Genomic DNA, 53046 nt, shown 5'->3' with positions numbered 1-53046 from the left:
TTAGAAGTCTAGTGGCGATAGCGAAGAGGCCACACCCGTTCCCATGCCGAACACGGAAGTTAAGCTCTTCAGCGCCGATGGTAGTTGGGGGCTTCCCCCTGTGAGAGTAGGACGTCGCTAGGCATCACCATATGTTTAATATACTTTTTTATAATGGCGGTGTAGCTCAGCTGGCTAGAGCGTACGGTTCATACCCGTGAGGTCGTGGGTTCGACTCCCTCCGCCGCTACCATTATAATTGCCTTTAGATCGTTTGGTCAGATTTTTGCTCATACTTGATAAATCGTAGGTTCTAGAGAGTTTTATTAAAAAGGCTATGGAGGAATACCCAAGTCCGGCTGAAGGGATCGGTCTTGAAAACCGACAGGCGGGTTAAACCGCGCGGGGGTTCGAATCCCTCTTCCTCCGCCATATGTATTATAAATCTATTAAGAATATTGGCCCGTTGGTCAAGCGGTTAAGACACCGCCCTTTCACGGCGGTAACACGGGTTCGAATCCCGTACGGGTCACCATTGTTTCTAAAAATATTTAGCAGCAATCGTTTTATGGAGGATTAGCTCAGCTGGGAGAGCACCTGCCTTACAAGCAGGGGGTCGGCGGTTCGATCCCGTCATCCTCCACCATAATTATTCCGTATTATCACGGGGTGGAGCAACGATCAAAACATCATCTGTATACTTTCTTATTACCGCGGGGTGGAGCAGTCTGGTAGCTCGTCGGGCTCATAACCCGAAGGTCATAGGTTCAAATCCTATCCCCGCAACCAAAATAATTAGTACATTCAATTTGACATATTACTTAGGTGATAATATAAGAAGTTTTTTAAAATATCAATTTAAAAGTGGTCCCGTGGTGTAGCGGTTAACATGCCTGCCTGTCACGCAGGAGATCGCGGGTTCGATTCCCGTCGGGACCGCCATTATATTTTCTTATTAGAGGGTTGAGAGAAGCGAGAAGTTCGAGAAGACAACTGAACGAACGTCGGATTGTATGTTGATACATGAGGACGTGAGTGAAGGAAGAGGACGAAGAAATACGAAGCTTATCACAGACCGAATAAGGCTCGGTAGCTCAGTCGGTAGAGCAATGGACTGAAAATCCATGTGTCGGCGGTTCGATTCCGTCCCGAGCCACCATTTATGTTGGAGGGGTAGCGAAGTGGCTAAACGCGGCGGACTGTAAATCCGCTCCCTGAGGGTTCGGCGGTTCGAATCCGTCCCCCTCCACCATTCCTAGTTATAGGGGCATAGTTTAAAGGTAGAACTACGGTCTCCAAAACCGTCAGTGTGGGTTCGATTCCTACTGCCCCTGCCAGAAAAACATTTTATTATGGCGGTTGTGGCGAAGTGGTTAACGCACCGGATTGTGATTCCGGCATTCGTGGGTTCAATTCCCATCAGCCGCCCCATTTTTAAATTATAAAATTTTTATTGGGCTATAGCCAAGCGGTAAGGCAACGGACTTTGACTCCGTCATGCGTAGGTTCGAATCCTGCTAGCCCAGCCATTTTGCGGAAGTAGTTCAGTGGTAGAACATCACCTTGCCAAGGTGAGGGTCGCGGGTTCGAGTCCCGTCTTCCGCTCCAATAAATCGTCTGCTTTGCCGGGGTGGTGGAATTGGCAGACACACAGGACTTAAAATCCTGCGGTAGGTGACTACCGTGCCGGTTCAAGTCCGGCCCTCGGCACCATAATGCGCCCTTAGCTCAGCTGGATAGAGTGTTTGACTACGAATCAAAAGGTCGGGAGTTCGAATCTCTCAGGGCGCGCCATTTTAATACGGGAAGTGGCTCAGCTTGGTAGAGCACCTGGTTTGGGACCAGGGGGTCGCAGGTTCAAATCCTGTCTTCCCGACCATGAAGTTTAAACTTCATTAGGGCCTATAGCTCAGCTGGTTAGAGCGCACGCCTGATAAGCGTGAGGTCGGTGGTTCGAGTCCACTTAGGCCCACCAGATATTATTCCACAGTAGCTCAGTTGGTAGAGCAATCGGCTGTTAACCGATCGGTCGCAGGTTCGAGTCCTGCCTGTGGAGCCAAGTATTGGCCCGTTGGTCAAGCGGTTAAGACACCGCCCTTTCACGGCGGTAACACGGGTTCGAATCCCGTACGGGTCACCAATTTCTAAGAGATTTTTAGAAGCAAGAAGTTCGAGGAAGTGAAGTCCTGAGGAACAGATCGTATCTAAATACGTGAGTACCGGAAGGGCAAAACTGACGAAGAAATTCGTAGCTTATCAAAATCTTAATGGAGGATTAGCTCAGCTGGGAGAGCACCTGCCTTACAAGCAGGGGGTCGGCGGTTCGAGCCCGTCATCCTCCACCATTATGCCGGTGTAGCTCAATTGGTAGAGCAACTGACTTGTAATCAGTAGGTTGGGGGTTCAAGTCCTCTTGCCGGCACCACTTTAAACTTCAAGAAAAGCTACGCAGTCTATTGCATAGCCAGTTTAAATGGGTAATAAATAAGAGTACCCATTTTTTATTTTGGGAGCCATTAGCTCAGTTGGTAGAGCATCTGACTTTTAATCAGAGGGTCGAAGGTTCGAGTCCTTCATGGCTCACCATTTTTTAGTTTTTGCGGGTGTGGCGGAATTGGCAGACGCGCTAGACTTAGGATCTAGTGTCTTTGACGTGGGGGTTCGAGTCCCTTCACCCGCACCATTTAAAATATAAAGTATTTCAATACATATAAAAAAGGAATTATCTCCATGGAGGTAGTTCCTTTTTTGTCTTAGTGCTTTAGTCTATTAAAGGTGCCTGGTACCATAAAAGGAGTGGCATTATAAGTGGTGATATATTGTTTAATCTAGTTGTTTGGCCGGGGGGCCATTTGGATGTTTGCGTAGTTTAGATTCAGTAAATAGGTTAGGATAACTATTACCTTGAGTAATATTTGGTGGGGGTTGGCCTACCGGGTGCATGGCATGAATATAATCTAGTACTGCTTGAATATCCTTTTTAGTAGCCAATTGACTTTGTTCGTCCAAGATGAGGCCGAGCTGCCCGCTGACTTCAACGGTTGCCCATTTGACTTGGCTAATGTGTTGAACATTGGATTGACGTAAGCGCATTTCTAATTGATCGATAGTTAATCGCAATTTCTTTAAATTTTTAGTATTGATTACACCATCTTCGATAACAACCATTGATTTACCGGTAAAAAAGCTTTCTACTTTATTCGACTTCACTTGAAGAAATTCAATAAAGATTAACGTAAGAACGAGTAAAAGTGCAATTAAAAAGGTGATCCAAATGTTTCGTTCGCTAACAGGCTGAATCATTAAGTTTCCAATAGAAATCATTATAACTGTCTGGGAGACCGTAAGCTGAGAGATTGATTTTCTGCCCCCAAGGCGTAAGATCATAATACCAACAAAAACAATGATTATCGCTTTCCATACCCAATGGAAATCCAAAACAATCCCTCCTAACTTTTTCTAAGGGTACTGTGGATAGCTTATGCAAAAATAGCAAAATATACACTAGTAGAGGTGAGAACAAGATGTCATTAAAATTAAGAAGAGGCTTATGTTATTTGGTGGGGTTGTTTATTTTAGCCGTTGGAATTACGTTTACGATTATTTCAAATCTTGGCGCTGGAGCTTGGGATGCGTTAAGTGTCGGCTTATCGGTTCGTTTTGGCTTGACCGTTGGTACTTGGGTCATATTAATTGGGGTCATCCTCATTATAGTGAATGCCCTTATATCTTGGTCACGTCCTGAAATTCATTCATTGCTAACCGTTGTTATATTAGGCTATTTTATTGATTTTTGGCTATTGATCGTTTTTCAAGACATTCGCTTAAATGAGTTGCCCATACAATCCGCGGTATTATTATTGGGGGTTACGTTAATGGGCCTTGGCATATCCACCTATCTGCAAGCTGATTTTGCTATCATTCCGATTGATCGATTAATGTTAAATCTAAAACAATTGTTGCGATTGCCCTTAATGGGAGCGAAGACGAGTGCAGAAATTATTGCATTAGTTGCTGCACTAGTTGTAGGAGGACCTATAGGAGTGGGAACGATCATCGTTACATTAAGCATCGGTCCACTGATTCAATTGTTTTATAAAAGAGTAAAGAGAATAGTTAGCGTTTAAAAGAAGAGGCTTCGAAATGAAGTCTCTTTTAGATGGATAAATTTTTATAGATTGAAAAAACTAAGATCAAATCGCACAGCTATAGAAAGAAGGAGGAAAAGTCGATGCGAAAGGTATCGCTATGTGTTTTAGTTTTATTCTTATTGATGTTGTTCCCGTTAAATGGTTTAGCAGAAGAAAATAAAGGGGAAGAAACTAAAGCTCAAATCCCTGATTACGTATTAGATATTTCCAAAGATAATACGTATCCAAACCCTACACAAGACCTTCCTTATTTACAACCGAGTGAATTAACTCAGGAGCTTTTGGATTCTTCAGAGGTTGAAATAACAAATCCTGAACTCATTCGATTATTAAACGAATCATCGATTAGTAATTCAAAGACAGCCTTGTTATTTAAAGCTTCCATTTATTTAGGGCAGTGGCCCCTAAATTACGAATCCGGTGAGACAAATGTGAATTGGGAATATAATAAAGTGAATACCAATTATGTGGATAACCGGGGCGGTCGCTCACCTCAAAAATTAACTTATACACAAGAACAACAAAAGAAAATTTCAGGTGGATTAACAGCTGAAGTTCCAAACAGTGAAGAAGTGAAAAAAATGATGATGATTAAAGCTGCTGAAAAAACAGGCTTACCATTGGCTTTTGACACGATCATAGGTTACGGAACAAAAAAAGGACAAGTTTATAAAATTGCCCCTAAAAATGTTGGCTATTTATATGCGTATGTACCAGCAGCCAATGAAAAAGGAAAGGTTACCTATGGGGAAGTGTATTTAACAATTAAGAACGGGAAAAGAAAGGTTGAAGTTAAAAATGTGACTCAACAAGGAATTGGGGCGTGGATACCAGTTCAAGATCATTTAGGCTTTAAATTTTACACTTCAAACCAACCACGTTAAAACAATTTATAAGCATAGACAAAAGGAGTGCTACTAAGCACTCCTTTCTTCAGAGATTGGATGTCTTATTTCTAAAAGAAACATTTTGATAGTAAGTATCCTTAACCAAAATGTTAGGTCCTAAGCATTTAACAGCTGGACAATGGCAATTTAATTCATCAGCTATGGCAGATGAGTTCCACGTTTTGTATGCTTGTTCTAATGAAGTCGTTTGAATGTTTCCTAGTGGTGGAGCATCACCGAAATCGGTCACAATGATGCTACCATCAAAGATATTCACATTTAACCGAGAACGTCCATCAGGATCATTCCGAACCGTTACATTTTTAGCGGCATATAAACGTTTTAAGAGCTCGAGATCCTCTTCATTAGTACTGCATGCATAAAAAGGAAGGGTCCCAAATAACATCCATATATCGTCGTCTTTACGGTAATCGAGCAAGCGATGGACAGCAGACCGAATATCTTCTAGTGTGGCTACCTGTAGACTGCTTGCAAAATCGCTTGGGTACATCGGATGAACTTCATGGCGCTGACAGCCCATATCAACAATTTGTTGATGAATTGCTTCTAGGTGCGGCAATGTTCGTTTATTGATCATGGTTTCAGCTGAAACCATGACTCCAGCTTTCGTTAATGCCTTTGCATTTTCAATCATCCGTTCAAAATAGTTGGCACGCTGTTGATAACTAGGTTTTTTCTCCATGACAGCAAAGCCGATATCCACAAAATCATCCACACTTCCATAGTTATGAGAGATATGAAGAACATCTAAGTATGGAACAATCTTCTCGTACCTTGCTAAATCAAGGGTAAGGTTGGAGTTTATTTGCGTCCGTACACCGCGCTCATGTGCATATTTTAATAGTGGAACCACGTAGTCATTAACTGATTTTAAAGACAGCATCGGTTCGCCACCAGTAATACTTAATGCTCGAAGGTGAGGAACTTCCTCTAACCGCCGAATGAAAACGTCTAAAGGTAATGGATTAGGATCTTTGGACGTTAAGGTGTAACCGACTGCACAGTGTTCACAACGCATGTTACAAAGCGTTGTTGTCGTAAACTCTACGTTCGTTAAAAGCGGCTTACCAAATTCCTCTATATCTAAATAAGCTTCCCAAGGATCATAAGATGGTTTAATTTGTAACTTTTTTTGCTCAATCAAGTTAAGTAACTCCTTTAATTGATGATTCATATCCTTTAATGATAACTGAATTAGAGAAATAGCAAAAGAACTATATTGAAAATAGATTGAATTGCCAATACTACTACTGTATGAACAAGTCTTAAGAGTATCACAAACGTAACTGATTTTCTTGAGTGTCTTTCATATTTTTGTTAAAGTTACGATGACATGAACTAAAGGAGAGAGTAGACATGGGTGGAGCAGTAAACGATAAAAATGAACAGTTAAATTTTTTAAATCAAAAAATACAAATGATTGGTGATCTTTTAGATAATATCGATCCTGAAGATACAACTGTAGAAGACATTGATCGTATTCTAGACATGCTCGATCAATTAGAGGGTAAATGTAAAGTATTCCGCCATTCTTGGGAATCAAAAGGAGCGGAGTAAGTTGTTTTTATATTTTATTCGCCATGGTGAATCAGAAGGAAATAAATTGGGAATTATCCAAGGAACAAAAGACTTTTCTTTATCGGAATTAGGTCAGGAACAAGCAAATTTAGTAGCTCGTTATTTCGAGAAACAACATCTCGATTATATTTACAGCAGCGATCTTACACGAGCTTATGAAACAGCAACTGCTATTGCCAACCGAAAAGAACTAACCGCGCATAAATGGGAAAAGTTAAGAGAAATTAATTTAGGCCCTTTAGAAGGGAAAACACGTCAAGAAATCTATACTCATTATCCAGAAGTAAAAGAGCATTCCATCCTTACTTCTGGAGTTGAGGGGACTGAAAGTATTGAGGAAATTACGGCTAGATGTCAGTATCTGCTCGAACAAATGAAATGCGCTCATGAAGGAAAACACGTAGCTTTAGTCGCTCACGGCGGATTAATTAGTATAGCCCTAATGTACATACTTTTAGGAGAACAATGGCATATGCATCACAGGCCATTTCAAATTGAAAATACGAGCATTACATTAGTAGAGTTTAAGAGGAATAGAAAGCCACTTATTCATTATATTAATAGGACGGCGCATTTAGAGGTTGATCCTCTTCAACAAAATCATTCATTACTGGATAAAGAGGCATAACCTCTAGGAAGGGGAATGATTTGAAAGCTTATCTATTAATCATCATTGCCATCCTATTTTTTTCGGGTAACTTTATTGTTGGTAAGCTAATGGTTGGCAACATTCCTTCGTTTACATTATCGTTTTTGCGTTGCAGTCTAGCATTCTTAATTATGGTTTTATTTGCTCAAACAGATTGGAAGAATCATAGAGAAGTATTAGTACGTAATTGGAAACCGATTTATGCGTTGTCACTGACGGGAATCGTTATTTTTATAGGCTTAGTGTATTATTCATTAAATTTTACAACGACAATCAATGCTTCGATTGTAGAAGCGTCCACACCGATATTTGCATCAATACTTGGTTTACTTTTATTAAAAGAACGCCTTTTAGCAGGGCAATATGTTGGAATTATGGTTTCTTTTATCGGAGTTCTATGGATCGTTACAAATGGGTCAATCCAACAATTACTAGCGTTACAAGTAAATGTTGGTGACTTACTAATGGTAATTGCTGTTTTAGCTTGGTGTATATACTCTATTCTAGTCAAAAAACATATGGGAGGTTTGCCGACGAAAGGAACGCTCATGGTTATGCTTGGGATGGCATGTATCACACTACTTCCTTTTGTTATTGTGGAGTTGATCTTATTAGATATTTCCATTGTTTGGAATGCTCCAACGATTTTATCTATTTTATACCTCGGAATTTTTCCTTCAATTATTGCAATAATTTGTTGGAATAAAGGGGTTGAACAGATCGGTGCTTCTAAGGCAGCAGTGTTTTTAAACTTAATTCCAGTTTTCACAACCGTACAAGCAGTTTTGATTTTAAATGAGAGAATTTACATGGAGCAATTATTTGGTGGACTATTAGTTATTGCCGGTGTTCTTTTAACTACCAAACAAAGATCTGTAGTAAAAGTAAATGAGCCGTTAAAATTAGGAAATTGAATAATGCGCTTTCATAACCCTTTCGAAATTTTTTGACAAGGCGTATAATAGGAGATGTGTAAAAATTCGTATCTGTAATTCCGAGGGGAGAGAACAGGATGGAGAAATTTAAAGATAGTATGTATCAGTTAATTGTAGAGACGTCTACGAATCTACCATATGATGTACGCCATGCAGTTAAGGCGGCAAAAGCAAAAGAAAATGCAGGAACACGTGCTGCATTATCACTATCAACAATTACTGAAAACATTCAAATGGCAGACGATAAGATTTCACCAATTTGCCAAGATACAGGTATGCCAACTTTTGAAATTAAAGTTCCTGTTGGTGTAAACCAAATTAAAATGAAAAAAGCGATAAAAGAAGCGATTGAGCAAGCAACGAAAGATGGGAAGTTACGCCCGAACTCGGTTGATTCACTAACGGGTGCCAACAGTGGTAACAACATAGGTGAAGGAACACCTGTCTTCCACTTTGAGCAGTGGGAAGAAGATTACATTGATGTTCGCTTAATTTTAAAAGGCGGCGGCTGTGAGAATAAAAACATTCAATACAGCTTACCATGTGAACTTGAAGGGCTTGGCCGTGCAGGTCGTGACCTTGATGGGATTCGTAAGTGTATCATGCACTCGGTATACCAAGCACAAGGACAAGGCTGTAGTGCTGGATTTATAGGTGTAGGGATCGGTGGAGACCGCTCGGCTAGTTATTTATTAGCAAAAGAGCAACTTTTCCGTACGGTTGATGATGTTAACCCGAATGAAGATCTTCGTAAACTAGAAGACTATGTGATGGAAAATGCGAATACACTAGGTATCGGGACAATGGGCTTCGGTGGAGAAGCAACATTACTTGGCTGTAAAGTCGGTGTTATGCACCGTCTACCTGCAAGTTTCTTTGTTTCTGTTGCTTATAACTGCTGGGCTTTCCGTCGCTTAGGTGTGAAAGTTGATGCCGAAACAGGAGAAATTAACGAATGGTTATATAAAGACGGTGAAAAAGTGGACTTTGGTGCACTTGCTGAAGAAGAAGCGGCAGCAACGGGTGAAGTGACTTCTGACGTTCGTGAAGTGGTACTTCAAGCTCCAATTACTGAAGAGCAAATTCGTGAGTTAAAAGTCGGTGACGTTGTTATCATTAACGGAATGATGCACACAGGCCGTGACGCGATCCACCATCACTTAATGGACCACGATGCACCGATTGATTTAAATGGTCAGGTTATTTACCACTGTGGACCAGTTATGTTAAAAGACGATCAAGGCGAGTGGCACGTTAAAGCTGCTGGACCAACGACAAGTATTCGTGAGGAGCCTTACCAAGGGGACATCATGAAAAAATTTGGTATTCGTGCAGTAATCGGTAAAGGCGGAATGGGACCGAAAACGTTAAAAGCGTTACAAGAGCATGGCGGAGTATACCTAAATGCGATCGGCGGAGCAGCTCAATACTACGCGGACTGTATTAAGAAAGTTAAAGGTGTCGACTTAATGGAATTCGGTATTCCAGAAGCGATGTGGCACCTTGAAGTAGAAGGATTTGCAGCAATCGTAACGATGGACTCACACGGAAACAGCTTACATGCAGATGTCGATAAATCTTCTTTAGAAAAGTTATCTCAATTTGCTGAGCGTGTATTTTAATAAAGAATGGAAGAAAGATGGGTAAACACTTGTTTACCTGTCTTTTTTTCGTGAGACGGTTCGGACCTAAGCAGAGTATGAAGTAGTTAAACTAGAAGCCGGTCGAAATTCGTCTGATGCTGTCGAGAAATCGATAAATCATGAGAAGTTGAAAATAAAAGCAGCTAAGTTAAAAACAAATCGGCTGGAGTTGAAAATAAAGGCAACCATTCAAGAAGAAATTACATCAGCCCAGCAAGTCTTACGTCTTATAACACGTTTGATAATACCTTTTAATTTGTTTCCACTTGTGTTGCATTTAAAGACAGCAAAGCAAACACTTACAATCGAAAAGCAGGGAGGCTTCTTTCGTCCGTATAAAGTGTATGATGAAAACCAACAGCTTCTCTCTCAAATTGAATTAGGCAAAAAATTAATCGAACGCTACACATTAAATATATCTGATGCAGCTGGTGAGTACATTGGGAACGTTACTAGTGTTAGCTCGCAGTCTGCATACACTGTAAAGACGAAGGATGGAAAAGAAGTAATGTTCATTCGAATTGGTGAGATTCCTACACTACAGAAGCAATGAAGTTGTTCGGAACTGTAGAAGGAGATATTGTCGACATTAAGCGTGAACATGTATCACACGATGAGTTTTTACAACTTATTGCTATCCCTCTGCTGATCAAATATACAACAGCACGTTAACGCTCTGTATAGTTTTTTATTTGTGTGAAAAGCTAATAAAAAACTTAGGGGAGTTAGGTGTTGAAAATGAAAAAACTACTTACGATTATTGCAATCATTGCGTTCATTTTTACTGGTCTAGGATCAACAGCCGAGGCCTACGACACTAAAGTATACCACTGGAGCTACAAGCCGGAAAAAGACAATAAGCCAGTAACGACAGAACCCCATTACATAGAACTGCTCGAAAAGTATGGTGGTTATTTTATCGGTAATACAGATAAAAAAGAGTTGTATCTGACATTTGATAACGGGTATGAAAATGGCTACACGGAAAAAGTTCTTGATGTATTGAAAGAAAAGAAAGTACCTGCGACCTTCTTTGTAACAGGACATTATTTAAAAACGGAACAAGATCTCATTAAGCGGATGGTAAACGAAGGGCATATCGTAGGTAATCATTCGTACCATCATCCAAGCTTACCAGAAGTAAGTGAATCAAGATTGAAGAAGGAACTAGAAAAAGTAAAAGAGGAATATACAAATATTACGGGTCAGAATGATATGAACTATTTAAGACCGCCAAGAGGTACGTTCAGCGAAAAATCGTTAGCATTATCCAATGATTTGGGCTATACGAACGTATTTTGGTCGATGGCTTATAAAGATTGGGAAGTTGATAAGCAGAAAGGAGCAGACTACGCCTATAATCAGATTATGAAAAGAATTCATCCGGGGGCGATTATGCTTCTTCATTCTGTTTCAAAAGACAATGCTGAGGCATTGGGACGTGTCATAGAAGATTGTCGTAAACAAGGATATACTTTTAAAAGTTTAGACGAGCTTCTCTTAGATCGAATGATGTTAGAGGAGACAAGAAATCAATAATCGGATAAAACCATGAGGCAAAGATTAGGCTCTAAGCGGGTGAAAAGAAAGCGAGCGTTCGTCCATTAAAAAATGATAACAAAGAGGCTGACAAACATGTCAGCCTCTTATCTGTACAATCTCTAGTTGGCAAAGCTTTCTTGACCAATCGCTTCTGCAATCGTTTCTAATGTACTTACATCGGTAACGTCAAAGGCAATCGCCTGCATGCTACGAACAATCATAACTCCAATTTTTTGACCCATAGAATTGGTAATTGGAAACTTTAACTCAGCATTACTTTCCCACTGGAGATCATCTTCGTCTGATGCAGCAACCAAATTGCTTGAACCCTCTTCAAAAATGAGGATACCCACCCAATCTATGTATGGGACTTCACTCACTAAACTCTCACAAGTTTTTTCAAAAACGGATTGAAGACTCCTCTTCTTATAGACATGAGCCATAATTTGTAGGGAAGCTACATCTGTTGCAATAGACATGTAATATCTCTCCTTCGCGAAACATTTTACTTCTCCTATTGTAGCAAATTCTATTCAATTACGAACTAGTAAGTTTAGGTAGTGGGGGGAGTGGTTGGTATAGGACTCAATAACTGTTCTTACCACTCTTTTATGGCAATATTCACTTAAATTTAATACTAAGCAAAAATGACAAAGGACGACGTCAAAATTATGACGTCGTCCTGGCAATTATTAAGTTCGAACTCGTAAACGTGATTTGATTTGTGTTGCAAGAACTTCTAGAAGGATAGCGACCGTTAATATGAAGTAAGTGATCGTTCCCATTTCACGAATATCATAATAGAATGCACTTGCCATAAACATTTCAAAGCCGATCCCACCTGCACCTGCAGCCGCACCCATTGCGACAGCCACTCCAAAGTTGATTTCAAATCGTAAGAAGGTCCATGAAATTAAATAAGTCATCGACGCAGGAATGACGGCTTGGAAAACGATCTGCCACCAATTAGAGCCGCTTGCTTTCAGCGCTTCAATTACCCCTTGGTCAAGTTCCTCAAACGCTTCAGAATAAGCTTTGACAAGGTAACTAACCGAGTGAAATGTCATTCCAATGACAGCTGCGACACTACCGAGCCCTGCAGCGATGGCAAAAATAAGTACCCATAGAACGGTTGGTACCGCTCGAACCAGGGCAACAAAGCCTTTGATAGCATTAGATACTTTAGGGTTGGAAAGGTTCTGAGCGGCCAGTAAACCTAGAAAAAGAGCAATAATGGCACCAAAAATCGTTGTTAATACGGCAAGTCCAAGGGTAACAAGAACAGCATACAAAGCTTCACTAAAAGTAAAATGGTTAAAATGAGGTTCCGTAAACATTGTCTTAAAGTTAATAAGGGTATTCACGATGGCCTCAAACACATTAAGATTTTTATAGTCGAAGGTAAAAAAACCGTATATTGTTAAGAATAGTAGTGTATAAAGTGTTGCTTGGACAACAATAGAAGTTTTAGTGATAGGCTTTACTTTAATAGGTTTCTCTAGATACTGTTGAATGATATCATTATTTTTTTTTGGATCTGGATTAGTGAATTTCTCTAGTCCCATTACAAAATCACCCTTCTAATGTAGTTTGAGATGTATTCAATGGAAAGGATCGTAATAGCAATGACGAGGACCACTAAGCTTGCTGCATTATAGTTACTACTCTTGTAATAGAGATCAAAAGCAAATCCAATTCCAGTACCTGTTAAAATTCCAATTAAAGTAGCACTTCTTATATTTGTCTCAATCACAAATAACAACCAACTAATCATTTGTGCAATAGTCGAAGGGATGACCGATTGAAAAATGATCGTAAAGTAAGTTGCTCCTGTTGCTTGTAAAGCTTCAACAGAGCTATTACTTGTTTCATCAATTACTTCAATAAATGCCCGTGTTAAAAATCCAAAGGATACAAAAAATAGTGCGAAAAATCCTGTTAATGAACTTTGACCGAATGAAAATAATAAGATCATCGACCAAGCGGCAATATCAATATTACGAAATAAGGTAGCAAAACCTCTAGCAATCGTACTAAAAAAACTATTAATCTTAGTTGTATTAGAGCCAGCAATCGCGAACATTAACGCAAACATCGCAGCAATTGTCGTAGCGGCTATTGAAACGAGCAAGGTCTCCAATAACTTATCGAGTATATTGGGTAATCGATCAAGAGAACTCGCATTAGGAAAGAAATTAGTAAATCCCCACTGAATGGCTTTAGGTATGGAAGCTAGTCCTTGTATCATGCTAAATTGCGTTAAAACCATTGAACCGTAGGTGACTGCTATAATGATGAGAAGAATGATGGAAGATCTAATGCGTTTTTTGGCAAAGTATTTATCCTGCATTTCTTCCACCCAAATCCATAATAAGGTCACCAGCTTCTGAACCATAGATGGCATGAATTTCTTCCGTCGTTATATCGGTAGGGGAACCATTATAAACAATACTTCCTTTACTTACTCCGATAATGCGGTCAGAATAATTAAGGGCAACGTCTACTTGGTGTAAATTGACAACAACCGTAATTCCCATTGTTTCAGAAACCTTTCTTAAATAATCCATAATTACTTTTGAAGCATTTGGATCAAGTGAAGCAATCGGCTCATCACATAACAACATTTTCGGATTTTGAACAAGTGCTCTTGCGATACCAACCCGTTGCTTTTGACCGCCGCTTAACTGGTCACAACGTTTATAGACTTGTTCCTCTAATCCTAATAATCCAAGCATTTCGATCGCTTGACGCTTTTCTTCTGAATTATATAATCCTAAAACGCCAGCCAAAGTAGATTTATAACCAAGACGTCCATGAAGTACATTCTCAATAACACTTAATCTGTTAACTAAATTATAGTGTTGGAAAATCATCCCGATTTGAGTTCGTAATGTTCGAAGCTCTCTTTTTTTGAAGTTCATAATATCTTCGTTGTCAAAGATGATTTCTCCGCTACTAGCATCGATCATACGATTAATGCAACGAAGGAGAGTTGATTTCCCAGCCCCCGATGGTCCGATGACGGAAACAAACTCTCCTTCTTGAACAGCGAAGTTAACATCTGATAACGCTAGAGTATCGTTTCCATATTTCTTAGATACGTTTTTTAATTCTAGTAACGTTGTCATATCGTTAACTCCTTTTATAAAATTAATTATTTGCTAGATAATTCACGGATAGGATCAAACCAGCTGTCCTCAACTTTAACAAATTGTTCATCAGCAGACTTACTGAATAGGCCTTTGATTTCAGAGTCTCTAGGAACAAATACTTTTTCATTGTTTGCCATGTCCTCAGAAGTTAAAGCAGTAAGGATTTGTTCGATTAATTCAGCACTTACATTATCTTGGTTAACTACGATAGGTGCATTTAATACAGGCGTTACAGAAATTAACGCAAATTCTCTACCAGGGAACGTATTGAATGGTTCTGATGCATCATCTAGGATACGGTAAACTGAACCTGCACGGTTTTCTTCACCAGAAATTAACTCAATATAGTTGTTTACGCATGCGTCGCAAATAGAGACCACATCAGCACGATCAGTAAGAAGATTTACGAGCGTTCCTTGATGAGATCCACCGTAGAGAACTTCACTAAAAAAGTTATTAGATCCACCCTCTAATAGATCTTCTGCATCTAAATCCTTGTATTCATCCATTTCATTAAAGTGAGAAACAATAGCAGCAGATGGTACTTTAAATCCAGAAGTAGAACTGTTTGATACGAAAGAAAATCTTTGCCCGGCAATATTATCAATTGAATAATCAGAACCGTTGATATATTGATCTTCATTTCCTTTATTAACAGCTAGCCAACTATAGTAAACTGCGTCTTCTAATGTCCCTGAAGCACCGCTTGGAACAACTAAAGGCTGTACGCTGTTGTTTCTATTATTTGCTTCAATATAACCTTGAGCTCCAAAAAAACCTAGGTCAGCATTACCGTTCGCAATAGTTTCAATAGCAATTAAATAATCAGTTGTAGTTTGGTGATTGACTTTCTTTCCAGTTACTTTTTCAATTTCTGCTCCAATTTCATCACGAGCATCTCTTAAATCAGCACCTGATTCATTCGGAAGCCAGACAATGGTAAGGGTGTCTTTATCCTCAACGGCTGCTTTCGTTTCCGTTTTTGGCGTTTCAGTAGATGATGAACTAGAATTACTGGAAGAGTTACAAGCTGCCAAAATCCCTATCAGAGTAATAGTAAAAAGTAATACAAATGCTTTTTTCATATTAATACTCCTCTCATTAATAAAACAATTTTGTTTTGGATTTGAATAGAGAAATCTTAAATCTTGACCACAGTACTAAGAACTATCGATCGTCAAAAAAAAGCAGAAGTTAATCCTTCGTATGTAAAAACCCTCCTATGAATTTAAAATGACCAACGAGTATTATGTTAAACAATATTTTTTAATAAAGTTTTAAAGAATTTTGATGATTTTGTAAAAAATAGTAAAGCAAGCTTAATATAATTCGCAGTTTTAGCTCCTATACAATGTACAACTTTTCCGAATTGAACCAGTCAAGGAAATAGACGGAAAGGCGGTAGAAGGCTAAAGTACAGTCGAACGACAGCTATTTGATGAAAGAATATTTGCTTAGGACATACTTTTTCTAGTAATAAATTTTGTAAATTTCAGGTAGAAGTATTAAAAATAATAGTTCGAAAATTTACATTTTTTACATTTCTTTTAAATAGATTAACATTCTCTTAACCACGAAAACTTGTTGATAAGTTAGATTTTTAGTATCGCGGTTATTAAGGGGTTGGATATGAAACGGACACGTGAAGAAACTCTACGTCATTTACAAATAGCCGAATACTTAATTCGTAATATTTGTGAAGGTCATTATGCTGTTAATCAAAAAATACCTTCTGAAAATGAACTTTGCAGCAAGTTCAGTGTCAATCGTAATACGGTAAGGCAAGCCATTGCGAGGTTGACAAATTTAGGGTGGGTTACTCCGGTTCATGGGAAAGGTTGTTTTGTCAATCAAATGCCGGATCCAATTGTTTATGTTCTTTCATCTAAAACGAGATTTTCTGAAAATATGAAGAAACAAGGATTGGAGCATAGCAGCCAATTAATTCACTGGGAAAAAGCAGCGCCGGATAAAGAGGAACAGAGAAATTTAGGACTAAGTGAAACAGATCTTGTGTATCGACTTGAAATTTTAAGAAGTATTGATCAAAAGCCAGTCTCCATTACAACAACGGTTATGCCAGAACAAGATGTACAGTTATTTGAGAGCCATTTAAATCAGTTTCAAAGTTTATATCATATTTTAATAGAACACTACCAATTGCAACCGATTCGATCAAAATCAATCTTTCAAGCTAGTCTACCATCATTAAATGATGCAGAAATATTAGAACTCCCAGAAAATGTTCCTATCCTTACGATAGAAAGTGTAATGAACCACCCGTCAGGTCTTCCATTGGAATATAGTATTGCTCGGGTGAGAGGGGACATGCATAAGTGTTTAGTAGAATTCTAGTTCATCTAATAAATTCTCTATAAAAGTAAAGGAGGTCAATTATTTTTATGAAAAAATCAAGATTAACAAAAATTCTTGTTGAAGGGGATGAGCAGTTTTTACAAGAACTTGTCTCCCAAGTAGAAGAGGTTGAATCTATTCAAATGGAACGAAAGCCGAGTACCGGTTTGGTAATGGTAAAAACGCGTGACTCTGTTTCTATGCAGCCGTTTTATATGGGCGAAATCCTTGTTACGGAATGCACAGTATCCATTAATGGAAAGTTTGGAATGGGAGTCATTCAAGGAGAACAGCCCATTCGCTCCTATCAAATCGCTGTGATCGACGCCGCCTTTAATGCTAAACTTCCAATTGTTTTGAAGTTACTACCTAAAATCGAGAACGAAGAACAAAAAATCCGAAACAAACATTTAAAGGAAGCGGCAATAAACGCTCAGTCTCGTGTACATTTCGATACGATGGAGGATTACAATGACAAAAGCTAACTTAAATACATTTGATATGGTCTTTGAGACACAAGCAGTTTATAGAATTTTGCTTGATTGTATGGCGCGTCCAGGTAAAATCCTAAACATTTGTTCATCAACTCAGTTGCTTAGTAACCAACATGACTTTCCAAAAGTTTTAGAAGGAATCGCACTTACCTTAGTGGACCAAGAAGTTACATTTAATATACTTTCGCATTCATCAAGAGAGATTGTTCAGTATTTAAAGTGGAAAACATTTGGAAATGAGGCGTCGATAGAAAAAGCAGATTTCATTTTTATTCAAGAGAAGCTGGAGGAAACTGAAATTATTGAATTGATGAGTCAAGTGAAACGAGGAACTTTAGAAGATCCGCATTTAAGTGCAACAATCATTTTACTCGTTCAAAGCATCTCATCTGATCCAGCGGCGCCAGGAATTAAAATGACATTACAAGGACCAGGAATTGCTGAAAAAAAAGTGGCATGTGTAGAGGGTTTATCCCATTCATGGCTTAATGAACGAAGCAATGTTAATAAGGAATTTCCGCTCGGTATCGATATCATTCTAGCAACAGAGACTGGTGATATCATGGCGATCCCGAGAACAACTTCAATAGAAAGTGAGGAAGATGCATGGGGTATGTAGCGGTTACTGGCGGACAACAAGCAATAGAAAAGGCGGATCAACTTATTCAGTGGTATAGGTTGAAAGGGTGTTCTGAAGTACTAGCTGTTGAACAAATCGAGAGTCAAATGAGGCTGTTAATTGATCGAGTCATGGGAGAAGGCGGTCTTTATTCTTCGGAATATGCAGCCTTAGCTTTAAAACAGTCAGAAGGAGATCCGGCAGAAGCTGCATTTTTACTTCGCGCCTATCGATCAACCTTACCAAGAAATCATTACTCTGTAACGGTTGAACCTAGCCAAATGCGAGTAACTAGAAGAATATCATCTTCCTTTAAAGATATTCCAGATGGACAGATATTAGGAGCGACCTATGATTACACGCATCGTTTATTAAATTTCAATTTACGTGAGGAAGACAATGAAACCATAGAAGATTTTATAAAAGAATATGAGATTGAATTAGATTTGACGGATCACAAGTTAACTTTACCAAAGGTGGCAGAACTTCTTAGAGAACAAGGACTCTTAGCCAATCCATCACCTAATAAATCTGAATTAGTTGATATTACAAGAGACAAACTGTTATTCCCTGCCCCTCGTTCTGCCAGACTTCAAGTCCTTACAAGAGGAGAAACCGGTGCGATGACGTCGCTTGCTTATAGTAGTATGCGAGGGTACGGAGCAGTCCATCCAACGGTTGGAGAATTAAGGGTTGGGTACGCAGATGTTCATATTCCGTACCCATTTGCTTCAGATGAAGAAGATTCGATTTATATCGGAGAAATCAAGTTAACTGAGGTCGAAACGATTAATTCATTTACCCAAAATGACGAGGGGGATGTGAAGTTCATGCTTGGCTATGGATTAACGTTTGGCCAAAACGAGGTCAAAGCGATATCGATGGCTATTTTAGAAAGAAGCTTAGAAACCGAAGGAAATGCCCCTACTCAAGATGAAGAATTCGTCTTATTACATATCGACAGTGTAGAGGCTCATGGCTTTGTCTCACATCTAAAATTACCACATTACATTACTTTCCAATCGATGTTAGACCGAATTCGTAAAACACAAGACGAAGGTAAGAATGAAAAGCAAACTGGACCGAGAACGGCTAGTACTTTTTCTTACCTCTAATAAATTTCACAGAAAGGGTTGGTGTGTGTGCAACAGCTCGAACAAACATACAATTATGCCTTCTTAGATGAAGGATCAAAACGAGAAATTAGGCGGGCAACATTAAAAGCTGTTGCAATCCCTGGATATCAAGTTCCTTTTGCATCGAGAGAAATGCCGATTGGAAGAGGGTGGGGGACAGGTGGATTGCAACTAACGTTATCACTCATAGGTGAGACTGACTGCTTAAAGGTAATTGACCAAGGCTACGATGATAGTGTAAACGCGGTTAGTATTAAAAAATTAGTTCGAAATTGTTCAGGAATTGAAACGACGGATGATTCAGAAAAAGCGACTGTGATTCAAACTCGACATCGAATTCCAGAAATCCCCTTAAGGGACGACCAAATTTTAGTCCTTCAAGTCCCGTTACCGGAGCCGCTAAGAAGAGTTGAAGCAAAAGAAAAGAATACGAAACGTCTTCACGCCGAGATGGATTATAGCAGTATGTGGTTAAGGCTTTACGAAGATATCGTTCATTGGGGAAAGATTACAATTGGTGCTGATTATCCGAGTATGGTGAATGGAAGATACATTTTTAATCCGAGTCCTATTCCACGTTACGATTTGTTGAAACTCAACCAAGCCGACGGTCTGTATCTCTTTGGTGCGGGCAGGGAGAAGAAAATTTATGCAATTCCTCCACATACAGATGTCGTACCATTGCAATTTGAAGATTACCCATTTGAAGTGGAAAGCTTTGAAGGACTGTCTTGTCGCCTGTGTGGAAGCGATGATACCTTCCTTGATGAAATCTACGAGGATGAGACAGCATCGAAATTTTATCAATGCTCGGATACTGGTTGTTGTCAAAAAAGACAGCTAGAAAGGAGAAATGGAGCATGAACGATACACTGCTAGATCAAGAACAAGCTCAACCTATTTTAAATGTAAAAGGACTAAGTAAACGATACGGAAAAGGCTGCTCTCATTGTGAAACACCTGAAATGCTAATGATCGATAATAACCGTTGTCCTCATTGCGGCAGTGTTTGGGCATGCATTGATGTAGATCTTGAATTATATAAAGGAGAAATTATAGGCATCGTTGGCGAAAGCGGATCAGGTAAAAGTTCATTTGTAAAAAGCTTGTATTTTGATGATGAAATTACGTCGGGCTCAGCAACAATGTCAGAATATAGAAATGGAGAAACAAACATTTTTAATGAGTCTGCTCAACAAAAACGATACATTCGTAACTACTTACTCGGGATGGTTTATCAAAATCCACTTTTAGGATTAAAAATGTCGTTCTCAAGCGGTGGAAACATTGCGGAAAAGTTAATTGCTTCAGGATCTTTACACGTAGGAAATATTCGAAGCAGGGCGGGGGAACTTCTTCAACATGTTGAAATTCCTTTATCAAGGATGGATGAATTACCAAAGAATTTTAGTGGAGGGATGCAGCAACGAGTTCAGATTTCTAAAGCGTTAGCTAATAACCCGCCGCTATTGCTCCTTGATGAAGTCACAACAGGGTTAGATTTATCTGTACAAGTGAGAGTACTAGATTTAATCCGAAAAATTCAGCGCGAACTTAATGTGGCGATGATTGTAGTCTCTCATGACCTAGGGGTAATTCGGATGTTAGCTGATCGAACGGTCGTCATGAGATACGGGAGAGTTGTTGAACGCGGGTTAACTGACCAAATCTTAGAGGACCCACAACACCCTTATACCCAGCAACTCGTTCACTCTTTACTGTAAGAAATTGAAAAGAAGAGGTGGGAAAAGGACAATGCAAATAACAAGGATACATGGAAATATTGTAATGCCGGATCGAGTTATTATGAATGGAACCGTTTTAATTGAGGGGGAAACGATTGTTGGGATTGAGGAATTTTCACCTAGCAGTGCTGGTTCAGAAGATATTGATGCCACTGGAAAATGGATCATTCCAGGGTTTGTCGACTCGCATAGTGATGCGATTGAAATTGAGTTAGAACCGAGGCCGAGCAGTACATTCCCAATTGAAGTTTCCTTTTATGAGTTAGAAAAAAAGCTGGTTGGGGAAGGTATAACGACGATTTACCACTCGCTTTCCTTAATGGAGGAAAACGCTAAAAAATGGACGAGAAGAAATGATAATGTCTTATCGGTAATAAAGGATATTAAACGATTGGCGAGGGGGCAACATCTGATTCGTCACAAAACTCACCTCCGCTATGAAATTACGAATTTAACAGCAATGCCAGAAGTAAAAACATTAATCAAATTAAAAGATATTGATCAGCTTTCGTTTATGGACCATACCCCAGGTCAAGGACAGTTCCGTGATATCGAAGTGCATAAAAAGCTACTAATGGAACACCGTCACTATTCAGAAGACCAGGCAGATTCCTTTATTGAAGAAAGTAAATCTTTAAAGAAACTAGCAGATGATGATATTCATCAATTAGCTGAGCTCGCGCATGAATACGGTGTTCCAATTGCATCACACGATGATGATTCCGTAGAAAAATTAGAGGTCGTAAAAGACTGGAATGCAACGATTAGTGAATTTCCAATCGAACTTGAGGTAGCCCAAAAAGCCAAAGAAATGGATCTGTTTGTTGTAATGGGAGCACCAAATGCATTGCTTGGTAAGTCTCACAGCAACAATCTATCAGCTATGGAAGCTGTTCAGCACGGCCTTGTCGATATTTTTTGTTCAGATTACTATCCATCTTCGTTATTGTATACGGTATTTAAGTTATACCATAGTGGAATGCCAATCTATGAAGCTGTGAACATGGTTACTTACAATCCAGCTAAAGCGCTAAAGATCAATCAAGATGTAGGCTCTATTGAAGTTGGTAAGAAAGCTGATTTATTAATTATTAATGAACTTAACAAACGACCGATCCTTGAAGCGGTACTAGTGAACGGAAGAAAGGTTTGTGAAATGAATTATCAAACCAATGCACAAGTTAGTGAAGTCTATTAATGCTTAAGAGAGGTGAAAAATAGATGAATGAACTTCTTGTTGTTAACAACCTGGAAAAGATTTTTATGATGCACCACTTTAACGAAAAAAAAATCGTTGGATGTAAAGGCATCAGCTTTTCTCTAGATAAAGGTGAATTTATCGGAATTACAGGCAAAAGTGGAGCTGGAAAATCAACTGTATTAAAAAGTATTTACCGTACGTATATCCCGACTGGAGGAGAAATGATCTATCACTCAGACCTCTTTGGTCCGATTGATTTAGTTCAAGCAACCGAAAGAGAAATGCTGACAATTCGTAAAGCAGAAATCGGTTATGTTTCCCAATTTCTCAATGTCATGCCTCGAGTCACTGCGATTGAGGTTGTAGCCGAAGCCTTAGTTGAAATGGGGGAGGAGACGAAGAAAGCCACAGAGAAAACAAAGGAAATTTTGCAACACTTTAAGCTTCCAGAAACACTTTGGTCATCGTTTCCTAGAACGTTTAGTGGTGGAGAAAAACTTCGTTTAAACTTGGCGCAAGCGATGATTAAAAAACCGAAGCTATTACTTCTAGATGAACCTACTGCCTCATTAGATAATGCATCGAAACAAGCGGTGAAAGAAATGATCATTGAATTAAAAGAGAATGGTACGAGTATGATAGGGATCTTTCATGATATTGACTTTATGGAGACCGTCGTGGATCGCCAATACCACTTACAAGACGGGATTTTGCATGAAAAAGTAAATCTTTCTTCCTAAGGAGATAATAATGAAAATTCGTGAGTTAAAAGAAGAAGAAATTGATGTTTATTTAGAGCTTCTAAAAGAACTAGATCAGGATGCAATTCTTTCATTAAGGGAAGCTAAGCAATTACTTGCCAATATAAACTCTTATCCCTTCTATAAAATTCTCGTCGTAGATTATAACGATCAAATGGCTGGAACCTTCACTTTAATAGTTTGTGATAATTTCGGTCACGGTGGAAGAAAATTTGCTATTGTTGAAAATGTCGTCGTTCATCCTGACTTTATGAGGAGGGGGATCGGTAAATATATGATGGAGAAAGCAGTTGAAATAGCAACGGAAAACAACTGCTACAAACTGATGCTGTCGAGTAATGAAAAAAGAACCGATGCCCATGCTTTTTACGACTCGTTAGTTTTTAAGCGGCATGGAATTAGTTTTATGATGGAGCTGATAACCAATGATTGATTTACATTGTCATACGAAGGTTTCCGATAATTCTTTAACGATAGAAGAAGTTATTTTACTAGCTAAAGAGAAAGGCGTGACTCATTTAGCCATTACTGACCATGATACAACTGCAGGGCTTCAAGAAGCGATAGAACTCGGTGAACGGTACGGTATAGAGATTATTCCTGGAATTGAAATATCAGCTTACGACCTTAAAAGACAGACACGAGCTCATATATTAGGTTTCTACGTGACACCTGGCCATCAAGCTATTTATGATCTATGTCAGCCGATGATCAACAGGCGACATCAAGCTTCAATAAACATGGTTGCGAAGATTATTGAAGCAGGCTACGAGATTACATGGGAAGAAGTCGAACAATTTACCGCGGGAGGAACAGGCGTTTATAAGCAGCATATTATGCATGTACTTCTTGAGAAAGGTTACACCGATCATATCTATGGAGAGTTGTATAAGAAGCTGTTTTCAAGAGGTGGAGCTGCGCAAACTCAGGGTATTGCATTTGAGTCGATTGAGTACATTGACGTCTTCGATGCGATCAAGGCAATCCGTGAAGCTGGAGGAGTCCCAGTGTTAGCCCACCCTGGACAATTTAATAATTTTGAAGCTGTTCCAGAATGGGTCAAAATTGGCTTAGAAGGAATTGAAGTCAAGCATCCATTGCACGCGGAAGAGGAGGAACGAAAGGCAAGTGAATTAGCAGACCAGTTTAATCTAGTTCAAACCGGCGGCACTGACTTTCATGGCTTTTATGGAGAGAAGGAAACAGACCTTGGTTCTAAATGTATGGGATTAAACACCATAGAAAGACTAAAGCAAAGACAACAGAGTATATTTGAAACAAGTGTCTAGTTAAATACCAATGCGAAGTTCTCAAATCCTTTTGAGAGCTTTTTTCTTTTGAATAAACTGAAAGGACAATAAGAGGTTTATTAGAGTTTTTAGAGTTTAGGAAGTTTGCATCGTCCATGCTATAATAAGTACACGATTTTAATGAATGACGGAGTGAACCAAATGACAGATAAAAAAACGGAAGCTGTAACAATTGAAAAAGGCCAACAATTTCCACTGACGATTAAAAGACTTGGTATTAACGGTGAAGGAGTAGGTTTTTACAAAAGAAAGATCGTCTTTGTCCCAGGAGCGTTGCCAGGTGAAGTTGTCGTAGCTGAAGTAACAAAAGTAAATCCAAAGTTTGCAGAAGCAAAAATTAAAAAAATGAGAAAACCATCAGCGGATCGAGTCAATGCGCCATGTCCTTTATACGATAAGTGTGGAGGCTGTCAGCTCCAGCATTTAAGCTATGAGGGGCAGTTGCGGGAAAAGAAAGATATCGTTAGACAAGCTTTCGAGCGGCATACGAAGATCCATCCAGATAAATTACCATTACAAGATACGATCGGAATGGAAGATCCGTGGAATTACCGTAATAAAAGTCAATTGCAAGTTGGAAAGCATAAAGAAAAAGTTTTAGCTGGGCTTTACGGTATGAATTCGCATCAATTGATTGATATATCCGACTGTATGATCCAGCATCCGATGACGAATACAGTCACACAACAAGTAAAGAAGATATTAGAGGATTTAAACATCTCAATCTATAACGAGAAAAAGCATAAAGGGATCATTCGTACAATTGTAACGCGTGTCGCATTTGCCACAGGTCAAATTCAACTCGTATTAATTACAACCCAGCAAGAGATTCCGAAAAAAGATTTACTTATTGAGGAGATCAAGAGGAGATTACCAGAAGTCACATCCATCCTTCAAAATGTAAACGGGAAGAGAACATCCCTTATTTTTGGTGAAGAAACGATTCATCTCGCTGGAGAAGAAGTCATTCAAGAAACATTAGGTGACGTATCTTTCGAGTTATCGGCTCGTGCTTTCTTCCAACTCAATCCTATTCAAACCGTAAAGCTTTATGACGAAGTAAAAAAAGCAGCACAGCTTACGGGTAACGAAAAAGTAGTCGATGCCTACTGCGGGGTAGGTACGATCGGAATGTGGGTTGCAAAAGAAGCAGGCGAAGTCAGAGGAATGGACGTCATTGCTGAAGCCATTGATGATGCGAATGCTAACGCTGAAAAACATGGAATCAGTAACGCTCATTACGTCGTTGGACCCGCTGAAAAGCTCCTTCCAAAATGGGTCAAACAAGGATGGAAACCAGACGTTGTCATCGTCGACCCACCAAGAACAGGATGTGACGATGCGTTGTTACGAACGATTATCGAGGTAAAACCAAAGAAAATGGTGTACGTCTCCTGTAATCCGTCCACACTGGCGAAAGATGTTAATCAGCTTATGAAAGCTGGGTTTAAGTTGAAGTATTTGCAACCAGTGGATATGTTCCCTCATACATCACACGTGGAGACCGTCGCGTTGATAGAGTTGAAATAGCCAATAAGTTGTAATAATAAGCGGTTTTAATTGTTTCTTACTAATAATTCTTGTTTCAAGGGCAGGAAAATGATACGGAAGAAGTTGAGAGAGGACAGGCAGCATTCATGTCCTCTCTCTTGTTAATAATACATAGAAAACGAAATCTTCAAATTATACGGTTATCAATCTTCAATACATCGAGCTACTGGTTCTTTACACTTTTTACAGACTCCTTTAAGGAGAATGCCGTCTGAGTCATCATGTATACTATAGTTGATAATGGTTGTGACTCCACAGTTAATGCAAAATACATTACTTAGAATTTTCTGTTTGAAATCATCAGGGATACCTTTCCATTTGCGTATAGCGTTAATATCTATCGTCGACATTATATGGCTCCTTCCTTTTTAGTATCAATAAAATCGACCATCTTGATAAAGAAATAAGTAGGGGGAATTTTAAATGCAACATTATAAACATGGTTTAAGTATAACCGATTATCAGAGTACACAACACAATACAACCTTTGTAATCTTCTCAGTCTACGATAATGTTTTGGGCAAATCTTTTGAAGGTGAAGTTAAGTTTTTAGGTGGCAGGCCATTTGGGGATATCATTCATGAAGACAGATCTCCTCTATCATCTGAGTGCAGACAGTTCGTTGAAGAGGCGTTGTTGGAAAAATATAATAACATGGAGTTTAATAATATATAAAGTGGAATTAATAGAATAGTTATCTCTACTAAAATAAAATCAAGTTTCAGTTTTCCGTTTTTAGGGTATAAACGAGGTAATATTACCTCGTTTATACCCTTTTTTAATAGTTATATTTTTTATTTAATAATTATTATAAATAAGTATTGATTTTTAAGTGAAATCTGTTATCATTTAGTTATAGCAAATGAGCTATAGCTTTTTACAAGGTGATAAGCCTTTAGCTGAGGATATGTTAATGATCTATTAACTCTATCCAAAAGAAAAAGAAATATGAAACTCGGGAAAGTTCTGCTGAATTTTATCAGGTCTAACCTGCCAGTTATGAGAATACACATAGTTAAGTGAAAGACCAAGCTATTCAAGGTCGGGTATCTATGGAAAGTAGACTTCCATCAACTGTGTCATTATTTCTATATGTTTGAATAACTTTATAATAATAATTCTTTAAAAATTATTATTATATTTTAATTTTATTAGTTGCTTTCGACTAGAGGCTTAATGCTTTACTACTTTTTTCAGGGAAAGGGGAAAAATTATATGGATACTAAAAACAATGCTAACACTGGCGGATGCCCATTTCACGGAGGTGCTACTAGCAGTAAATCTAGTGGTACATCAAATAGAGACTGGTGGCCAAATCAGTTAAACTTAAATATTTTACATCAGCATGATAGAAAAACGAATCCTATGGGAGAAGACTTTAATTATGCAGAAGAATTTCAAAAAATAGACTACGATGCTCTCAAGCAGGATCTTCACAATCTAATGACAGATAGTCAAGATTGGTGGCCCGCTGATTACGGTCATTATGGACCATTATTTATCCGTATGTCTTGGCATGCCGCGGGTACATACCGTACAGGTGACGGTCGTGGAGGTGCCAATACGGGAAATCAGCGTTTTGCTCCACTTAATAGCTGGCCTGACAACGGTAACCTTGATAAAGCTCGTAGGTTATTATGGCCAATTAAACAAAAATATGGTAACAAAATCTCATGGGCTGATTTACTTGTTCTTGCAGGAAATGTTGCGATTGAATCAATGGGTGGCAAGACCTTTGGTTTCGGAGCAGGACGTGAAGACATCTGGCATCCAGAAGAGGATATTTACTGGGGTGCTGAAACAGAATGGCTAGGAGATAAACGTTATTCAGGAGAGCGAGATCTTGAAAATCCATTAGCGGCTGTACAGATGGGTCTAATTTATGTAAATCCAGAAGGACCTAACGGAAAACCAGACCCTGTTGCAAGTGGTAAAGATATCCGCGAAACATTCGCTCGTATGGGAATGAATGATGAAGAAACGGTTGCCCTAATTGCTGGCGGTCATACTTTTGGTAAGTCGCACGGTGCGGGAGATGCTGCTCACGTTGGTCCAGAGCCAGAAGCTGCGCCTCTTGAAGCACAAGGCTTAGGTTGGTTAAGTTCACATGGCAGCGGTCAAGGCCGTGACACAATCACCAGCGGTATTGAAGGTGCTTGGACTGCTAACCCAACCCAGTGGGATAATGGTTACTTTGAACTATTATTTAAATACGACTGGTGGCTGACAAAGAGTCCTGCAGGTGCTTATCAGTGGCTTGCGGTAGACCCTGACGAGGAAGATCTTGCACCAGATGCAGAAGATCCATCCGTTCGTGTACCGACAATGATGACGACCGCGGATATGGCATTGCGTTATGATCCGGAATATGAAAAGATTTCTCGCCGTTTCTATGAGAACCCAGAAGAGTTTGCAGATGCATTTGCTCGTGCGTGGTTCAAGTTACTACACCGTGATATGGGTCCGAAAGCAAGATATTTAGGTCCAGAAGTTCCAGAAGAAGATCTTATCTGGCAAGACCCTGTACCAACAGTTGATTATAAGTTAACAGATACAGAAGTAGCGGAGCTTAAAGTAAAAATCTTAAATTCTGGACTTACAGTTGGCGAGCTAGTAACAACAGCTTGGGCTTCAGCTAGTACGTTCCGTGGATCAGATAACCGTGGTGGTGCTAACGGTGCTCGTATCCGTCTTGCTCCTCAAAAGGAGTGGGAAGTTAACCAGCCGGAACAACTTGCGAAAGTGCTTGCTGTTTTAGAAGATATTCAAAGTCAACTAGATAAAAAAGTCAGCATGGCTGATTTGATTGTACTAGCTGGTAGTGCGGCAATTGAAAAAGCGGCACAAGATACAGGCTTTGATGTAACAGTTCCTTTTGCTCCTGGACGTGGTGATGCAACACAAGAGCAAACAGATGTAGAAGGCTTTGAAGTGCTAGAGCCTATTGCTGATGGTTTCCGTAACTATCAAAAGAAACAGTATAGTGTCAGTGCAGCTGAGCTTCTAGTAGACAAGGCACAACTGTTAAACCTTACTGCACCAGAAATGACGGCACTTATTGGCGGTATGCGTGTGCTAGGTACAAACTATGGTGGGACACAACATGGTGTTTTCACTGATCGTGTAGGCATACTTTCGAATGACTTCTTTGTTAACTTGCTTGACATGGGAGTAGCGTGGAACCCTGCAGACGGTGATGTATTTGAAGGACGTGATCGCAAGACAGGTAAAGTTGTTCGTACAGCAACTACTGTTGACCTAGTATTCGGTTCAAACTCCGTTCTACGTGCGATTGCAGAGGTTTATGCTCAAGACGATAACAAAGGAAAGTTTGTCAATGACTTTATCGCTGCATGGGTTAAGGTCATGAATGCAGACCGTTTCGATCTTAAGCTTGATAAAAAAGCTCAAACAACAGGTAAATAAATTAAAGGTAACCGCCGTCAGTTTATTGACGGCGGTTTTTACTTCTGTCATATTTGCAACTTATAATCAAAATAACAACGAAATTAGAGTAGTAGAATTATTCTTAGAAGAGAAATCAGCTTAATGGATCAAAATTTCTCTTTATTTTTAAGCTGTTCTAGAAGATTACCCGAATACTCTATTTCACTTACAGTCATTTACATATTTTAGAAATAACAAAGCCTTAGCCAGTACAAGTGAGCTTCTAGTAATACATGATTTAATAATTAACAGCTCAATAGCATAACAATTGTGCTTTTATTATGTTCAAGATTTGGCCATAAAAACTAAAGTGGTTTCGAAAAAAATTTTTAAAAGTATTGCATTTAAATTTATGGGCACTTATAATTAATTTACGAAAGCGGTTTCCTGCAATGAATGACAGACATAAAGGTCACATTTCAGCGTTATCTTACAAGTTAATTGAAATTGTTAGCGTTTTCCAATTAATAATAGAATAAAAATTGCTGTGTAATGTTAGAATGAATACACTTTTACGAAAGTGCTTTCATTTGAGGTAAATCATTTTAATTATTATATTTTTTTACTAGTTTACGAAAGGGGTTTCGAGATGGCTGTTATACAATTTCCGAAAGATATGAAGTGGGGTGTCGCTACAGCATCATATCAAATTGAGGGTGCTGTAAATGAAGGAGGAAGAGGGGTGTCCATTTGGGATACGTTCTCTAAAACGCCAGGGAAAGTCGTCAATGGTGACAATGGCGATGTGGCTTGCGACAGCTACCACAGATACAATGAAGACCTTGAAATTATGGAAGATTTAGGTGTTGATTTCTACCGTTTTTCAGTGGCTTGGCCAAGGATTTTTCCGAACGGTACTGGTGAATTGAACCAAGAAGGATTAGATTATTATCATCAATTAGTAGATAGTTTGTTAGAGAAGGGTATTGAACCCATGTGTACTCTCTATCACTGGGATCTTCCTCAAGCACTTCAAGATAGGGGTGGCTGGGCCAACCGCGAGACGATTGATGCTTACATTAACTATGCTGAAGTAATGTTTAATGAATTCAAAGGGAAAATCAAGCATTGGATTACTTTTAATGAACCATGGTGTGTTTCGTTTTTATCTAACTTTGCAGGGATCCACGCTCCTGGAAATCAAGATCTTCAATTAGCAGTGGATGTGGCTCATCACTTACATGTTGCTCATGGGAAGGCCGTCATTCGCTTCCGTGAACTTGGGGTGGAAGGGCAAATTGGTTACGCACCGAATGTGGAGTGGAACGAACCATACAGTAATAAGCAAGAAGATATTGATGCTTGTAAACGTGCTAATGCTTACTTCATGGACTGGTTCTTTGATCCAGTATTTAAAGGATCATACCCACAGTTCATGGTAGATTGGTTTGAAAAGAAGGGTGTTACGTTAAACATCGAAGAAGGTGACATGGAAATCATCCACCAGCCAATTGATTTCCTTGGTATTAATTACTACTCAGGCAGTGTGGGGCGTTATAAGGAAAATGAAGGATTATTCGACCATGAGAAGGTTGACACTGGTTATCTGAAAACGGATATTGGCTGGAATGTCTACCCCGAAGGTTTCTACAAGGTATTAACGCATATCGGAGAGACTTATGGTGATGTGCCGATCTATATTACAGAAAATGGATCTTGTTACAATGACGAACCAGAGCATGGACAAGTGAAAGATAACAAGCGTGTCGACTATTTAAAACAGCACTTAGTATCTTTACACAGAAGTATGGAAACAGGTGTAAATATTAAAGGATATTTAACTTGGTCTTTACTAGATAACTTCGAGTGGGCTGAAGGATACACTATGCGTTTTGGAATAGTTCACGTCAATTATCGAACTTTGGAACGTACGAAGAAAGACAGTTTCTATTGGTACAAGCAAACGATCTCAAATAATTTCTTCGAGGTATAATAAATATTTTAACTGTCATAAAGGCAATTCAAGAGGCGCTCCCTGCTTTGATAGTATTTCGATTACTAATTGAGACGGGGTGTTGCCTCAGAATTCGCGCGACAACTAAAGCGCTTTAGTAAGTTCATGTTGGCTCTATGGTGTGAAATGGTATCTATGGTAAGCGCTTACTACGGAGAAAATAGAAGGGACCGAGATAATAATGCGAGTTACTACAAGACGGTAGCTTATGATCGAACCCTTTTATGAGAAAGCTTGCTCTATATAAAAGAGATCTTTTGAGGAGGTGATGGAACAGCGGATTACGATAGGGTTACTTGTTTCACTAGTAAAAACAAAAATTAAATTTATTCAAGGGGGAAAAGAAAAATGTCTAAATTTTTGAAACTAGCAGCATCGACAGTATTAGCTGTTTCATTCCTAGCGGCGTGTGGCGGAAACGATGATGCTCCAGAAGAGAACGTAGTTGATGACGCGGCGACAGAAACAATCGGTGATGGTGATGTGGAATTAGTATTCTGGGAGTTCGGTAACACTGGGTACGATAAATTAATTGAAGAATACGTTGCAGAGAATCCGCATGTATCTATCAACCTTCAAAACAGTGACATGAATGACTTACACGACAACTTATTTACTTCTATTTCTGCTGGATCTGGTGCGCCAGATATCACGATGATTGAGGAAGCACAAATTGAGAGATATCGTAATGCAGAGCATGCATTTACAAATCTATTTGACCATGGTGCAGAAGCTGTAAGAGATAATTATCTTGATTGGGTATTCCAAAACGGTGAAAATGCTGATGGCGACTTCCTATTTGGATTACCGACGGATATTGGTCCAACAGTAATGTTCTATCGTACAGATGTTTTTGAAGAAGCTGGTTTCGAATCTTCTCCAGAAGCTGTTTCTGAATTAGTTGCAACTTGGGATGATTTCGAGAAAGTTGCTGAGGAAATTAAAGACAAAACGGGTAAACTTATGACAGACGCTGGTGAGCTTATTTACAACGCACGTCGTGATCAAGCAACGCAGCAATATTTTAACACAGATGACGAGTTGATTATGACTGAGCACAACCAAATTAAAGATGGTTTTGAGTACGTTGCTAATTTACTTGATAAAGGTTTAGTTGGAGATATTCCTCTTTGGACTCCTGAATGGTTTTCTGGTATGGGTGAAGGAACTTACGCAACAATGTTAGCTCCAGCTTGGATGCAAGGTGTAATCAAAGACAACAGTCCAGAACCTGGAGTTTGGTCACTCACGACAATGCCTGAAGGAGCTGGAAACTGGGGTGGGTCATACCTAGCTGTACCAGCTGAAAGTGAGCAAGCGGAAGAAGCTTACAAGTTCATTGAGTGGTTAACAGCACCTGAACAACAATTAAAAGCATTTTTAGATTACGGATTATTCCCATCAGCTCCTGCTGTGTATGATATGCCAGAATTCTTGGAGTATGAAGATGCTTACTTCGGTGGAATTGCTACGGCTCAAATATTCTCAGAAGCTGCGCAACAAGTAGTACCAGTATACAAAGGACGTTTATACTATCCAGTAGATGATGAAATGAAAGAAGCACTTGATAACGTAGCTGCTGGTGCAGACGTAAGCCAAGAGTGGGACTCTGCGCTTCAAAGAATTGAAAGAATTATCGGACGCTAATAGCTTCATGAAAAAATAGTGGGTGTCCCATAAGTACTTTTTCAAACGATGGCAATGGCTTTCGTTGATCCTTTCCCACTATGAGAATACTACTCATAGTGGGGTTTTAAAAAAAGTGTCAGCTTCTCTCATTGCTTACAAGTTGTCGTAAAAGGATCTCGGGACAACCACCATATTATAAAGTTCTTCTATAAAGCTGTTCTAACTAGTAACCTTGTTGGTTTCGAGGATGGCTTTACTGTAGAGATATTCTGGAAACTGATAAGAAGCATTGTATTCCTATCCAAGGACATTCTCGAAAACCAACAAGAAAGAAAAGTGTCATTGCCAATGGTTAGCTGCCCACTGAGGCGAGTAAAGTGCCTCAACGTCTATGGGCGGTCAAGCTAGACTGTTTTAAAAGTTAAAAATTTATCTTTACATTCATAGTAAAAACATAAAAATATTTTCTGTTAGGGGGTAACAACATTGGAGACGACTAAAAAGGCCAAATGGCTAACTGAGAAACGACGAACTGGTTTATCGGCATATTTATTTATCTCTCCATTCTTTATTTTGTTTGCCATTTTTGGATTGTTCCCAATGATATTCAGCTTTTATTTATCGTTCTTTCGCTGGGATGGTTTGAACCCGATGACATTCAACGGGTTCGATAACTTCAAATTTATTCTTAATGACCCAGTATTCTATTCGGCGATAAAAAATACGTTTATTATCGGTTTGCTAGGAACATTGCCACAAATCATAGTAGCGATCATCATCGCTTTTGCTTTAAATTCAACACTTATACGTTTCCGTAATACATTTAGAACGTTCATTTTCTTACCATATATCACATCAATTGTAGCTGTGGCCATTATCTTCGGGGTTGTATTTAATAATCAGCCATTTGGATTTGCCAACTATGTTCTGAGCTTTTTTGATATGGGTCCAATCCGATGGAATGCAGAATACTGGCCGGTAAAAATAGCTATTGCCACAATGGTATTTTGGCGTTGGGTAGGATACAACACCATTATTTTCTTAGCTGGGATGCAGAGTATTCCTAGAGAACTTTACGAGGCAGCGAAGATGGATGGAGCAACTCTCTTTCAGCAGATACGTCTCATTACACTCCCGATGCTGAAGCCTATTACGATGTTTGTTGTATTCACAGCAACGATCGGAAGTTTGCAGTTATTCACAGAGCCATTAATTTTCTTAGGACGAGGTTTGCGTGAAGAAGGGATTACTATGGTAGCTTACCTATGGAGAGATGCATTTGTTTACAATTCATTTGGAACCGCATCTGCAGCAGCAATTGTCCTGTTTTTCATCATCATTACACTTACGGCAATTAACCTATTCATTACGAATCGAATTGGCCGTTCGAAAAAAGTTAGTTAGGGGGGACTATTATGGCAGTCAAAAAAGAAGTTGGAGAAGGGAAATTCTCAATTAAAAAAGCATCTATCTACTTATTTTTAACCGTTGGATCTTTAGTTTCCCTGTTTCCATTTTATTATATGTTCGTGATGGCGACTCGCTTAAATAGAGAGATTAACGCAGTTCCACCACCGTTTACACCTGGGAAACATTTGGTGGAGAACTTTCAAAAGGTAACGAACAATATCGATTTCTTCGGAGCAATGTGGAACTCCTTTTACGTTGCCACAACGATTACGATTGGAACACTATTCTTATGTTCACTCGCAGGTTATGCGTTCGCTAAGTTAGAGTTTAAAGGGAAAAATGTATTGTTCGTAATGATTTTAGTGACGATGATGGTGCCACCGCAGTTAGGATTAATTCCGCAGTACTACATCATCACGACTCTTGGATGGTTGAATGACTTTAAAGCACTTATCATTCCTGGACTTATTAATGCATTCGGTATCTTTTGGATGAGGCAGTACATTAAAGACGGTGTGCCTTATGAAATTATTGAGGCAGCGAAAATTGACGGATGCTCTAACTTCCGAATTTATTGGAATGTTGTAGTACCAATGATACTTCCTGCTTTTGCAACGCTGGGGATCATCGTGTTCATGCACGTGTGGAACGACTTCTTATGGCCACTTGTTGTGTTACGTGATCCGTCAGTGCACACGCTGCAAGTTGCATTACGTGCGTTGAATGACGCTCGTCAAATGGACTATGGTATGATTATGTCTGGAACGTTCTGGGCGACAGTACCTTTAATTATTGTATTCTTATTATTTAATCGATTATTTATTCAAAGCTTGTCAGAAGGTGCTGTGAAGAGTTAATAGGTTTATTGAGACAGTTGGGCAAGTTAGAATGCTAAAGCTATATTCAAAAGTATAAACTCTTGGTGTTTCTGTCACCTAAGGTACAGGAACACCAAATAAATTCTCTACACCATACATCGAGAAAAAACGGGGTGACGAAGTTGGGCAGAATCATTTATTTAATCGCAGATACGGTCTATCGCTTCATAGCGTTAAACATTTTATGGTTGTTGTTCTTTGTAATGGGACTAGGTGTGTTTGGATTTATGCCAGCGACGGTAGCCTTGTTTCGAGTGGTAAGAGAATGGATAAAAGGAGATCCGCATTTCCCTCTTTTCAGCAACTACTTAAAATTTTATAAAGGGGAATTTGTCAGGTCGAATCTTCTAGGTGCATTCTTTGCAATAGTGTTTTATATTATTTATGTGAACTTCTCATTTGTTACGTACTTCTACCAAGAGTCGATTCACTTCTATATCTATCTCGTTATATTCGGAATCGGAACCATCGCAGTGATGACTTTTTTAAACACTTTCTCCGTAATGGCCCATTTCCAATATAAAAAGACGAGCCAATACTTAAAAGCAGCTGCAGGACTTGTGTTTGCTCGTCCGATGACGGCATTGTTGCAGCTAGTTTGGCTGTTGGCTTACTTGTTGGTAGCTATTAATTTCCCAAAAATTTTCATTGCCATTGGTATTAGTGTCTTTGCCTATGTGCTGATGAGTATTAACTATTCGGTGTTCAAAAAATATAATGCAGTCTAAACGTAGATGTTGAGGAAGCTATGCAATAGCTAAGAGAAAGGGGGAACTAAGTATGGCCACGATTTATGATATCGCCAAAAAGACAGGCTATTCCATCAGTACTGTTTCCAAGGTTTTAAATAACTACTCCGATGTAGGAGAAAAAGCTAAGAAAATAATAAACGAAGCTGTAGAAGAATTAGGTTATTTTCCTAGCTCTAGTGCCAGGACGCTTTCGACCAAGAAATCTTGGACAATTGGGGTCGTTTTCGTAGAGGATTCAGGAATTGGAATGGAACACCCTTTCTTTAATGCTGTTATTGAGAGCTTTAAAAAATCTGCAGAGAAGGAAGGTTATGACCTTCTTTTCGCATCCAACAATATAGGAAATGAACCGAAATCCTATTTAGACCACTTCCGTTATCGAGGTGTTGATGGGGTTGTAGTCGTTTGTTCCAATATGAATTCACCAGAAGTGGAACGGTTAATGGAATCGGATATTCCATCTGTTGTGATCGACCTCGACATGAGAGGTGCTAGTGCCGTATACAGTGATAACATCCATGGCAGTGAGTTAGCGGTCGATTACTTGTATTCCTTAGGCCACCAAAAAATAGCACATATATCCGGAAGTAAGAAATTGTATGTAGGAGAACAACGGTTGAAGGGCTTTCAGAGTGCCATGAAGAAGAATGGCCTTCTTATTCCAAAGGAATACATCGTGGATGGTGGAGTTTTCACCTACGATGGAGGAAAAGAAGCGATGGAAAAGCTCTTGAAGCTAGAGGATAAACCTACAGCCGTTTATGTGGCTGGAGACTTGATGGCCATTGGTGCCATTACGGCTATCCAAGAAGCGGGGTTAAAGGTACCAGATGACATTTCCATCATCGGCTTTGACGATATTCAAATTGGAAGATACATGACCCCTGGCTTAACGACGATCAAACAGGATACAACCCTTATTGGTAAAACGGCTGCAAGCCTCCTTTTCGAACAAATTAATTTGAAGGAAAAGCAGTTTATGTCTATAAAAATACCAGTTAGATTGATTGAAAGAACATCTTGTAGACCAATAGAGTAGTTTATTGGTCTACAGATATATTTTTTTATTGATTACGAAAGCGCTTTAGTTGCTCATGATAAGTTGAGGAACACTTGGTATTTTTGTCTTCAGAAAACAAATGTGGGAAGGTGATACGATGTACAAATTAACGGAAAATCAAACGTTTGAAATTAGTAATTATCAAGAGCAAGCCCCTTTTTCTAGTTTTTTACCAGGCATTGCAGGGGTGAATGGAATCCCTATGTGGGTGTTTTATGTTAACCGTGGTCAAGGGATTGCTAGCTTTGGGATTCAAGATAAAAATCATGCCATGATGGAATTTTTGCCAGCAGATAAATCTTATCAAAATGTGCAAGTACAAGGCTTCCGGACGTTTATTAAGGTAATAGAAGAGGACAAAGTTATCTTCTTAGAGCCCTTCTCCCCACAAAGCAGTGCGAGCGAATCGATTGAAGAAAAAATGACCATTTCGGAGAACAGCCTTGAATTAGAATATATTCATCATGAAGTTGGTCTAATGGTTAGGGTAGAATACTTTATTTTACCTGAAGCCGCTGTTGCAGGTCTTGTTCGTCAGGTGACGCTTACGAACATCTCTAAAAAAGAGCGAACGATTGAATTTCTCGATGGCTTACCCTCTCTTTTCCCTAGTGGTGTGCCGAACGCAGCTTATAAAGAATTAGGGAATACAATCAAAAGCTGGTTTGATGTAGAGAATTTAGAGCAGAATATCCCTTTTTATCGTTTGCGTGGAAGCATTGAGGATTCATCCGAGGTGAAGGAAATTCATCATGGGAACTTTTATGTTAGCTTTTCCCGTGGCCCGAATGGTGAAAAAATCGTTGAACCAATCATTGACAGAGACGTTATTTTTGGTACAGATACTTCTCTACATGTACCGCGTCTATTTTTAACAACTTCGATCGAAAATCTACTGTCCGAACCCCAACAAACGACAAATAAAGTTTCTTGTGGTTTCTCTGGGGAACGAGTGACGTTGAAGCCTGACGAAGTGTTTGAGTTTCACACGGTCATTGGCCATGCGAAGAGTCTTCGTACGGTGCAATCATATGTAATGAAGGAACTTACCATCGGCAAACTCAAAGAGATGAAGGTGCAGGCGAAGTCGATTACGAAACCGATTACGGAAAAAATAAAAACGCGTTCTGGACAGCCTTTGTTTGATGCTTACACCGAGCAAAGCTTCCTAGATAATGGCCTTCGTGGTGGCTTTCCTATCACTTTTGAAAATGAGACAGCAAAGAAAGTGTATTACTTGTTTTCAAGGAAGCACGGGGACTTAGAACGGGATTATAATTTCTTCTCTATAAGTCCGACGTATTACTCGCAAGGGAACGGAAACTATCGCGATATTAACCAAAACCGCCGTTGTGATATTTTCTTTGAACCGAAGGTCGAGGACTACAACGTGAATTTATTTATGAACTTGCTTCAACTCGATGGATACAATCCTTTAGCTGTAAAAGGAGTGCGCTTCCGTTTAACAGGGGAGCTGGATTTTTCTGAAGTTATACATGCAGGTCATATGGAAAAACTCAAGGCCTTTCTTGCTGCAAGCTATACCCCAGGGGAACTGAAGCATTTTGTGGAAGAGGAAGGAATTGAACTTGCGGACAGCTTCGAGGTCTTTTTAACAAATGTGTTACTTGTGTCTGAAGAAGAGCAAAAAGCTGAATTCGGTGAGGGTTACTGGATGGATCACTGGACATACAATTTGGATTTAATCGACAGTTACTTAGCGATTTATCCTGATAGGAAGGATGATTTCTATTTCAAACCTACCTACCGCTTTTTTGAAAGTCCAGTGCGTGTGAAGAGCCGAAAAGAAAAGTACGTGGTGAATAATGGAAAGCTAAGGCAGTATCATGCCGTGGAAAAAATAGAAGACAAGGTTACGAAAGCAGCGGCCAATGATGGTGTCCTTTGGATCAGAGATAATTATGGTAACGGCGACATCTACCAAACGAACTTATACTCTAAGTTATTTATCCTCGGGTTAGTGAAAGCATCAACCCTCGCTCCATTTGGGTTAGGAGTTGAGATGGAAGGGGATAAACCTGGCTGGAACGATTCGTTAAATGGTTTGCCTGGGATGTTTGGATCTAGCACCTCAGAATTGTTTGAGTTAAAACGATTACTCCAGATTCTACTTGAGGTGGAAAGTGGCGGAGAACTTGTACTGCCTATGGAAGTAGACGCATTTTTGAAAAACATCGTGGCTGAGATGGAGGACCTTAAAAGGGGAGACTTGGATCCAACTGAGCATTCCGACCTTGACAAAGAAACGGATAGCAGGCCTGAAGCGGACCAGTTGGAGCTTAGCTATTGGGATCGAGTAACGAAGCACAGGGAAAATTACCGTGACGCTATTTACGCAGGTATAGCCGGGGAGGAAGTCGTTTATTCCCTTGATAAGGCGAAACAGATTATAAACATTTTGAAAGCCAGAGTGGACAAAGCGGTTGAAAGAGTCGAAGCCTATGGCACTCCACTGATCCCAACTTATTTTTACTTTGAGCCAGAGGGAACGGTGGATGAAGAGTTAAATACAGCAGATCTACAATGGATTCCAAGACCTGTAACTCCGTTTTTAGAGGGAGTAGTCAAGCAGTTGAAGGTTACTGAGGACCAAGGTCTTGCAAAGGAACTTTACGATAAAGTGAAGGCTTCTGATATTTATGATAAAAAACTTCACATGTATAAAACGTCCATGAGTATTGCAGAAGAACCGTTGGAGCTAGGTCGTGCGAAGTCATTCACGCCAGGTTGGCTGGAAAATGAGTCGATTTTCCTCCACATGGAATATAAATATTTGTTAGCTACGCTGAAGGCTGGGTTAACGGATGAATTCTTCGAAGATATGAAAAAAGCGATGATTCCATTTCTCGATCCAAAAGTATATGGCAGAAGTACTTTGGAGAACTCATCGTTCATTGCCAGCAGTGCTAATCCTAATGCTGAATTACATGGACGAGGGTTTGTCTCCCGCTTAAGTGGTTCCACTATTGAGTTTATGAACATGTGGTTTGTCATGATGGCAGGGGATAAACCATTCCGTTTCGAGGGTGAAATTGGAAAAGACGGGAAGCTCGTATGTCAACTTAAGCCGACACTTCCAAACTGGATGTTCGATGAAAACGGCGAGGTCTCATTTAAGTTCCTTGGAAAGACAGAGGTTACCTACGTAAATAAGAAGAAGAGAAATACTTATGGCGCTGATGGAGTTGTGCCGGTATCGGTAGAGTTAAGTTTTGCAGGTGATGCCAGCACGACTCAACGAGTGGGGGCCGATGAGCTAGTGGGTGATCTTGCCGTAGCGATCCGAAATGGAGAAGTTACAAAGATGGTAGTAGAGCTAGGGTAAAGGCTTTGGGAGAGGGGTATGTTTGTCTCTCTCTTAACCCTTCACTTTAAATACATATGGTATGCATAAGCTTCAGGAATTTCGAAAGCGCTTTCGTGATAGACATTGAAAAAGTACAGAGTGTTTCCACTTTATTTTTTTATGACTTAAGTACGTAGGGGGGTGGTCCATACCATACATAGCTGCAGGGTGTGTCTAAAATTATCATGAAAATTCACTTTAAAAATGGGGGGATTAGGATGTTGAAGAAATTATTAAGTCTGTTCTTAGTATTTTTGTTGCTCGGCTCCAACTTCAGTTTTATGAAAGGTACTGCTAGTGCGGAAGGTACCGGTGGTGGAGATGAAAGAGATTGGACACTCGTCTGGGAAGATGAGTTTGAAGGTGACCAATTAGACTCAAGTAAATGGAGTTATGATATCGGGAATGGATTTTATGATGATAACGGCACGTTTATTTCTGGTTGGGGGAATGAAGAACTTCAATCCTATCAAGAAGAAAATGTGCGTGTGGAAAATGGACAGTTGATTATTCAAGCTAAAGAGGAAACGGTATCTGATGAGAACGGGACATATAACTACACATCTGGGAAAATTCATACTCAAGGTAAGTTTAGTCAGAAATATGGCCGTTTTGAAGCGAAAATGGCACTCCCTGCAGGACAAGGATTTTGGCCTGCATTTTGGATGATGCCTGAAGATGACGTGTACGGTAGCTGGGCAGCTTCCGGTGAAATTGATATTATGGAAAACGCTGGTGCAACTCCACATAAAATTGGTGGAGCGATTCACTATGGTGGGCAATGGCCAAATAACACGTATACTGCTAAGGATTATTATTTTCCAGAAGGAAAAGATGTAACCGACTCCAATGTTTATGCTGTTGAGTGGGAGCCAGGAGAAATTCGATGGTATGTGAATGGAGAATTATATCAAACATTAAATAATTGGAGTTCCACAGGAATTGGTAATTCGGAACCTTTTGCTTATCCTGCACCATTTGACCAAGAGTTTTACCTTATTTTAAACCTTGCTGTTGGGGGTTGGTATGGTGGTAATCCTGATGAAACGACGCCGTTTCCAGGGGAAATGGTAGTAGATTATGTGCGAGTTTACGAGTTACCAGAAGACCAATACCGAGAACCGGTAGAGCCAGCTTTTGAGGTGGAAGAACTTCCTAGTAATGCAAAAACAGCAATCGACGACAATTATGTATACGATCCCAATTTTGAAGAAGGGTTTACAACGATCTCCAATCACAGTGAACTGGAACATGATTGGGACCCTCTTTACTGGAATCTAGTTTACTTACCGGATTTTAATGGCAAAGGGATAGCAACAGTGGACACTCTTGAAGGGAAGCGGTTCGCAAAGGTTGATATTACTCAAGGTGGCAGCCAACCGTACTCAGTACAGCTCATTCAGAATGTGACGCTTGGGAAAGGGCGTTGGTACAAGCTTAGTTTTGATGCAAAATCAATAACAGACCGTAATCTGAACGTGAAGCTAGGTGGTGGACCGGAACGTGGTTATACTGCCTATTCTCCCAACCGTGATTTTTCGTTGACGAGCCAGGTACAATCCTATGAGTTATCTTTTCAAATGCAGCAGGATACGGATGTAGCATCTCGTTTGGAGTTTAATATGGGACTGAATACCAATTCGGTGTGGATTGGGAACGTGAAGGTGGAAGAAATTGCCCCGTTAGATCGGAATGATCAGGCTGACCCAGTCGATCCTATTGACCCATCAGATCAGATTGACCCTGCAAAAAAGCAATGGAAGGAAGTAGGGGAAAACTTGTTATTTGATGGATCGTTTGAATCGACAACAGAATTTGGCTTTGGGGAAAACTTGCTTGAAGGTTGGAATATTCATAATCAAGGCCTGTACGAGGAGGGCGCAGGACTCGCTGATTTCTCGGTAGTTGATGAAGCCGCAAATGCTGTGATCCAACAAGTAGGCTGGGAATGGTGGCATATTCAATTGTTCCAAGATGGAATTGAAGTACCAAGTGGCATGTACAAAATCGCCTTTGATATGAGCTCGGAATTAGAGCGTCCAGTTTATGTTGAGTTAGCAGGCGCAGCAGTTCCCATCCAGACATTTACAGTGGGAAGTGAAATTCAAACCTATGAATCTATCTTTGAGGTAGCAGAAGATGGAACTTATAAGTTCTTGTTCGGACTTGGAAGAGCGGCAGAAGACGCAGTACTTAAAGATGGTAACACGATTAAAATCGATAATGTAAGGCTAGTCGCTGTAATGGAAGTCGAAGAAGAGAAAAAGAAAGAGAATGAGGAGTCAGCAAAAGACGAACCAGAAAGTGTTGAACAAGGTAACAAGGACAAGCCAGGTTCAGAGACTCCTATAAAGAAAGAAAAAGGAGAAGATAATAAGAAATTGAAGGGTACAGAAACAGAAAAGAGTAATGAGAAAGAGAAGGAGAAAGAGAAAGAGAACAAATTACCAAATACAGCGACAAGCAACTATACTTACCTAACGATTGGTTTGATCTTACTTGTTGTAGGTACTGCTCTTTACTTTGTTCGAAAACGGAAAAATCAAGTAGAGATGTAGATTAGTATGGAAACGAGGGGGGCCGTAGTTAACACGGTCCTCTCGTTATATGAGCGCTATATAATTATAACTAATGGTTAATATCAAAATTTTAACATATTGTTGCATGACATCTCTATTAGATAGGTTACCTCTCTAACTATTAAGGTAGGGAGGATTCCTCTTGTACTTGTAACTAGAATACACATATACTTTTATATGATAGGTTTTAAGAAGAAACTTTCATGCAACTAAGGGAGAGATTTAAATGAAAGTAATCGCGTGTATCATTATCTTTCTAGGAATCGGATTTTTAACATTCGGAGGATATGAATTATATAAAGGCTATACAAAGCAGAATGAGTCGATGGCAGAAGCAAAAAAAATTCTAGCAGAACCGAAGGGAAAAATGAAGAGTGCAAGTGATATGAAGGTTGAGGATGGGGATGTAATTGGAACGTTGTACATTCCTCGCTTGGAAAAGGAAATCCCAATAATATCTGGTACAGATGAAGAGGAATTAAGCCGAGGAGTAGGACATTTTACGACTACCGCTTTTCCTGGTGAAAATGATCAAATTCTACTTTCTGGACATCGTGATACGGTATTCCGAGACTTTGGAAAATTAGAAAATGGAGATCAATTTGTCGTGAATATGCCTTATGGTGAATTTGTTTATGTAATGTACGAATCGGAAATTGTTGATGCAGATGATCGTACCGTTATACGCTCAACAGCGCCTAATGAGATTCTCACATTGTCGACTTGCTATCCATTTAACTTTGTGGGGGCAGCACGAGATCGTTATATTATTTATGCAAAACCTATGAGTCAATAATAGCAAACGTGATCCTTCTTTGGTTCATGTTTGCTCTTTTTTAATGAAAGTTCTGCTTTGGGTTTTGGAGTTTTTTAGGTGGACATATTGGTCATTGAACACCAAAAGGAGGGTTATATTGAAAGACGAAAACGAAGTAACAGGAACGAATGAAACGGAAGACACGTTAACCAATAGGCAGGGACATCCAGTTACGAACAACCATAATGTTCGTACAGTAGGAAAATTTGGGTCAACAAGTTAGCTATATATAATTAAAATTAAACCGAAGCCGATTGCTGAAATGATAATTCCAATTTGTATAACTCTGATCCTTCTCGGTATTTCTTCGTTAGTCTAACTAGGCCTCCTCGAACCAGTGCACCTGCTAAGCCCATGATCACAAAGATATATCATAACTATACTGCACCTAAATTTGCCCTTTCATAAGCAAAGTAAGCAATAGTTGCTTCAAGTCCAGCTAGTGACAAAGAGACAAACCATTGCAAAATAAACAGAATGGGAACCGGACCTTTAAACTCTTCTTGAATAAAATGACTGAATAATCATTCATTTCGTGTTACTATGATAAAAAGAAGTAAAGGCGAGGGGGAAGAGGCTGTGTTATTTAAAAAAAGCTTTGCCCAAGAGACAGTGAATGGAGTGCAGATGGGCAATGGTACAGTAGCTTTTAAGAGTGTAAAGCTAAATGTGCATTGCTTTTTCGTTGATGGTGTCTTAATTGATACAGGTGCTAAATCATTAGAAAAATTATTTGTCCCGTTTTTTAAACAATTGGATATTGAAAAAGTCGTAATGACACACTTTCATGAAGACCATACAGGGTGTGCAGCGTATTTACAAAAGGAGCATCAAGTGCCTCTATTTATGAAAGATACAATGATTGAATACTGCAAGAAAAAGGCCGATTATCCGCTCTATCGCCAATTGTTCTGGGGGAAACGCAGACCTTTCCACGCGAGCCCAATTGGTGATACCTTTCAATCTGCAAATGCAACATGGAGTGTAATTGAAACTCCGGGACATGCGATTGACCACCTTGCTTTTTTTAATCAGGAAACAGGACAGCTTTTTACTGGGGACCTTTATTGTCAGGAGAAGACAAAGGTTGTACTGCGGGAAGAAAGCATTCCTGTCATTATCGCATCGCTGGAAAGAGTCTTAACCTATGACTTTGATGATGTGTTCTGCAATCACGCAGGCCACTTAAGTAATGGACGAACGGCTTTAAGAAACAAACTAGATTATTTGTTGGACATCCAAGGAAATATATTAAAGCTGTATGACGAAGGGAAGACTCCAGAGGCAATTAATAATGAGTTGTTTCCTAGAAAATACCCAATAACGTTTTTTTCTGCAGGGGAATGGGACTCGATCCATATTATCCGCTCCATCATTAAACAGGAAACACTAGTATCATAAACTTTAGAATAGAAAAACGTACATTAAGTGAATAATTAAATAGACCCTTCCACACCTAAACTAATTTTTGCTTTATATTATATTTTCAGCTGGGAAAAACTATAAAAAAGTTAGCTTTTCTGGTTGGAGGGCGAGACATGAAAGTATTATCCATGATACAGCCCTGGGCAAGCCTTTTTGTTCTTCGGGAAGCTCAGTATGAAACGAGGAGTTGGAAGACAAATTACCGTGGGCCTTTAGCGATACATACAAGTAAAAAAATCCATAAGGCTGTATGTAACCATCGTGCCGTACAGTCATTATTAGCCAAGCACGGGTATACCGTTCAGGATTTACCAACCGGGCAAATAATTGCTGTCTGCCAGCTTAAAGAGTGCTTTAAGGTAATGGAAAACCACCAAACATGGGCAGTGTTAGAAGATGGACGACAAGTATCTGGGAATGACTACTTCTTAGGAGGTTATCCTGAAGGGGGCTATGTTTGGGTCGTTGAGGATATGTGTATGTTAGATCACTTTATTCCTGCTAAAGGAAAACTGGGGTTATGGGAGCATGAGGTCTATTTGAATGGTTAGAGATTGGCAAAGCGTCATTCGTAACGAATGACGCTTTTTCACGTATGCACCAACAAGTTATAAGCGTCTATAGAACTATAAAATAGATTAAGAATGAATGAACTTAAAGTGGAGCAGTGTGACTTTTTTCACATCTAACTTAGGTCTATTTTAGTATAATTTCTTTAATAAACTTACGGCACACTTTTATAAAATGATTCAATCAGTAATAGGTTCTCCTAGCAATGTGAGCGATCTTAGAGTGGGCAGAGAAGGAGAAGAAATATGAGGAACTTTTTTGGATTAGGTATCCACCTAATGAATAAACTTTCGTACATAAAGAAATTTTCATTAATTTTACTATTATTTCTAGTGCCGCTACTTGTCGTATTATTCTTTTTGATAGATGATGCCAATGACAGAGTGGCCTTTGCTGAGAAGGAAAGAGAAGGAATTGAATATATTAGTGAATTGAGTCAATTTGTTCAACTTGTTCAGCAACACAGAGGTCTTTCTGTAACGTACTTGCAGGGCGGAACCCATGTTAAAGAAGATATGGGACAAAGACAAGAGAGTATCACAGCAATTATTCAAAACATTGATCAAATAAATGAACGCTTAGGTAAGGGGTTACTTGTCGAACATCAATGGGATGACATCAAACAAGGCTGGACCCAAATTAGTTCCAATGTATACTCGTATAGCTCCGAAGAAACGATCAATGTACATAGCAATTATATTAGAGAGCTAGTTGATTTTCAGATGTATATCGCAACGACTTCGAACTTAATTTTAGATACCGATAAGGCTAATTCTTTTCTAGTTAGTTCATTATTAGAAGATCTCCCTAATATGGCAGAATATATGGGAATGTCACGTGCGGTAGGGACAGCGATTGTAAATAATCAGGAAATGTCAGATCAAGAACGTCTAGACTTATTGTTTAACATAAAGACAATGGAGAATTATTTACACTCGACAAGTAGAAAGTTAGAATTTGCATTTACAGCAAGTCCAGAAGTTGAAACACAACTTGCAGCTGAATATAGAGAGGCACAATTGGCGGCAGAAAAGTCTATTCATCTGATTGAAGAACAGATCTTAAATGCATCGTCGATACGGGTTGATACAAGTACGTTCTTTTCTACAATCACTGAATCACTAGATAACGTATACGTATTGATGAACAAAGGAATGGTTGTCATCGACAATCGCTTAGACCAGCAAATTAGTGAATTGAAATCGAGGGTAGCGACGGTTATAGCAATATCGATCTTTGTAACTTTATTAATCATCTATTTCTTTGTGTCCTTTTATTTTGGTGTTAGAAACACAATTACGCATATCAAGGAAAAAATGGAGCAGTTTGCAAATGGTGACCTTACAGCTAAAACGAGCTTGGAAACCAAAGACGAATCAAGTCAGATTGGGGAAGCTTTTAATAAAATGGCTAGCGAGTTTCAGGAGATTATCCTTAGTAATAAAGAGATATCGGAACAAATAGCGGCCTCATCTGAAGAACTTACAGCAAGTATAGATCAAACGACAGAAGCAGTAAAACAAGTAGCAACCGTCATAGAAGAGGTCGCAAATGGAGCAGAAACACAAGTAAGTAGCGCAACTGAAAGTGCATTAGCATCTGAGGAAATGGCTGAAGGAATACAAAAGATTGCTGAGGCATCTGGAACAGTATCCGATCTCTCAACGAAAACAACAGAAAAAGCGAAGGCTGGAAGTATAGCTGTTAATGAATCAGTGAATCAATTTAATATCATCAAAGATTTCGTTGGGAATGTGTCGCAAGTGATTAATGATCTGAGTAACCATTCGAAAGAAATTGGCAATATAACGAATTTAATCAATGGCGTAGCAGAGCAAACAAATCTACTAGCACTTAATGCAGCAATTGAAGCAGCAAGAGCTGGGGAACATGGAAAAGGATTTGCTGTAGTTGCTAATGAGGTACGTAAATTAGCCGAAGAAACGAAAAATTCTACTTCTCAAATCTCTAAAATCATTCTTCAAGTTCAAGACTTAACCTCTCACGCTGTAGAAGTAATGGAAGAAGGTACTTCGCAAGTCGAGGCGGGGACACGAGTGATTGAAAGCTTAGGGTTAGATTTTAGTGAAATTATGTCATCTATTGATGAAGTCAGTAACCAAATTCATGACGTATCCGCTGTTTCGCAACAACTATCAGCGAATTCAGAGGAAGTTGCAGCAACTATGAGCGAATTATCAAAAATTGCCCAAGAGAGCTCTATGAATACACAAAATGTGGCTGCCTCAACGGAAGAGCAGCTAGCGACAATGGAAGAAATTAATGCTTCAGCAACCGAACTAAGCCAAGTGGCGCAACAACTAAATGATATGATTAATCGATTTAGATTATAAAATATGGACTGTTTAGGGCTTGCGGGTTTCCGTAAGTAGTTCGATTTTCGTGGAGAAACTAGTAAAAAGTATAAAGAAATAGCATATCAATCATTGATATGCTATTTTTTCGTTTGAGTCCTTCATAGAGCTGATGAAGGACATTACAGGATAGAAATATGCTATTAACCAGTCAGAAGACTGCATTTAATGGTTAACTGGTCTTAATTAATACCGAAAATAAAGTAAAAGAGGCGGCATCAAGTTGCCGCCTCTTTAGGTTTGGAAAAATAAGCTTCATTGAAGGATAGGCCAATTGGTGTGACCGTTTCAGTCGAAACCTTTACTAGTAATTTATCCTTAATTCCTACGATCTTCAAACCAACCAATAATATGCTGTAAACGCTCTAAGCGGTGCTTCGGTTTACCAGAGCGTGAAAGGTTATGGTCTTCATCTGGGAAGCGGACTAGCATCGTTTCCACACCTAGACGTTTAAGCGCCACATACCATTGTTCTGCTTGCTCCATTGGACAACGTAAGTCTTGTTCACTGTGCAGGATGAGTGTTGGTGTTTTGACGTTACGAGCGTAATGTAGAGGTGACAGCTTGATTAGTTTGTCTACATCGTCCCATAAGTCGGCATGCCCATGCTGCCATTCAGTAAAAAAGAAGCCAATATCACTTGTGCCATAAAAGCTGTGCCAGTTACTAATACAACGCTGGGTAACGGCTGCTTTAAAGCGGTCTGTACGCGTAACGATAACGTTTGTCATATATCCACCGTAGCTTCCACCAGTCACGAATAAATGGTCGTGGTCGATGTAGTTAAAGTTTTCTAAAGCATAATCTACACCCGCCATAATATCTTCATAATCCATTCCACCGTAATCACCAATAACAGCATTTACAAAATCATGCCCATATCCATGACTTCCTCTTGGGTTAGTGTATAGGACGATATAACCTTTTGAGGCCATTAATTGCATTTCGTGGTGCAACCCATTACCATAAGCTGTTGCTGGACCACCGTGAATTTGAAGGATCATCGGATACGTTTTTCCTTCCTCAAATCCATAAGGCTTCATTACCCATCCTTCAATATCCCAACCATCCGTGCTCTTGTAGTGGAAGTTTTCAGGAGTGCTTAAATGTACCTCGTTATAAAGCTCTTGGTTCCAATCGGTTAGCTGATTAATGTTATTCACATCATTTAGATCCTGTGTTACTAAATCTCCTGTCGAATGAGGTGTAGCTAGAACCAGTACTGCTTGATCATCACTAACAATATCGTAAGAAGAAACAGAAGCGACAGCTGGAGATAGGGCCGCAGACACTTCCCCTTTTAGATTTACTTTAAATAGTTGGCAATCTCCTCCAACAGTAGCACCAAAGAAAATATGGTTGCTAGTAGAGTTCCAAATTAATCGAAGCTCCGCTGTGTCATACTTCGCATCCACACCTACCAGGTTGCCAACGGTATAATCAAAGTTTTCTGTTAAATTTGTTAAAGTACCTGTTTCTAAAGAAAGTAAGAGGACATTCGCGTTACCTTGACTTCTTTCACCACGAGTATGACCAGCAACGGCTAACCATTTGCCATCTGGTGAGAAGGAAGGTGCCATAATATATCCATTTCCTTGATAAAACAGGGTCTCTTCTTTAGCAGCCATATCATATTTCCAAATCGCAGGAAGGTAGCCCCACTCTTTATCTTCTGCTTTCGTTCCAATATAGAATAAACTTTTCCCGTCTGGGGAGAAACGAGGCTGTGAAAAGTCATGATCACCTTCAGTAACCTTAGTAAAAGATTTTGTCTCTATGTCAAATAAATAAACATGCTTGCGGTCATCGTTATAAATACCAACTCCATCACCTTTATAGCGAAGTCTAGTAATTACTTTAACATCACTTTTTTCTTCAGTTTTTTCTTCCTTATGAGAGGTAAGCTTCAATTCACCGGAAATCGTTAGGGCAAGCTGGCTTCCATCAGGAGACCAAGTGAAGTCTCCAACTCCTTGCTTCACATCGGTTACTTGAACAGCCTCACCACCATCAATATGTAAGAGCCAAACTTGATTTTTTCCTGAACGGTTGGAGCGGAAGGCAATCATGCTTCCATCTGGAGACCACGTAGGAGCCGTATCTTTTATTAATTTATCTGTTGAATAATGAGAGGTAAACTGTCTGCCGTTTCCGCTCAGATCAGTTACATAGATAAAAGAATAATAGCCATCTTTCTCTTTATCGACGTGAGTTAAAACATAGGCTGCTTTGTCTTTGTTTGGGGACAGTTGAGGGTCTCCTACAAACTTAAACTTACATAAGTCATCTGCTGTTATTGGACGTTTTGTCATTATAAATTCCTCCATATCTTTCAATCTATTCTTCTATCATAACATTTCGGCATTCGAAATAAAATAAAATTATTTTTGTATAATCAAAATACTTTTATATTTTTAGAAAAAGAAATAAACCATTTTACTGAATTAAGGCTGATATCATTCTATCAATCAAAATGCCCTTCTATCTTTTCATCTTTTAGAAATAAAAAACGTTCAGTCATTAGGTCTTCTTTTTCGTAAACTTCTTTTATGGGTAACTGTAATAGGTTTTGTTCGTAGTCTTTAAAAAAGAACAATGAAATTCCCCCGCTTGTTGGTTTTGTTCACTTTGTTTTTTAAATGCTAAAGTAATAAATACGTGTCATGATTAAGTGTCTTCAAACATTTTGTAGGTATACTAAATTTAGTTTAAACTAGAAATAATCAGAAAAAGAAAGAGGGAGAAAAAGGATGAAGTTTTTTATTTCAGCAGATATTGAAGGGGTCACAGGAGTTGCTACGGGCGTCCAGCTAAAAAAGGAAAGTGAATATCAGCGTTTCAGAAAGCTTATGACTCAAGATGTTAACGCTGCAATTGAAGGGGCTTTTAATGGCGGTGCTACAGAAGTTGTTGTTGCTGACGGTCATGGAAATATGTCCAATATTTTTATAGAGGACCTTGATGAGCGTGCAAGTCTTATTTCTGGTAATAACCGTGTGATGTGCCAGCTAGAAGGTCTAGACGATACATATGATGGAATTTTGTTTGTTGGCCACCATGGGCGTGAAGGTGGATCTGAACGTACAGTCATCAATCATTCTTTAGCCGGTATATGTGTAAACGAATTCCGTATAAATGGCAAAGTTGTTGGTGAAACGGAGCTGAATGCAGCGGTAGCAGGTGATTTTAATGTACCGGCCCTTTTAATCACTGGGGATGATGCTTATGTGGAAGAAGTGAAGGAGACATTACCTCACGTTGAAGCAGCTGTTGTCAAACGAGGAATTGATCGCTTGGCGGCTGAACTGCTTCCTCCCAAAAAAGCCCAGCAATTAATTAGAGAAAAAGCACAATTAGCGGTTGAAAAAGCTAAAAGTGTCGAGCCTTATAAAGTGGAGGGACCTATCACTTTTGAAATTGACTTTAAAGGGACAAACCAAGCTTTGATGACGACAACCATTCCTTCAGTGGAACTTATCGGTCCAAAGACGATCCGCTTTACTGCCCCGGATATGGTGACCGCTTATAAGCACATGTGGGGATGCGTCATTATCGGAATGGCAGCAACTCAAGGTGTTTTAGGACAAGCGAACGCCTAGACTAAGATAGGGTTTGAGAAAAGTAACAGCACACAGATAAAGTTAAAGCAAAGGGCCGAATTAGTAAGGCCTTTTGCTTTTTTAAGCTAAAACCGAATTTTTTATATAATGAAGTGTCCGTAAAAAGCCTAAAAACAGGCATTTTATTAGCCTGACTTCTTTTATGCGTCTAACAACAGATAGAAACATGAAAGCGTTTTAAAAAGAGACAAAGTTTGTTCACTGTTTCACAAACTTTTACATGCTAATATAAAGGTATGAAAGACATAAGGAGTTGATCAAATTGATTTTATGCCAATGGAAAGACTTTACTACCGACACTGAAACTTACTCACTAGAGATGTTTGAAGATCTTGTTGGCGATGAGTTTGAGGCGATGATGTTTGAAGAGGGGAAAACAATACCAACTTTTATTTGGACAGTAAATTATGTTTGTATTATTAATGAAAATTCCAAGCTCTATAACGATATATCGATTACAAAGATTCAACGAAATCCGGTTTGTGAGTAATGATTTAATGTAACGATAAAACAAGCATGTCTAGGGCGGTTGGTGAGCTAACACCCAAACTAACTCCATAGGTAACATTTTTTTGGAACTACTTGCTCAATGTTTCACAAACTTTGTATTCACTTTTTAAGGGGGACTTCACGTGGGAGTTTTAGAAAAGGAAGTAAAGAAACAAAATGATGTGACGAGTATGATTGAGAAATTGGTTGAAAACGGGCAGTCTGCACTAGCCCAGTTTATGAGTTTTGACCAAGAAATGATAGACAGTATTGTAAAAGAGATGGCTTTAGCCGGTTTAGATCAACATATGCCGCTAGCCAAAATGGCTGTTGAAGAAACGCAGCGCGGAGTGTACGAGGATAAAATAATCAAAAATATGTTCGCAACAGAGTATGTCTACCATAACATCAAGTACGACAAAACGGTTGGTGTTATTGAAGAGAACGAGCACGAAGGTATCCTGCAAATAGCAGAGCCTGTCGGTGTAGTAGCAGGCGTAACCCCTGTAACTAATCCAACATCTACAACAATGTTTAAAGCAATAATTGCTATAAAAACAAGAAATCCTATTGTATTTGCATTCCACCCTTCGGCACAAAAATCAAGTAGTCAAGCTGCGCGAGTACTGAGGGATGCCGCAATAAAAGCTGGCGCACCCGAGCATTGTATTCAATGGATTGAAACACCCTCCATTGCTGCAACCCAACAATTAATGAACCATCCTGGGATTGCACTTGTACTAGCTACTGGCGGGGCAGGTATGGTGAAGTCGGCTTATAGTACTGGTAAACCAGCTCTTGGGGTCGGTCCAGGAAATGTTCCATGTTATATTGAAAAAACAGCCAGTTTAAAACGAGCCGTTAACGACTTAATCCTATCTAAAACCTTTGATAATGGCATGATTTGTGCTTCAGAACAAGCGGCTATTGTCGACAAGGAAATCTATGAAGCAGTGAAAGAGGA

Annotated in this window: 45 protein-coding genes, 22 tRNA genes, 1 rRNA gene and 2 pseudogenes (1 of these 70 cut by a window edge); 60 read left to right on the top strand and 10 right to left on the bottom strand. The window is 39.3% G+C overall.

Annotated elements, in window-relative coordinates; genetic code table 11:
• Nucleotides 1-7: 7 nt before the first annotated feature.
• From rrf to ACNSTQ_RS10730, 23 genes are all read left to right on the top strand, one after another.
• A 5S ribosomal RNA gene (gene rrf / locus ACNSTQ_RS10840) occupies nt 8-123 on the top strand.
• Nucleotides 124-155: 32 nt separating this feature from the next.
• Nucleotides 156-232 (top strand) — tRNA-Met (locus tag ACNSTQ_RS10835).
• An 86-nt stretch (nt 233-318) separates the two neighbouring features.
• Nucleotides 319-411, top strand: a tRNA-Ser gene (locus ACNSTQ_RS10830).
• 28 nt (nt 412-439) lie between these two features.
• Nucleotides 440-514: transfer RNA gene (locus tag ACNSTQ_RS10825), tRNA-Glu, on the top strand.
• 35 nt (nt 515-549) lie between these two features.
• A tRNA-Val gene (locus ACNSTQ_RS10820) sits at nt 550-625 on the top strand.
• A 66-nt stretch (nt 626-691) separates the two neighbouring features.
• Nucleotides 692-768 (top strand) — tRNA-Met (locus tag ACNSTQ_RS10815).
• A gap of 77 nt (nt 769-845) precedes the next feature.
• A tRNA-Asp gene (locus ACNSTQ_RS10810) sits at nt 846-921 on the top strand.
• Nucleotides 922-1062: 141 nt separating this feature from the next.
• A tRNA-Phe gene (locus ACNSTQ_RS10805) sits at nt 1063-1138 on the top strand.
• Between the two features lie 8 nt (nt 1139-1146).
• A tRNA-Tyr gene (locus ACNSTQ_RS10800) sits at nt 1147-1231 on the top strand.
• Between the two features lie 11 nt (nt 1232-1242).
• A tRNA-Trp gene (locus ACNSTQ_RS10795) sits at nt 1243-1316 on the top strand.
• A gap of 18 nt (nt 1317-1334) precedes the next feature.
• Nucleotides 1335-1410: transfer RNA gene (locus ACNSTQ_RS10790), tRNA-His, on the top strand.
• A gap of 23 nt (nt 1411-1433) precedes the next feature.
• Nucleotides 1434-1508, top strand: a tRNA-Gln gene (locus ACNSTQ_RS10785).
• Nucleotides 1509-1512: 4 nt separating this feature from the next.
• Nucleotides 1513-1587, top strand: a tRNA-Gly gene (locus ACNSTQ_RS10780).
• Nucleotides 1588-1603: 16 nt separating this feature from the next.
• A tRNA-Leu gene (locus ACNSTQ_RS10775) sits at nt 1604-1692 on the top strand.
• A gap of 4 nt (nt 1693-1696) precedes the next feature.
• Nucleotides 1697-1773: transfer RNA gene (locus ACNSTQ_RS10770), tRNA-Arg, on the top strand.
• 8 nt (nt 1774-1781) lie between these two features.
• A tRNA-Pro gene (locus ACNSTQ_RS10765) sits at nt 1782-1858 on the top strand.
• A gap of 19 nt (nt 1859-1877) precedes the next feature.
• Nucleotides 1878-1954: transfer RNA gene (locus tag ACNSTQ_RS10760), tRNA-Ile, on the top strand.
• 8 nt (nt 1955-1962) lie between these two features.
• Nucleotides 1963-2038 (top strand) — tRNA-Asn (locus ACNSTQ_RS10755).
• Nucleotides 2039-2044: 6 nt separating this feature from the next.
• A tRNA-Glu gene (locus tag ACNSTQ_RS10750) sits at nt 2045-2119 on the top strand.
• 129 nt (nt 2120-2248) lie between these two features.
• Nucleotides 2249-2324 (top strand) — tRNA-Val (locus ACNSTQ_RS10745).
• A 4-nt stretch (nt 2325-2328) separates the two neighbouring features.
• A tRNA-Thr gene (locus tag ACNSTQ_RS10740) sits at nt 2329-2404 on the top strand.
• Between the two features lie 85 nt (nt 2405-2489).
• Nucleotides 2490-2565, top strand: a tRNA-Lys gene (locus ACNSTQ_RS10735).
• Between the two features lie 13 nt (nt 2566-2578).
• A tRNA-Leu gene (locus ACNSTQ_RS10730) sits at nt 2579-2662 on the top strand.
• A 140-nt stretch (nt 2663-2802) separates the two neighbouring features.
• On the opposite strand, the gene ACNSTQ_RS10725 is transcribed toward ACNSTQ_RS10730, so the two are convergent.
• Nucleotides 2803-3417, bottom strand: a complete 615-nt coding sequence (locus ACNSTQ_RS10725) for a DUF421 domain-containing protein (protein ID WP_418199828.1) — start codon at nt 3415-3417, stop codon at nt 2803-2805.
• A gap of 86 nt (nt 3418-3503) precedes the next feature.
• Here ACNSTQ_RS10725 and ACNSTQ_RS10720 point away from each other — a divergent pair, with 86 nt between their 5' ends.
• Together ACNSTQ_RS10720 and ACNSTQ_RS10715 are read left to right on the top strand one after the other, a co-directional pair.
• Complete coding sequence (locus ACNSTQ_RS10720; RefSeq protein ID WP_418199827.1) at nt 3504-4106, top strand: YczE/YyaS/YitT family protein; 603 nt, start codon at nt 3504-3506, stop codon at nt 4104-4106.
• A 104-nt stretch (nt 4107-4210) separates the two neighbouring features.
• A complete protein-coding gene (locus ACNSTQ_RS10715; protein WP_418199826.1) occupies nt 4211-5014 on the top strand; it encodes a YfkD family protein in 804 nt (267 codons plus the stop codon).
• Nucleotides 5015-5063: 49 nt separating this feature from the next.
• Here ACNSTQ_RS10715 and yfkAB read toward each other — a convergent pair whose 3' ends face one another.
• On the bottom strand, nt 5064-6182 hold the full coding sequence (gene yfkAB / locus ACNSTQ_RS10710; RefSeq protein ID WP_418199825.1) for a radical SAM/CxCxxxxC motif protein YfkAB: 1119 nt from the start codon (nt 6180-6182) through the stop codon (nt 5064-5066).
• 212 nt (nt 6183-6394) lie between these two features.
• Between yfkAB and ACNSTQ_RS10705 the strand changes: the two genes are divergently transcribed.
• The 6 genes from ACNSTQ_RS10705 to pdaA all read left to right on the top strand — a co-directional run bounded on the left by ACNSTQ_RS10705 (nt 6395) and on the right by pdaA (nt 11382).
• Nucleotides 6395-6595 carry an SE1561 family protein gene (locus ACNSTQ_RS10705; RefSeq protein ID WP_418199824.1) on the top strand — a complete coding sequence of 67 codons (201 nt, stop codon included), beginning with the start codon at nt 6395-6397 and terminating at the stop codon, nt 6593-6595.
• Nucleotide 6596: 1 nt separating this feature from the next.
• Complete coding sequence (locus tag ACNSTQ_RS10700) at nt 6597-7244, top strand: histidine phosphatase family protein (RefSeq protein ID WP_418199823.1); 648 nt, start codon at nt 6597-6599, stop codon at nt 7242-7244.
• Between the two features lie 20 nt (nt 7245-7264).
• Entirely contained in the window at nt 7265-8179 is a 915-nt protein-coding gene (locus ACNSTQ_RS10695; protein ID WP_418199822.1) for a DMT family transporter, read from the top strand.
• Nucleotides 8180-8277: 98 nt separating this feature from the next.
• The gene (locus tag ACNSTQ_RS10690; RefSeq protein ID WP_418199821.1) at nt 8278-9822 is read left to right on the top strand and encodes a fumarate hydratase; all 1545 of its coding nucleotides are present in this window, start codon (nt 8278-8280) and stop codon (nt 9820-9822) included.
• A gap of 148 nt (nt 9823-9970) precedes the next feature.
• The gene (locus ACNSTQ_RS10685) at nt 9971-10396 is read left to right on the top strand and encodes a hypothetical protein (RefSeq protein ID WP_418199820.1); all 426 of its coding nucleotides are present in this window, start codon (nt 9971-9973) and stop codon (nt 10394-10396) included.
• Nucleotides 10397-10581: 185 nt separating this feature from the next.
• Nucleotides 10582-11382: a delta-lactam-biosynthetic de-N-acetylase gene (gene pdaA / locus ACNSTQ_RS10680; RefSeq protein ID WP_418199819.1), complete on the top strand. Its 801-nt coding sequence runs from the start codon at nt 10582-10584 to the stop codon at nt 11380-11382.
• A 122-nt stretch (nt 11383-11504) separates the two neighbouring features.
• Here the strand turns inward: pdaA and ACNSTQ_RS10675 are convergent, their stop codons facing one another.
• The 5 genes from ACNSTQ_RS10675 to ACNSTQ_RS10655 form a co-directional block, all read right to left on the bottom strand.
• Nucleotides 11505-11864, bottom strand: a complete 360-nt coding sequence (locus tag ACNSTQ_RS10675; protein WP_418199818.1) for a GAF domain-containing protein — start codon at nt 11862-11864, stop codon at nt 11505-11507.
• A gap of 213 nt (nt 11865-12077) precedes the next feature.
• Entirely contained in the window at nt 12078-12950 is an 873-nt protein-coding gene (locus ACNSTQ_RS10670; RefSeq protein WP_418199817.1) for a PhnE/PtxC family ABC transporter permease, read from the bottom strand.
• A complete protein-coding gene (locus tag ACNSTQ_RS10665; RefSeq protein WP_418199816.1) occupies nt 12950-13735 on the bottom strand; it encodes a PhnE/PtxC family ABC transporter permease in 786 nt (261 codons plus the stop codon). Before ACNSTQ_RS10665 ends, ACNSTQ_RS10670 begins: the two co-directional genes overlap by 1 nt.
• The gene (gene phnC / locus ACNSTQ_RS10660) at nt 13725-14513 is read right to left on the bottom strand and encodes a phosphonate ABC transporter ATP-binding protein (RefSeq protein WP_418199815.1); all 789 of its coding nucleotides are present in this window, start codon (nt 14511-14513) and stop codon (nt 13725-13727) included. Before phnC ends, ACNSTQ_RS10665 begins: the two co-directional genes overlap by 11 nt.
• A gap of 26 nt (nt 14514-14539) precedes the next feature.
• Nucleotides 14540-15622 (bottom strand): PhnD/SsuA/transferrin family substrate-binding protein, encoded by a 1083-nt coding sequence (locus ACNSTQ_RS10655; RefSeq protein WP_418199814.1) that lies wholly within the window; start codon nt 15620-15622, stop codon nt 14540-14542.
• A 544-nt stretch (nt 15623-16166) separates the two neighbouring features.
• Here ACNSTQ_RS10655 and ACNSTQ_RS10650 point away from each other — a divergent pair.
• The 23 genes and pseudogenes from ACNSTQ_RS10650 to ACNSTQ_RS10540 form a co-directional block, all read left to right on the top strand.
• Entirely contained in the window at nt 16167-16892 is a 726-nt protein-coding gene (locus ACNSTQ_RS10650; protein ID WP_418199813.1) for a GntR family transcriptional regulator, read from the top strand.
• A 47-nt stretch (nt 16893-16939) separates the two neighbouring features.
• A complete protein-coding gene (gene phnG, locus ACNSTQ_RS10645; RefSeq protein ID WP_418199812.1) occupies nt 16940-17377 on the top strand; it encodes a phosphonate C-P lyase system protein PhnG in 438 nt (145 codons plus the stop codon).
• Nucleotides 17364-18005: a phosphonate C-P lyase system protein PhnH gene (gene phnH, locus ACNSTQ_RS10640; protein WP_418199811.1), complete on the top strand. Its 642-nt coding sequence runs from the start codon at nt 17364-17366 to the stop codon at nt 18003-18005. Before phnG ends, phnH begins: the two co-directional genes overlap by 14 nt.
• Entirely contained in the window at nt 17993-19120 is a 1128-nt protein-coding gene (locus tag ACNSTQ_RS10635; RefSeq protein WP_418199810.1) for a carbon-phosphorus lyase complex subunit PhnI, read from the top strand. The genes phnH and ACNSTQ_RS10635 overlap by 13 nt, the downstream gene beginning before the upstream one ends.
• Before the next feature lie 27 nt (nt 19121-19147).
• Nucleotides 19148-20005 (top strand): alpha-D-ribose 1-methylphosphonate 5-phosphate C-P-lyase PhnJ, encoded by an 858-nt coding sequence (locus ACNSTQ_RS10630; protein ID WP_418199809.1) that lies wholly within the window; start codon nt 19148-19150, stop codon nt 20003-20005.
• A complete protein-coding gene (locus tag ACNSTQ_RS10625) occupies nt 20002-20865 on the top strand; it encodes an ATP-binding cassette domain-containing protein (RefSeq protein WP_418199808.1) in 864 nt (287 codons plus the stop codon). The genes ACNSTQ_RS10630 and ACNSTQ_RS10625 overlap by 4 nt, the downstream gene beginning before the upstream one ends.
• A 31-nt stretch (nt 20866-20896) precedes the next feature.
• Entirely contained in the window at nt 20897-22084 is a 1188-nt protein-coding gene (locus ACNSTQ_RS10620; RefSeq protein ID WP_418199807.1) for an alpha-D-ribose 1-methylphosphonate 5-triphosphate diphosphatase, read from the top strand.
• Nucleotides 22085-22107: 23 nt separating this feature from the next.
• The gene (phnL, locus tag ACNSTQ_RS10615) at nt 22108-22827 is read left to right on the top strand and encodes a phosphonate C-P lyase system protein PhnL (protein WP_418199806.1); all 720 of its coding nucleotides are present in this window, start codon (nt 22108-22110) and stop codon (nt 22825-22827) included.
• A gap of 10 nt (nt 22828-22837) precedes the next feature.
• The gene (locus ACNSTQ_RS10610; RefSeq protein WP_418199805.1) at nt 22838-23281 is read left to right on the top strand and encodes a GNAT family N-acetyltransferase; all 444 of its coding nucleotides are present in this window, start codon (nt 22838-22840) and stop codon (nt 23279-23281) included.
• Entirely contained in the window at nt 23274-24137 is an 864-nt protein-coding gene (locus tag ACNSTQ_RS10605; protein WP_418199804.1) for a PHP domain-containing protein, read from the top strand. Before ACNSTQ_RS10610 ends, ACNSTQ_RS10605 begins: the two co-directional genes overlap by 8 nt.
• Before the next feature lie 162 nt (nt 24138-24299).
• A complete protein-coding gene (gene rlmD, locus ACNSTQ_RS10600) occupies nt 24300-25688 on the top strand; it encodes a 23S rRNA (uracil(1939)-C(5))-methyltransferase RlmD (RefSeq protein WP_418199803.1) in 1389 nt (462 codons plus the stop codon).
• A gap of 444 nt (nt 25689-26132) precedes the next feature.
• Nucleotides 26133-26384: a hypothetical protein gene (locus ACNSTQ_RS10595; RefSeq protein ID WP_418199802.1), complete on the top strand. Its 252-nt coding sequence runs from the start codon at nt 26133-26135 to the stop codon at nt 26382-26384.
• A gap of 540 nt (nt 26385-26924) precedes the next feature.
• Nucleotides 26925-29135 carry a catalase/peroxidase HPI gene (katG, locus tag ACNSTQ_RS10590; RefSeq protein WP_418199801.1) on the top strand — a complete coding sequence of 737 codons (2211 nt, stop codon included), beginning with the start codon at nt 26925-26927 and terminating at the stop codon, nt 29133-29135.
• 610 nt (nt 29136-29745) lie between these two features.
• Nucleotides 29746-31089, top strand: coding sequence for a GH1 family beta-glucosidase (locus tag ACNSTQ_RS10585; protein ID WP_418199800.1), 1344 nt, complete (start codon nt 29746-29748; stop codon nt 31087-31089).
• A gap of 369 nt (nt 31090-31458) precedes the next feature.
• Nucleotides 31459-32757 (top strand): ABC transporter substrate-binding protein, encoded by a 1299-nt coding sequence (locus ACNSTQ_RS10580; RefSeq protein WP_418199799.1) that lies wholly within the window; start codon nt 31459-31461, stop codon nt 32755-32757.
• A gap of 468 nt (nt 32758-33225) precedes the next feature.
• Nucleotides 33226-34143, top strand: a complete 918-nt coding sequence (locus ACNSTQ_RS10575) for a carbohydrate ABC transporter permease (RefSeq protein WP_275119381.1) — start codon at nt 33226-33228, stop codon at nt 34141-34143.
• 11 nt (nt 34144-34154) lie between these two features.
• Nucleotides 34155-35006, top strand: coding sequence for a carbohydrate ABC transporter permease (locus tag ACNSTQ_RS10570; RefSeq protein ID WP_216830812.1), 852 nt, complete (start codon nt 34155-34157; stop codon nt 35004-35006).
• A 143-nt stretch (nt 35007-35149) separates the two neighbouring features.
• On the top strand, nt 35150-35755 hold the full coding sequence (locus tag ACNSTQ_RS10565) for a YesL family protein (RefSeq protein ID WP_373323157.1): 606 nt from the start codon (nt 35150-35152) through the stop codon (nt 35753-35755).
• 52 nt (nt 35756-35807) lie between these two features.
• Nucleotides 35808-36818 (top strand): LacI family DNA-binding transcriptional regulator, encoded by a 1011-nt coding sequence (locus ACNSTQ_RS10560; protein WP_418199798.1) that lies wholly within the window; start codon nt 35808-35810, stop codon nt 36816-36818.
• A gap of 118 nt (nt 36819-36936) precedes the next feature.
• Entirely contained in the window at nt 36937-40185 is a 3249-nt protein-coding gene (locus ACNSTQ_RS10555) for a hypothetical protein (RefSeq protein WP_418199797.1), read from the top strand.
• A 239-nt stretch (nt 40186-40424) separates the two neighbouring features.
• Nucleotides 40425-42764 (top strand): family 16 glycosylhydrolase, encoded by a 2340-nt coding sequence (locus tag ACNSTQ_RS10550; protein ID WP_418199796.1) that lies wholly within the window; start codon nt 40425-40427, stop codon nt 42762-42764.
• 247 nt (nt 42765-43011) lie between these two features.
• Entirely contained in the window at nt 43012-43581 is a 570-nt protein-coding gene (locus ACNSTQ_RS10545) for a class D sortase (RefSeq protein ID WP_418199795.1), read from the top strand.
• Nucleotides 43582-43675: 94 nt separating this feature from the next.
• A pseudogene (locus ACNSTQ_RS10540) lies at nt 43676-43822 on the top strand (hypothetical protein); the annotation flags it as partial.
• Between the two features lie 5 nt (nt 43823-43827).
• On the opposite strand, the pseudogene ACNSTQ_RS10535 reads toward ACNSTQ_RS10540, so the two are convergent.
• Nucleotides 43828-44093: pseudogene (locus ACNSTQ_RS10535) on the bottom strand (tetracycline resistance MFS efflux pump); the annotation flags it as partial.
• Nucleotides 44094-44181: 88 nt separating this feature from the next.
• On the opposite strand from ACNSTQ_RS10535, the gene ACNSTQ_RS10530 reads away from it, so the two are divergent.
• The 3 genes from ACNSTQ_RS10530 to ACNSTQ_RS10520 all read left to right on the top strand — a co-directional run bounded on the left by ACNSTQ_RS10530 (nt 44182) and on the right by ACNSTQ_RS10520 (nt 47951).
• A complete protein-coding gene (locus ACNSTQ_RS10530) occupies nt 44182-45003 on the top strand; it encodes an MBL fold metallo-hydrolase (RefSeq protein ID WP_418199794.1) in 822 nt (273 codons plus the stop codon).
• Between the two features lie 137 nt (nt 45004-45140).
• Nucleotides 45141-45578: an ASCH domain-containing protein gene (locus ACNSTQ_RS10525; protein ID WP_418199793.1), complete on the top strand. Its 438-nt coding sequence runs from the start codon at nt 45141-45143 to the stop codon at nt 45576-45578.
• Between the two features lie 264 nt (nt 45579-45842).
• Nucleotides 45843-47951 carry a methyl-accepting chemotaxis protein gene (locus tag ACNSTQ_RS10520; RefSeq protein ID WP_418199792.1) on the top strand — a complete coding sequence of 703 codons (2109 nt, stop codon included), beginning with the start codon at nt 45843-45845 and terminating at the stop codon, nt 47949-47951.
• A 339-nt stretch (nt 47952-48290) separates the two neighbouring features.
• On the opposite strand, the gene ACNSTQ_RS10515 is transcribed toward ACNSTQ_RS10520, so the two are convergent.
• Both ACNSTQ_RS10515 and ACNSTQ_RS10510 read right to left on the bottom strand, forming a co-directional pair.
• Complete coding sequence (locus ACNSTQ_RS10515; RefSeq protein WP_418199791.1) at nt 48291-50285, bottom strand: S9 family peptidase; 1995 nt, start codon at nt 50283-50285, stop codon at nt 48291-48293.
• Between the two features lie 152 nt (nt 50286-50437).
• Complete coding sequence (locus ACNSTQ_RS10510; protein WP_418199790.1) at nt 50438-50569, bottom strand: hypothetical protein; 132 nt, start codon at nt 50567-50569, stop codon at nt 50438-50440.
• A 154-nt stretch (nt 50570-50723) separates the two neighbouring features.
• Between ACNSTQ_RS10510 and ACNSTQ_RS10505 the strand changes: the two genes are divergently transcribed.
• The 3 genes from ACNSTQ_RS10505 to adhE all read left to right on the top strand — a co-directional run.
• Nucleotides 50724-51572, top strand: coding sequence for a M55 family metallopeptidase (locus ACNSTQ_RS10505; RefSeq protein WP_418199789.1), 849 nt, complete (start codon nt 50724-50726; stop codon nt 51570-51572).
• A gap of 283 nt (nt 51573-51855) precedes the next feature.
• Nucleotides 51856-52083 (top strand): hypothetical protein, encoded by a 228-nt coding sequence (locus ACNSTQ_RS10500; RefSeq protein ID WP_418199836.1) that lies wholly within the window; start codon nt 51856-51858, stop codon nt 52081-52083.
• A 142-nt stretch (nt 52084-52225) separates the two neighbouring features.
• A protein-coding gene (adhE, locus tag ACNSTQ_RS10495; RefSeq protein WP_418199788.1) for a bifunctional acetaldehyde-CoA/alcohol dehydrogenase crosses the window boundary here: on the top strand, nt 52226-53046 show its 5' portion. It continues 1783 nt past the right edge of the window; the window shows 821 of its 2604 coding nt (coding positions 1-821); the start codon lies at nt 52226-52228; its stop codon lies off the right edge, out of view.

Source organism: Alkalihalobacterium sp. APHAB7, assembly GCF_048323755.1.
In the GTDB taxonomy this organism is placed as follows: Bacteria; Bacillota; Bacilli; order Bacillales; family Bacillaceae_F; genus Alkalihalobacterium.
This window is presented reverse-complemented; position numbering and strand designations above follow the sequence as displayed.

What these genes read in the sequence shown, in the direction of transcription:
- ACNSTQ_RS10720 (WP_418199827.1), top strand. Translation starts at nt 3,504, where the DNA reads ATGTCATTAAAATTAAGAAGAGGCTTATGTTATTTGGTGGGGTTGTTT.
- ACNSTQ_RS10715 (WP_418199826.1), top strand. Translation starts at nt 4,211, where the DNA reads ATGCGAAAGGTATCGCTATGTGTTTTAGTTTTATTCTTATTGATGTTG.
- ACNSTQ_RS10705 (WP_418199824.1), top strand. Translation starts at nt 6,395, where the DNA reads ATGGGTGGAGCAGTAAACGATAAAAATGAACAGTTAAATTTTTTAAAT.
- ACNSTQ_RS10690 (WP_418199821.1), top strand. Translation starts at nt 8,278, where the DNA reads ATGGAGAAATTTAAAGATAGTATGTATCAGTTAATTGTAGAGACGTCT.
- pdaA (WP_418199819.1), top strand. Translation starts at nt 10,582, where the DNA reads ATGAAAAAACTACTTACGATTATTGCAATCATTGCGTTCATTTTTACT.
- ACNSTQ_RS10675 (WP_418199818.1), bottom strand. Translation starts at nt 11,864, where the DNA reads ATGTCTATTGCAACAGATGTAGCTTCCCTACAAATTATGGCTCATGTC.
- ACNSTQ_RS10670 (WP_418199817.1), bottom strand. Translation starts at nt 12,950, where the DNA reads ATGGGACTAGAGAAATTCACTAATCCAGATCCAAAAAAAAATAATGAT.
- ACNSTQ_RS10665 (WP_418199816.1), bottom strand. Translation starts at nt 13,735, where the DNA reads ATGCAGGATAAATACTTTGCCAAAAAACGCATTAGATCTTCCATCATT.
- phnC (WP_418199815.1), bottom strand. Translation starts at nt 14,513, where the DNA reads ATGACAACGTTACTAGAATTAAAAAACGTATCTAAGAAATATGGAAAC.
- ACNSTQ_RS10655 (WP_418199814.1), bottom strand. Translation starts at nt 15,622, where the DNA reads ATGAAAAAAGCATTTGTATTACTTTTTACTATTACTCTGATAGGGATT.
- ACNSTQ_RS10650 (WP_418199813.1), top strand. Translation starts at nt 16,167, where the DNA reads ATGAAACGGACACGTGAAGAAACTCTACGTCATTTACAAATAGCCGAA.
- phnG (WP_418199812.1), top strand. Translation starts at nt 16,940, where the DNA reads ATGAAAAAATCAAGATTAACAAAAATTCTTGTTGAAGGGGATGAGCAG.
- phnH (WP_418199811.1), top strand. Translation starts at nt 17,364, where the DNA reads ATGACAAAAGCTAACTTAAATACATTTGATATGGTCTTTGAGACACAA.
- ACNSTQ_RS10635 (WP_418199810.1), top strand. Translation starts at nt 17,993, where the DNA reads ATGGGGTATGTAGCGGTTACTGGCGGACAACAAGCAATAGAAAAGGCG.
- ACNSTQ_RS10625 (WP_418199808.1), top strand. Translation starts at nt 20,002, where the DNA reads ATGAACGATACACTGCTAGATCAAGAACAAGCTCAACCTATTTTAAAT.
- ACNSTQ_RS10620 (WP_418199807.1), top strand. Translation starts at nt 20,897, where the DNA reads ATGCAAATAACAAGGATACATGGAAATATTGTAATGCCGGATCGAGTT.
- phnL (WP_418199806.1), top strand. Translation starts at nt 22,108, where the DNA reads ATGAATGAACTTCTTGTTGTTAACAACCTGGAAAAGATTTTTATGATG.
- ACNSTQ_RS10610 (WP_418199805.1), top strand. Translation starts at nt 22,838, where the DNA reads ATGAAAATTCGTGAGTTAAAAGAAGAAGAAATTGATGTTTATTTAGAG.
- ACNSTQ_RS10605 (WP_418199804.1), top strand. Translation starts at nt 23,274, where the DNA reads ATGATTGATTTACATTGTCATACGAAGGTTTCCGATAATTCTTTAACG.
- rlmD (WP_418199803.1), top strand. Translation starts at nt 24,300, where the DNA reads ATGACAGATAAAAAAACGGAAGCTGTAACAATTGAAAAAGGCCAACAA.
- ACNSTQ_RS10595 (WP_418199802.1), top strand. Translation starts at nt 26,133, where the DNA reads ATGCAACATTATAAACATGGTTTAAGTATAACCGATTATCAGAGTACA.
- katG (WP_418199801.1), top strand. Translation starts at nt 26,925, where the DNA reads ATGGATACTAAAAACAATGCTAACACTGGCGGATGCCCATTTCACGGA.
- ACNSTQ_RS10585 (WP_418199800.1), top strand. Translation starts at nt 29,746, where the DNA reads ATGGCTGTTATACAATTTCCGAAAGATATGAAGTGGGGTGTCGCTACA.
- ACNSTQ_RS10580 (WP_418199799.1), top strand. Translation starts at nt 31,459, where the DNA reads ATGTCTAAATTTTTGAAACTAGCAGCATCGACAGTATTAGCTGTTTCA.
- ACNSTQ_RS10570 (WP_216830812.1), top strand. Translation starts at nt 34,155, where the DNA reads ATGGCAGTCAAAAAAGAAGTTGGAGAAGGGAAATTCTCAATTAAAAAA.
- ACNSTQ_RS10560 (WP_418199798.1), top strand. Translation starts at nt 35,808, where the DNA reads ATGGCCACGATTTATGATATCGCCAAAAAGACAGGCTATTCCATCAGT.
- ACNSTQ_RS10555 (WP_418199797.1), top strand. Translation starts at nt 36,937, where the DNA reads ATGTACAAATTAACGGAAAATCAAACGTTTGAAATTAGTAATTATCAA.
- ACNSTQ_RS10550 (WP_418199796.1), top strand. Translation starts at nt 40,425, where the DNA reads ATGTTGAAGAAATTATTAAGTCTGTTCTTAGTATTTTTGTTGCTCGGC.
- ACNSTQ_RS10545 (WP_418199795.1), top strand. Translation starts at nt 43,012, where the DNA reads ATGAAAGTAATCGCGTGTATCATTATCTTTCTAGGAATCGGATTTTTA.
- ACNSTQ_RS10525 (WP_418199793.1), top strand. Translation starts at nt 45,141, where the DNA reads ATGAAAGTATTATCCATGATACAGCCCTGGGCAAGCCTTTTTGTTCTT.
- ACNSTQ_RS10520 (WP_418199792.1), top strand. Translation starts at nt 45,843, where the DNA reads ATGAGGAACTTTTTTGGATTAGGTATCCACCTAATGAATAAACTTTCG.
- ACNSTQ_RS10515 (WP_418199791.1), bottom strand. Translation starts at nt 50,285, where the DNA reads ATGACAAAACGTCCAATAACAGCAGATGACTTATGTAAGTTTAAGTTT.
- ACNSTQ_RS10505 (WP_418199789.1), top strand. Translation starts at nt 50,724, where the DNA reads ATGAAGTTTTTTATTTCAGCAGATATTGAAGGGGTCACAGGAGTTGCT.